The organism is Carnobacterium sp. AT7 (assembly GCF_000171855.1).
GTDB classification, from domain to species: Bacteria; Bacillota; Bacilli; order Lactobacillales; family Carnobacteriaceae; genus Carnobacterium_B; species Carnobacterium_B jeotgali.
Genome location: NZ_ABHH01000009.1, coordinates 1 through 57,671 on the forward strand (window position 1 = coordinate 1; position 57,671 = coordinate 57,671).

52 protein-coding genes, 1 pseudogene and 1 riboswitch (1 of these 54 running past the window's edge) are annotated in these 57,671 nt (G+C 35.4%); of the genes and pseudogenes, 15 read left to right on the forward strand and 38 right to left on the reverse strand.

All coding sequences use genetic code 11. From position 1 onward, the window contains the following. The 5 genes from parE to CAT7_RS04940 form a co-directional block, all read left to right on the forward strand. The coding region (parE, locus tag CAT7_RS04920) for a DNA topoisomerase IV subunit B (protein WP_007722612.1) at positions 1-1,765 on the forward strand (1,765 nt) is incomplete at its 5' end. Then, positions 1,755-4,208 carry a DNA topoisomerase IV subunit A gene (parC, locus tag CAT7_RS04925; protein WP_007722614.1) on the forward strand — a complete coding sequence of 818 codons (2,454 nt, stop codon included), beginning with the start codon at positions 1,755-1,757 and terminating at the stop codon, positions 4,206-4,208. The genes parE and parC, both read left to right, overlap by 11 nt. 335 nt (positions 4,209-4,543) lie before the next feature. Next, positions 4,544-6,772 (forward strand): formate C-acetyltransferase, encoded by a 2,229-nt coding sequence (gene pflB, locus CAT7_RS04930; protein WP_007722615.1) that lies wholly within the window; start codon positions 4,544-4,546, stop codon positions 6,770-6,772. 28 nt (positions 6,773-6,800) lie between these two features. Continuing rightward, positions 6,801-7,562, forward strand: a complete 762-nt coding sequence (pflA, locus tag CAT7_RS04935; protein WP_007722616.1) for a pyruvate formate-lyase-activating protein — start codon at positions 6,801-6,803, stop codon at positions 7,560-7,562. Between the two features lie 162 nt (positions 7,563-7,724). Next, on the forward strand, positions 7,725-8,654 hold the full coding sequence (locus CAT7_RS04940; protein ID WP_007722617.1) for a manganese-dependent inorganic pyrophosphatase: 930 nt from the start codon (positions 7,725-7,727) through the stop codon (positions 8,652-8,654). A 1,167-nt stretch (positions 8,655-9,821) separates the two neighbouring features. Here the strand turns inward: CAT7_RS04940 and CAT7_RS04945 are convergent. The 6 genes from CAT7_RS04945 to CAT7_RS04970 form a co-directional block, all read right to left on the reverse strand. Continuing rightward, positions 9,822-12,716 (reverse strand): insulinase family protein, encoded by a 2,895-nt coding sequence (locus CAT7_RS04945; RefSeq protein ID WP_007722618.1) that lies wholly within the window; start codon positions 12,714-12,716, stop codon positions 9,822-9,824. A gap of 168 nt (positions 12,717-12,884) precedes the next feature. Beyond that, positions 12,885-13,631, reverse strand: a complete 747-nt coding sequence (locus CAT7_RS04950) for a DUF3307 domain-containing protein (RefSeq protein WP_007722620.1) — start codon at positions 13,629-13,631, stop codon at positions 12,885-12,887. Continuing rightward, the gene (locus tag CAT7_RS04955; protein ID WP_007722622.1) at positions 13,632-14,318 is read right to left on the reverse strand and encodes a SatD family protein; all 687 of its coding nucleotides are present in this window, start codon (positions 14,316-14,318) and stop codon (positions 13,632-13,634) included. Between the two features lie 332 nt (positions 14,319-14,650). After that, entirely contained in the window at positions 14,651-15,889 is a 1,239-nt protein-coding gene (locus CAT7_RS04960; RefSeq protein WP_007722624.1) for a GTPase, read from the reverse strand. Positions 15,890-15,933: 44 nt separating this feature from the next. Then, complete coding sequence (gene ypfJ / locus CAT7_RS04965; RefSeq protein ID WP_007722626.1) at positions 15,934-16,803, reverse strand: KPN_02809 family neutral zinc metallopeptidase; 870 nt, start codon at positions 16,801-16,803, stop codon at positions 15,934-15,936. A 186-nt stretch (positions 16,804-16,989) separates the two neighbouring features. Next, on the reverse strand, positions 16,990-17,649 hold the full coding sequence (locus CAT7_RS04970) for a YrrS family protein (protein ID WP_007722628.1): 660 nt from the start codon (positions 17,647-17,649) through the stop codon (positions 16,990-16,992). A gap of 654 nt (positions 17,650-18,303) precedes the next feature. Between CAT7_RS04970 and CAT7_RS04975 the strand changes: the two genes are divergently transcribed. Next, complete coding sequence (locus CAT7_RS04975) at positions 18,304-19,281, forward strand: diaminopimelate dehydrogenase (protein WP_007722630.1); 978 nt, start codon at positions 18,304-18,306, stop codon at positions 19,279-19,281. 45 nt (positions 19,282-19,326) lie between these two features. On the opposite strand, the gene CAT7_RS04980 is transcribed toward CAT7_RS04975, so the two are convergent. The 8 genes from CAT7_RS04980 to CAT7_RS05015 all read right to left on the reverse strand — a co-directional run bounded on the left by CAT7_RS04980 (position 19,327) and on the right by CAT7_RS05015 (position 25,632). After that, positions 19,327-19,920: an ECF transporter S component gene (locus CAT7_RS04980; protein WP_007722632.1), complete on the reverse strand. Its 594-nt coding sequence runs from the start codon at positions 19,918-19,920 to the stop codon at positions 19,327-19,329. A gap of 275 nt (positions 19,921-20,195) precedes the next feature. Continuing rightward, positions 20,196-20,714 carry a type 1 glutamine amidotransferase domain-containing protein gene (locus CAT7_RS04985; RefSeq protein WP_007722634.1) on the reverse strand — a complete coding sequence of 173 codons (519 nt, stop codon included), beginning with the start codon at positions 20,712-20,714 and terminating at the stop codon, positions 20,196-20,198. Positions 20,715-20,796: 82 nt separating this feature from the next. Further along, complete coding sequence (locus CAT7_RS04990) at positions 20,797-21,111, reverse strand: hypothetical protein (protein WP_007722636.1); 315 nt, start codon at positions 21,109-21,111, stop codon at positions 20,797-20,799. A gap of 69 nt (positions 21,112-21,180) precedes the next feature. Beyond that, complete coding sequence (locus CAT7_RS04995) at positions 21,181-21,627, reverse strand: MarR family winged helix-turn-helix transcriptional regulator (protein ID WP_007722638.1); 447 nt, start codon at positions 21,625-21,627, stop codon at positions 21,181-21,183. Positions 21,628-21,766: 139 nt separating this feature from the next. After that, positions 21,767-22,591, reverse strand: coding sequence for an ABC transporter ATP-binding protein (locus CAT7_RS05000; RefSeq protein WP_007722640.1), 825 nt, complete (start codon positions 22,589-22,591; stop codon positions 21,767-21,769). 1 nt (position 22,592) lies between these two features. Next, positions 22,593-23,483: an ABC transporter permease gene (locus CAT7_RS05005; protein ID WP_007722642.1), complete on the reverse strand. Its 891-nt coding sequence runs from the start codon at positions 23,481-23,483 to the stop codon at positions 22,593-22,595. Between the two features lie 36 nt (positions 23,484-23,519). Further along, entirely contained in the window at positions 23,520-24,497 is a 978-nt protein-coding gene (gene trpX, locus CAT7_RS05010) for a tryptophan ABC transporter substrate-binding protein (protein WP_007722645.1), read from the reverse strand. Positions 24,498-24,936: 439 nt separating this feature from the next. Further along, positions 24,937-25,632: a carbonic anhydrase family protein gene (locus CAT7_RS05015; RefSeq protein WP_007722647.1), complete on the reverse strand. Its 696-nt coding sequence runs from the start codon at positions 25,630-25,632 to the stop codon at positions 24,937-24,939. 197 nt (positions 25,633-25,829) lie between these two features. Between CAT7_RS05015 and CAT7_RS05020 the strand changes: the two genes are divergently transcribed. Continuing rightward, positions 25,830-27,539 (forward strand): NFACT RNA binding domain-containing protein, encoded by a 1,710-nt coding sequence (locus CAT7_RS05020; protein WP_007722649.1) that lies wholly within the window; start codon positions 25,830-25,832, stop codon positions 27,537-27,539. A gap of 67 nt (positions 27,540-27,606) precedes the next feature. Here the strand turns inward: CAT7_RS05020 and pyrE are convergent, their stop codons facing one another. The 10 genes from pyrE to lspA form a co-directional block, all read right to left on the reverse strand. Beyond that, positions 27,607-28,239, reverse strand: a complete 633-nt coding sequence (pyrE, locus tag CAT7_RS12520; RefSeq protein WP_007722651.1) for an orotate phosphoribosyltransferase — start codon at positions 28,237-28,239, stop codon at positions 27,607-27,609. Then, positions 28,240-28,956: an orotidine-5'-phosphate decarboxylase gene (gene pyrF, locus CAT7_RS12525; RefSeq protein WP_007722654.1), complete on the reverse strand. Its 717-nt coding sequence runs from the start codon at positions 28,954-28,956 to the stop codon at positions 28,240-28,242. After that, positions 28,946-29,875: a dihydroorotate dehydrogenase gene (locus CAT7_RS05035; RefSeq protein ID WP_007722656.1), complete on the reverse strand. Its 930-nt coding sequence runs from the start codon at positions 29,873-29,875 to the stop codon at positions 28,946-28,948. Before CAT7_RS05035 ends, pyrF begins: the two co-directional genes overlap by 11 nt. A 53-nt stretch (positions 29,876-29,928) precedes the next feature. Beyond that, positions 29,929-33,108, reverse strand: coding sequence for a carbamoyl-phosphate synthase large subunit (carB, locus tag CAT7_RS05040; RefSeq protein WP_007722657.1), 3,180 nt, complete (start codon positions 33,106-33,108; stop codon positions 29,929-29,931). Then, on the reverse strand, positions 33,101-34,189 hold the full coding sequence (locus tag CAT7_RS05045) for a carbamoyl phosphate synthase small subunit (protein ID WP_007722659.1): 1,089 nt from the start codon (positions 34,187-34,189) through the stop codon (positions 33,101-33,103). Before CAT7_RS05045 ends, carB begins: the two co-directional genes overlap by 8 nt. Beyond that, positions 34,186-35,478: a dihydroorotase gene (locus tag CAT7_RS05050; RefSeq protein WP_007722661.1), complete on the reverse strand. Its 1,293-nt coding sequence runs from the start codon at positions 35,476-35,478 to the stop codon at positions 34,186-34,188. Before CAT7_RS05050 ends, CAT7_RS05045 begins: the two co-directional genes overlap by 4 nt. Positions 35,479-35,503: 25 nt before the next feature. After that, entirely contained in the window at positions 35,504-36,451 is a 948-nt protein-coding gene (locus tag CAT7_RS05055; RefSeq protein WP_007722662.1) for an aspartate carbamoyltransferase catalytic subunit, read from the reverse strand. Between the two features lie 200 nt (positions 36,452-36,651). Next, complete coding sequence (pyrR, locus tag CAT7_RS05060; protein ID WP_007722663.1) at positions 36,652-37,206, reverse strand: bifunctional pyr operon transcriptional regulator/uracil phosphoribosyltransferase PyrR; 555 nt, start codon at positions 37,204-37,206, stop codon at positions 36,652-36,654. 239 nt (positions 37,207-37,445) lie between these two features. Continuing rightward, positions 37,446-38,351 (reverse strand): RluA family pseudouridine synthase, encoded by a 906-nt coding sequence (locus tag CAT7_RS05065; RefSeq protein WP_007722670.1) that lies wholly within the window; start codon positions 38,349-38,351, stop codon positions 37,446-37,448. A 46-nt stretch (positions 38,352-38,397) separates the two neighbouring features. Then, complete coding sequence (gene lspA / locus CAT7_RS05070; protein WP_007722673.1) at positions 38,398-38,859, reverse strand: signal peptidase II; 462 nt, start codon at positions 38,857-38,859, stop codon at positions 38,398-38,400. A gap of 259 nt (positions 38,860-39,118) precedes the next feature. Here lspA and CAT7_RS05075 point away from each other — a divergent pair, with 259 nt between their 5' ends. The 3 genes from CAT7_RS05075 to CAT7_RS05085 are packed head-to-tail and all read left to right on the forward strand — an operon-like array spanning position 39,119 to position 41,848. Further along, entirely contained in the window at positions 39,119-39,760 is a 642-nt protein-coding gene (locus tag CAT7_RS05075; protein ID WP_007722674.1) for a YkyA family protein, read from the forward strand. Between the two features lie 23 nt (positions 39,761-39,783). After that, positions 39,784-40,632 (forward strand): polysaccharide deacetylase family protein, encoded by an 849-nt coding sequence (locus CAT7_RS05080; RefSeq protein WP_007722697.1) that lies wholly within the window; start codon positions 39,784-39,786, stop codon positions 40,630-40,632. Positions 40,633-40,636: 4 nt separating this feature from the next. Further along, positions 40,637-41,848, forward strand: a complete 1,212-nt coding sequence (locus tag CAT7_RS05085; RefSeq protein ID WP_007722699.1) for a putative glycoside hydrolase — start codon at positions 40,637-40,639, stop codon at positions 41,846-41,848. 330 nt (positions 41,849-42,178) lie between these two features. Here the strand turns inward: CAT7_RS05085 and CAT7_RS05090 are convergent, their stop codons facing one another. Further along, entirely contained in the window at positions 42,179-42,385 is a 207-nt protein-coding gene (locus tag CAT7_RS05090; protein ID WP_029277426.1) for a hypothetical protein, read from the reverse strand. A 190-nt stretch (positions 42,386-42,575) separates the two neighbouring features. On the opposite strand from CAT7_RS05090, the gene CAT7_RS05095 reads away from it, so the two are divergent. Next, positions 42,576-43,088, forward strand: coding sequence for a helix-turn-helix domain-containing protein (locus CAT7_RS05095; RefSeq protein WP_007722706.1), 513 nt, complete (start codon positions 42,576-42,578; stop codon positions 43,086-43,088). Here the strand turns inward: CAT7_RS05095 and CAT7_RS05100 are convergent, their stop codons facing one another. From CAT7_RS05100 to CAT7_RS05115, 4 genes are all read right to left on the reverse strand, one after another. Next, complete coding sequence (locus CAT7_RS05100; RefSeq protein ID WP_007722709.1) at positions 43,089-43,559, reverse strand: DUF5626 family protein; 471 nt, start codon at positions 43,557-43,559, stop codon at positions 43,089-43,091. A gap of 768 nt (positions 43,560-44,327) precedes the next feature. Further along, positions 44,328-44,792 carry a GNAT family N-acetyltransferase gene (locus CAT7_RS05105; protein ID WP_007722712.1) on the reverse strand — a complete coding sequence of 155 codons (465 nt, stop codon included), beginning with the start codon at positions 44,790-44,792 and terminating at the stop codon, positions 44,328-44,330. A 146-nt stretch (positions 44,793-44,938) separates the two neighbouring features. Then, on the reverse strand, positions 44,939-45,397 hold the full coding sequence (locus tag CAT7_RS05110; protein WP_007722715.1) for a hypothetical protein: 459 nt from the start codon (positions 45,395-45,397) through the stop codon (positions 44,939-44,941). Continuing rightward, complete coding sequence (locus tag CAT7_RS05115) at positions 45,394-45,591, reverse strand: helix-turn-helix transcriptional regulator (RefSeq protein WP_007722718.1); 198 nt, start codon at positions 45,589-45,591, stop codon at positions 45,394-45,396. The genes CAT7_RS05110 and CAT7_RS05115 overlap by 4 nt, the downstream gene beginning before the upstream one ends. Positions 45,592-45,915: 324 nt before the next feature. On the opposite strand from CAT7_RS05115, the gene CAT7_RS05120 reads away from it, so the two are divergent. Both CAT7_RS05120 and CAT7_RS05125 read left to right on the forward strand, forming a co-directional pair. Continuing rightward, a complete protein-coding gene (locus CAT7_RS05120; RefSeq protein WP_007722721.1) occupies positions 45,916-46,248 on the forward strand; it encodes a PadR family transcriptional regulator in 333 nt (110 codons plus the stop codon). After that, positions 46,241-47,065, forward strand: coding sequence for a hypothetical protein (locus CAT7_RS05125; protein ID WP_007722722.1), 825 nt, complete (start codon positions 46,241-46,243; stop codon positions 47,063-47,065). Before CAT7_RS05120 ends, CAT7_RS05125 begins: the two co-directional genes overlap by 8 nt. Positions 47,066-47,328: 263 nt before the next feature. Here CAT7_RS05125 and CAT7_RS12635 read toward each other — a convergent pair. The 5 genes and pseudogenes from CAT7_RS12635 to CAT7_RS05145 all read right to left on the reverse strand — a co-directional run. Further along, positions 47,329-47,454, reverse strand: a pseudogene (locus CAT7_RS12635) (phosphopyruvate hydratase); the annotation flags it as partial. A gap of 190 nt (positions 47,455-47,644) precedes the next feature. After that, positions 47,645-48,847: a chloride channel protein gene (locus tag CAT7_RS05130; protein WP_007722728.1), complete on the reverse strand. Its 1,203-nt coding sequence runs from the start codon at positions 48,845-48,847 to the stop codon at positions 47,645-47,647. An 82-nt stretch (positions 48,848-48,929) separates the two neighbouring features. Continuing rightward, the gene (locus CAT7_RS05135; RefSeq protein WP_007722729.1) at positions 48,930-50,105 is read right to left on the reverse strand and encodes a cation:proton antiporter; all 1,176 of its coding nucleotides are present in this window, start codon (positions 50,103-50,105) and stop codon (positions 48,930-48,932) included. A gap of 76 nt (positions 50,106-50,181) precedes the next feature. Beyond that, positions 50,182-50,257: riboswitch (Fluoride riboswitch) on the reverse strand. Between the two features lie 132 nt (positions 50,258-50,389). After that, the gene (locus tag CAT7_RS05140) at positions 50,390-50,977 is read right to left on the reverse strand and encodes a GNAT family N-acetyltransferase (protein ID WP_007722732.1); all 588 of its coding nucleotides are present in this window, start codon (positions 50,975-50,977) and stop codon (positions 50,390-50,392) included. A 200-nt stretch (positions 50,978-51,177) separates the two neighbouring features. Next, on the reverse strand, positions 51,178-52,170 hold the full coding sequence (locus tag CAT7_RS05145) for an Rgg/GadR/MutR family transcriptional regulator (protein ID WP_156780516.1): 993 nt from the start codon (positions 52,168-52,170) through the stop codon (positions 51,178-51,180). 89 nt (positions 52,171-52,259) lie between these two features. Between CAT7_RS05145 and CAT7_RS05150 the strand changes: the two genes are divergently transcribed. Further along, the gene (locus CAT7_RS05150; RefSeq protein ID WP_007722739.1) at positions 52,260-53,852 is read left to right on the forward strand and encodes an ABC transporter ATP-binding protein; all 1,593 of its coding nucleotides are present in this window, start codon (positions 52,260-52,262) and stop codon (positions 53,850-53,852) included. Between the two features lie 218 nt (positions 53,853-54,070). Next, positions 54,071-54,412, forward strand: a complete 342-nt coding sequence (locus tag CAT7_RS05155) for a hypothetical protein (RefSeq protein ID WP_007722742.1) — start codon at positions 54,071-54,073, stop codon at positions 54,410-54,412. 75 nt (positions 54,413-54,487) lie between these two features. On the opposite strand, the gene CAT7_RS12535 is transcribed toward CAT7_RS05155, so the two are convergent. The 4 genes from CAT7_RS12535 to CAT7_RS05180 form a co-directional block, all read right to left on the reverse strand. After that, positions 54,488-54,940, reverse strand: coding sequence for a group II intron maturase-specific domain-containing protein (locus CAT7_RS12535; RefSeq protein ID WP_083790543.1), 453 nt, complete (start codon positions 54,938-54,940; stop codon positions 54,488-54,490). Further along, entirely contained in the window at positions 54,853-55,761 is a 909-nt protein-coding gene (gene ltrA, locus CAT7_RS05160; protein ID WP_007722750.1) for a group II intron reverse transcriptase/maturase, read from the reverse strand. Before ltrA ends, CAT7_RS12535 begins: the two co-directional genes overlap by 88 nt. A gap of 957 nt (positions 55,762-56,718) precedes the next feature. After that, positions 56,719-56,922 carry a hypothetical protein gene (locus CAT7_RS05170; RefSeq protein ID WP_035019414.1) on the reverse strand — a complete coding sequence of 68 codons (204 nt, stop codon included), beginning with the start codon at positions 56,920-56,922 and terminating at the stop codon, positions 56,719-56,721. A gap of 371 nt (positions 56,923-57,293) precedes the next feature. After that, on the reverse strand, positions 57,294-57,671 hold the 3' portion of the coding sequence (locus CAT7_RS05180; protein WP_007722762.1) for a GNAT family N-acetyltransferase. The gene runs 153 nt beyond the window's last position; only the last 378 of its 531 coding nucleotides appear in the window; the start codon falls outside the window, past its right edge; the stop codon is at positions 57,294-57,296.

Here is a 57,671-nt window from a genome sequence, read left to right on the forward strand (position 1 = left end):
TGGTATGCCTACTGGAATGCATTCATCTGGTATCCCCACTGTTCAAGTAATCTTCACTGTTTTGCATGCGGGTGGTAAGTTTGGCCAAGGGGGTTATAAAACCTCAGGTGGACTTCACGGTGTTGGAGCAAGTGTCGTTAATGCACTTTCTGAGTGGCTTACAGTTACAATCATTCGTGATGGTGTTCATTACCAACAAAAATTTGTTGATGGTGGTAAAGCCAAAGGTTCTTTGAAGAAAATCAAAACATCTAATGAAAAAAATGGAACCATTGTGCACTTCAAACCAGATGCGACGATCTTTACGACTGTTAATTTGTCTTATGATGTACTAGCAGAACGTTTAAGAGAATCGGCGTTTTTATTAAAAGGCTTGCGCATCTCTTTAGTGGATGAACGAAACGATCAAGCAGAAGTTTTTTATTATGAAGAAGGTATCAAAGAGTTCGTCAGCTATTTAAATGAAGATAAAGATCATTTGACACCTGTTGCTTATTTTGAAGGTGAAAACAACGAAATTGAAGTTGAATTCGCTTTCCAATACAATGATGGGTACTCAGAAACGATTTTATCTTTCGTTAACAATGTTCGCACTAAAGACGGTGGGACTCATGAAGCCGGAATGAAAACAGCAATTACAAAAACATTTAATGATTATGCTCGAAAAGTGAGTTTATTAAAAGAAAAAGACAAAAATTTAGAAGGAACTGATTTTAGAGAAGGCTTGGCAGCCGTTATTTCTATTCGTATTCCTGAGAACCTTTTGCAATTTGAAGGGCAAACAAAAAGTAAATTAGGAACACCACAAGCTAGATCAGCTGTTGAAACAGTTGTTAGTGAACAGTTAAGTTATTATTTAATCGAAAATGGCGATTTAAGCCAACAGTTGATCCGCAAAGCGCTAAAAGCACGCGAAGCACGTGACGCAGCTAGAAAAGCGCGTGAAGAAAGCCGTAATGGGAAGAAACGCAAAAAAAATGACACTCTTTTGTCTGGAAAGTTAACTCCAGCTCAAAGTAAAAATGCAAAACGAAATGAATTGTATTTGGTCGAAGGAGATTCAGCTGGGGGTTCCGCAAAACAAGGTCGAGACCGTAAGTTTCAGGCTATCCTACCCCTGCGCGGAAAAGTAATCAATACTGAAAAAGCTAAGTTACAAGAAGTTATGAAAAATGAAGAAATCAGCACTATGATCTATACGATTGGTGCAGGTGTCGGACCAGAATTTGATATTGCCGACTGTAACTACGATAAAATCATTATTATGACCGATGCGGATACCGATGGTGCGCATATTCAAACATTATTGCTAACCTTCTTTTATCGGTACATGAAACCTCTTTTTGAAGCAGGGAAAGTTTATTTAGCTTTGCCACCGTTGTATAAACTCTCAAGAGGCATCGGCAAAAAAGAAAAAATTGCCTACGCGTGGACAGATGATGAATTGGTTCAAGTCACAAAAGACTTTGGCAAAAATTATATCTTGCAACGGTATAAAGGGCTGGGTGAAATGAATGCAGACCAACTATGGGATACAACTATGAATCCGGACACGCGCACACTGATTCGCGTTAAAATCGATGATGCTGCTCAAGCTGAAAAACGTGTGTCTGTCTTAATGGGTGATAAAGTAGAACCTAGACGTAGATGGATTGAATCACATGTTGAATTTACTTTTGAAGAAGGCGGCAGTATTTTGGAAAACAGCCAAATTATGGATCAAATAGAAACAGTAGATGAAGGAAGTGTCGAAGATGGAGAATAGAGCGGAAATTCAGGAATTAACCCTGGAAGAAGTTATGGGAGATCGTTTTGGACGCTATTCAAAATACATTATTCAAGAACGTGCATTGCCAGACATTCGAGACGGGTTAAAACCGGTTCAACGCCGGATCTTATATGCAATGAACGTAGAAGGCAATACAGCAGATAAGGGATTTAGAAAGTCTGCTAAAACGGTCGGAAACGTTATCGGGAATTATCACCCACATGGAGACAGCAGTGTTTATGAAGCAATGGTACGTCTAAGCCAAGACTGGAAGCAACGTGAAGTCTTGATTGAAATGCATGGGAATAACGGGAGTATGGATGGAGATCCTCCGGCAGCTATGCGGTATACGGAAGCACGTTTATCAAAAATTTCTGCTGAATTGGTAAGAGATATCGATAAAGAAACGGTTGATTTCATCTTAAACTTTGATGATACAGATGAAGAACCGACTGTCTTTCCTGCTAGTTACCCTAACTTACTTGTTAATGGAGCGACTGGGATTTCAGCAGGTTATGCAACCGATATCCCTTCACATAATTTAGGAGAGGTAATTGATGCAACGGTTCATTTGATTGATGATCCTGATGCTTCTGTAACGGATCTAATGCAGTATGTTAAAGGACCTGATTTCCCCACTGGCGCTATTTTACAAGGGGTCGATGGTATCAAAAAGGCCTATGAAACTGGAAAAGGTAAAATCATTGTCCGTTCTAAAACTAGAATAGAAGAAGTTAGAGGCGGTAAAGAACAAATCGTCATTAATGAAATTCCTTATGAAGTCAATAAAGCCGTTTTAGTTCGTAAAATGGATGAAATACGGTTGAATAAACGAGTTGACGGAATTGCTGAAGTCCGTGATGAATCTGACCGTAACGGTCTACAAATTGTTGTTGAATTAAAAAAAGAGGCTAATGCGGGTGGTATTTTAAATTATTTATTAAAAAATACTGATTTACAGGTTGCTTATAATTTTAATATGGTAGCGATTGATAAAAAAAGACCCAAACAAGTCGGAATCGTTAGAATGCTTCAAGCTTACTTAGATCATAAACAAGAAGTTATCACTAGAAGAACGAATTATAACTTGCGCAAAGCTGAAAGCAGACAACACATTGTTTCAGGCTTGATTAAAGCTCTTTCTATTTTAGATCAAGTTATCGAAGCTATTCGCAGCAGTAAAGATAAGAAAAATGCTAAAGAAAACTTAATTGAGCGTTTTGATTTTACTGAGATCCAAGCTGAAGCCATTGTTTCATTGCAACTGTATCGATTAACCAATACCGATATAACTGCACTAGAAAATGAAGCAGATGCTTTAAATAAAGATATTATGGCGTACAACAAGATTCTAGGTAGTTCTCAAGAACTGAATAAAGTCATGAAAAAAGAATTAATAGAAGTAAAGAAAAAGTACGCTTCTCCTAGACTGACCGTTATTGAAGATGAAATTGAAGAATTAAAAATCGATACGGAACTTCTGATTGCATCTGAAGAGGTTATGGTTTCTGTTACAAAAGAAGGATACATTAAGAGAACCAGTCTACGTTCATATAGTGCTTCTAAACCTACTGAAATAGGCATTAAAGAAGGAGATTATCCAATTTATATTCAGCAACTGAATACATTGAATCATCTCTTGATCTTTACTAGCAAAGGTAATATTATTTATCGTCCAATTCATGAAATTTCCGATTTGAGATGGAAAGATATGGGAGATCACTTATCCCAAAATATTGCTTTTGAAACAGACGAAACCGTTGTAAAAGTATTCGGATTAGAGAAACAGCTTCCGCCAGCGACCTTTACTTTCATTACAAAAGAAGGGTACATTAAACAAACGGCAGTTTCAGAATACGTTATTGGACGTAATTACAAAAATAAATCTTTTTCAGCAATAAAACTTAAAACAACGACGGATGAACTGTTAAATATCGTCTATACAGAAAAACCATTGTCAAAAGATGTTTTCTTAGTCACTAATAGAGGATTTGGATTACGTTATCCTTTAGATGAGGTTCCTACTGTGGGTGCAAAAGCTGCAGGTGTGAAATCAATTAATCTTAAAGACGGTGACTATGTTGTAAATGGTGTGTTGGTCGATACCACAGCTTCCAAAGCCGAATTAATGATTTTAACTCAAAGAGGTTCTGTTAAAAAAATGAATATTCTTGATTTCGAACCGCTTGGACGAGCTAAGAGAGGGTTACTGCTCTTAAGAGAATTGAAAAAGAATCCGCATCGTGTGGCTTTCGCTTTTGAAGCGTCTAAGGAAGATAACTATAGAATTCTAACATCCAAAGGACAAGAAATCTCACTATCTAGTCAATCCTATTCAATAAGTGACCGTTATTCAAATGGATCATTTATTTTAGATGAAGTGGCAGACGGAACACCTATTGAGCTTAAAAAAGATTTATTAGCTAATGAGATTAAATAGAAATAATGTTGTTTAATTAAGGGTATGTTTGCTAAAACAGACATACCCTTAGTATTAACCATGATAAGACCAAAAAGGTGTAGCCTAACAGCTACATCTTTTTTTATCTGTTTTATTAAAAACTAGTACAGTTTGATTTTTTGTGAAAAATAGTACAAAAAATATCATTGAATACAGAATAATGAAAACCTTGAAATATCTACAAATCAATCTTTTTAAATAATTATTTTTATTTTATTGACGAAAATAAATTGATTTGTTTTTAGTTCGTGTTATAATGAGCATGAAGAATCTGTTAGAATTGTTTAACAGATATAAAAGGAGGAAAATGACTTATGGAAAATTGGAAAGGCTTTAAAGGAAAAATGTGGCAAGAAGAAATTAACGTACGCGATTTTATTCAACAAAACTATACCCCTTATGATGGAACGGATGAATTTTTAGAAGGTCCTACACCCGCTACCGAATCATTGTGGAAACAAGTTATGGAATTAAATACGGAGGAACGTGAAGCAGGCGGAGTACTAGATATGGATACGAAAGTAGTTTCAACAATCGTATCTCATGATGCTGGTTACTTAAATAAAGAATTGGAACGCATTGCCGGTTTCCAAACTGAGAAACCTTTTAAACGTGGTTTGCAACCTTTTGGTGGAATTCGCATGAGTGAATTAGCTGCTGAATCATATGGTTACGAAATTGATCCAGAAGTATCTCATATTTTTAGAGACTACCGTAAAACACACAATCAAGGAGTATTTGATGCTTATACGCCAGAAATTAGAGCTGCCAGACGTAGTGGAATCATTACAGGTCTGCCAGATGCTTATGGACGTGGACGTATCATTGGAGATTACAGAAGAGTAGCCTTATATGGTGTCAATCGCTTAATTCAAGAAAAGAAAAACGATTTAGCAAATAAGGGTTACGGCACAATGAGCGAAGATATTATTCGCGACCGTGAAGAATTAAATGAACAAATTCGTGCTTTAAATGAATTAATTGAGTTAGGTAGAATTTACGGCTTTGATATTTCTCAACCAGCCCAAACAGCTCAAGAAGCTTTCCAATGGTTGTATCTAGGCTATTTAGCAGCAGTTAAAGAGCAAAATGGAGCAGCAATGTCATTAGGACGTACATCTACATTTCTTGATATCTATATTGAGCGTGACTTAGCTAATGGCATTCTTACTGAAGTTGAAGCTCAAGAAATCACAGACCATTTTATTATGAAATTGCGCTTAGTAAAATTTGCACGTACACCAGAATACAATGATTTATTCTCAGGGGATCCAACTTGGGTAACAGAAGCTATCGCAGGTGTAGGTGACGATGGACGTCACATGGTTACAAAAAATAGCTACCGTTTCTTGCACACTTTAACAAACCTTGGACCAGCTCCAGAACCAAACTTAACCGTTTTATGGTCTACACGTTTGCCAGAAAACTTCAAGAAGTTCTGTGCTAAAGCATCTATTTCTTCAAGTGCTATTCAATATGAAAATGACGATATTATGCGCTTAGAATGGGGCGATGACTACGGAATCGCTTGTTGTGTATCTGCTATGCGTATTGGGAAACAAATGCAATTCTTCGGAGCACGTGCTAACGTAGCTAAAGCTCTTTTATATGCCATTAATGGAGGTGTAGATGAAAAATCAAAAGCTCAAGTTGCTCCAAAATATCAACCAATTACTTCTGAATACTTGGATTATGATGAAGTCATGGAAAAATATGATGTTATGTTGGAATGGATCGCAGGCTTATATTTAAATACGTTAAACATTATTCATTTCATGCATGATAAGTATTCTTATGAACGCATTGAAATGGCTTTGCACGATAGTGACATTATGAGAACAATGGCAACTGGAATCGCTGGATTCTCAGTAGCAATTGATTCATTATCTGCCATTAAATATACAAAAGTGAAAACGATTCGTGATGAAAATGGCTTAGTTGTCGATTATGAAATAGAAGGCGATTACCCTAAATTTGGTAACAATGATGATCGCGCGGACGATATTGGAATTTGGTTGTTAAAATCATTTATGTCAAAAGTGAAAAAACATCCAGCTTATCGCAATGCAGTCCACACTACTTCAATTTTAACTATCACATCTAACGTAGTATATGGTAAAAAGACCGGGAATACACCTGATGGCCGTCGTTCTGGCGAACCATTTGCACCTGGTGCTAACCCAATGCACGGCAGAGATACTCATGGAGCTTTAGCTAGTTTAACTTCAGTAGCTAAAATACCATACAAATATTCATTAGATGGAATCTCAAATACATTCTCTATTATTCCAAAAGCTTTAGGGAAAGAAGATGACATCCAACAAGAAAATTTGGCTAGTTTATTAGACGGCTATGTAAGAAAAGGCGGTCACCATTTGAACGTTAATGTCTTTAACCGCGAAACATTGGTTGACGCAATGGACCATCCTGAAAACTATCCTCAATTGACTATTCGTGTATCTGGTTATGCTGTCAACTTTATTAAATTAACACGTGAACAACAATTAGACGTTATTAATCGTACAATGCATGACAGTATGTAAGGTATAAACAAATAAAGGAGTGACTAATATGACGGAACCAGCAATTGGATACGTGCATTCTACTGAAAGTTTTGGCTCGGTCGATGGGCCAGGTATTCGTTTTGTAACATTTATGCAAGGGTGCCGTATGCGTTGCGAGTTCTGCCATAACCCTGATACATGGAATATGGGTGGTGGAACTCCTTATACAGCGGATCAATTACTAGCAGAAGCTTTATCTTACCGCGAGTATTGGGGAAGTAAAGGCGGAATTACTGTCAGTGGAGGAGAACCTCTACTGCATATCGATTTTTTAATTGAGTATTTTAGAAAAGCAAAAGAGCAGGGAGTCCACACAACATTAGATACATGTGGTCAACCTTTCACTTATGATGAGCCTTTTTTCAGCCGGTTTGAGGAACTAATGAGCTATACAGATTTGCTTTTATTCGATATCAAACACATTGATAATGAAAAGCATAAGCGTTTAACAATGCACGGCAATGAAAACATTTTGAATATGGCTACTTATTTAGCCACAATCAATAAACCTGTTTGGATTCGTCATGTTTTAGTTCCAGAACGTTCGGATGATGATGCTGATTTAATACGCTTAAGTGATTTTATTCAATCTCTAGGAAACGTTTATAAAGTTGAAATATTGCCGTACCATAAATTAGGTGTTTATAAATATGCAGCTCTAAATATTCCTTATAAATTAAAGGATATAGAACCTCCTACAATTGAACGCATCGACAATGCTAATCGCTTATTACGTATTGAAGAATACACAGGCTATCAAACAATTTAGTCCAGAATAATAAACACAGTTGGAAGAGTAGATTCTTACTTTTCTAGCTGTATTTATTTTTTTAAGCTATTTTCTATAAAAAACAACATAATACTAGCTAAACACGTTCATTTAAGATAAAATTTTAGTGTTAGTTATAGTTTAAAAGGAGAGATAATAATCATGAGTAAAGTATTAATTTTTGGTCATAAGAATCCAGACACAGATGCTATCACATCTGCTATTTCATTTGCTTACTTGCAAAACCAATTGGGAATCGAAGCTGAAGCTGTTGCATTAGGAGAAGTAGGAGAGGAAACACAATATGCTTTAGATTACTTTAGCGTTCCTGCACCACGTGTAGTAGAAACAGTAGCTAATGAAACAGATAAAGTTATGTTAGTGGATCACAATGAGTTTCAACAAAGTGTAAATGACATTGCGGATGTAGAAGTTTTATCGGTAGTAGATCATCACCGCATTTCTAACTTTGAAACAGCTAATCCATTGTATTACCGTGCAGAACCTGTAGGATGTACAAACACAATTATTGCTAAATTATATAAAGAAAAAGAAGTTGCAATTCCTAAAGATATTGCAGGATTAATGTTATCAGCAATCGTTGCAGATACTTTATTATTCAAATCGCCAACTTGCACCGATGAAGACGTTAAAATTGCAAAAGAGCTAGCTGCAATTGCTGGTGTTGACATTGAGTCATACGGCCTTGATATGTTAAAAGCAGGAACTGACTTAAGCAATAAATCTGCTGCAGAATTATTAGACATGGATGCTAAAAGTTTCCCAATGGGAGATAAGAATGTCCGTGTTGCACAAATCAATGTTGTAGACGTAAATGATGTACTTTCTATCCAAACTGAGTTAGAACAAGAGATGCAAAATGAAAATCATGCTAAAAACTATGATTTATTTGTCTTAATCGTTACAAACATCTTAGATAGCGATTCAGTGATCTTAGCATTAGGAAATCCAATCAATGCAGTAGAAGAAGCTTTCAATGTAACATTAGAAAATAACCGTGCGTTATTAAAAGGCGTTGTTTCTAGAAAGAAACAAGTTGTGCCACAATTAACTGCAGCATTAACAAAATAAGTTAGCAAAACCCAATCCAGAACTTAATTTGTTCTGGATTGGGTTTTTTTGTATGTAAAGAAAAAATAATGCTTTAGAACAAATACGAATCCATTAGATAAGAACTAAAAGTCATTTAAAAGCAATTAACGGGTAAACATAAACAAACAATAGTTAACTGAGCTTAAAATCGTCCAAAATTGATCTAAAATGTGCTTGATTGGTTTAAAACAACTTTTAATCTACTTTGTATAATATATATTATGTAAACTAGAAAAAAAGGTAAAATTATCAAAATGATTAGTAGTCCAATTATTCTAATTCTTCTCTCTTTTAGTCATAAACAATCCTTTTTATATAAACCGAATTTAAATTAGTCCAAAAATGAATTCGGATTATATAACACTTGGACAAACAAACTTATGCTAACGAGAAAAATGTTGCAAATAACTTTCTCTTTACTTAAATTTTTAGACAGATTTAAATTTACTTCAATTTAGCTGCTGACTAATTCCTGTAGTTTTAAATCTTTTTATAATTTGCTGACATAGGTTTACGTTTTAGTATTGAAATTAATTTTGATAGATTTACGAACTTCAAAAAATATTAAAACGGCTAATTATTCTTTGGATAAGCTTATCTAGATTAAACTGTTATAAAAAGTCATAAATATCAATTTATTTTTAGCTTTCTTTATGGCTTTTTATTCAGGAGCTACCAAGACTAATTTGATTCTGTCTGGATCTTCAAGGAAAACAGCCTAATGATTTGTTCCTCCTGCAAATGGGTGTTTTTTAGGATACAGAATTATTATGCCTTTTTCTTCCAGTTTTTTGTCATTTTATCGATCTAATGCCGTGATTCTGTATGGAAAGCCAAATGATTAAGATCGCCTATACTACGATGATATGGAACATCTGAAAATCGGTCTTCTGTTTGTGCAATAACGATGAGACTCCTTAATTAGTGATGCTCTCGCCTATTATTCAACGTAAAAAGAGAGGAGAAATAGCCTTCTCTCCTCTCTCCCCTTACTTTTATCTAACTTTTATGCTTGTTTTTATTTCTCGTAATTAATATGATCTTATTTTTCCGGGTTCTCTTGAAACTTCCGAACAACAAATGAACAAGCAGCGTAAATCGTTTTATCTTTTTTTTCCATTTCAGTAACTAATAGACACTCTTTTATTAATACAGTTCGTATACCTTATCAAACAAGTCTTTTTCAATTTCGATCTGGCCCTTATTCCCTATTACGACCACCGAGCTCTCTTCCAATACGCTGTTTAGACCCTTATTAAGCATCTGTAAGGCATTTGAATCGACTGCTAGAATCTCTTCCTTCAAATGAACCAACTCTTCACGAGTCACGCCTGTTTTTAGACGATTGAATGCGGTTAAACCTTTGCTGAAAGCTGATTTCGGCTGTTCCATGGGACTGATCGTGCCAATAATGTATTTTAATAATTCGCTGTCAGACAACTCCATTTGTGCTACGTAGTTAGGCAAACCTTTATAGGTTTCCAATGTTTTACGGATATTGGGGTCACGATAAGAACTCAAGGCAAATTCACCAGTTCGTCGATGGTTATAAAGCGAACCATAAGCACCACCTTTGACACGGATCTCATTCCACAAGTAACTGTAACGAATAGTTGTTGCCAATACTTTCGCTGCGCCAGTGTAGTCAAATTTATCATTGGCATTTGAAGCAACCGCTACATAGTTCACGTCTTGAGCAGTGACATAAGCTTCATGTTGCTTCGCACCAGGCTTAATGATGGCTGGTTCACCTAATTCAACACTAGGCACCTCAGAAAATGCTACTTGTAATGTTTCTTTGACCAGTACTCCTCGATCTTTCTCACCGACGTATAAAATGTTCAAGCGATTTTTATTTAGCAAACCCTTTACTGTCTGCTTGATACGCTCTGTTGCCTCTTTTGACTTATCGGATTGTAAAGCAGCACGAATGTCTTTCAAAAAAAGGAATTGATCCATTCCACTAATCAGTTCATTTAATTTGGCTGAAGATTTCACTTGACTCAAGGCCCGGTTTGCAGCTAGAACATGGGAACTAGAATTAATGCGTCGTTCGAAATTAGAAATCAGCTGTTGAGTGATTTTCAAAATATCATCTTTATTTTCAAATTGCGTGTGGCACAGGATTTCTTGCATTAATGAGACCAGTTCCTCAAAAGAAGATTCCAAAGATTTTCCGCGTAAAATAAAATAAGGCTTTAGTTGACCTGCTTTATCTTCATAAATATCAATCTTTCCGTAAATACCGCCTGTGTACAGATCTTTTTGACGCTGCAAAGTTGCGACATCATATTTCTTAGTGTCTAGCTTCCCAAGAAGATGACTCAATAAACCCAACCACTGATATTCTTCAGCTGCAACATCTTTCAAATCAATATACAAACTAAGGTAGTCAATGCCGGAAGTGAATTGTTCAGCCTGATAAAAATGAGTTCCCTCATTAAAAGGAATTTCCGTTAGTGGATACTCTTCTACCTGTGTGCTTAAATCTTCTTTCGTCAGTGTTGGAATCTTTGCTAGATCTTCCGGTTTATCCGGCGCTTCTTGACGCTTGATCAACTCTTGTGTTTTAGCTATCATTTTGTCGATTTCTTCTTTAGATAGATTAGCTTTATATTCTTGCAATTGCTGATGAGTTTTCGCTTCAAATTGATCGCTTTTACCCGGTTCAGCTTTTAAAATCACTGCAGTACGCAAAGGATTGTATACTAGTTTTTCTTTGATCAGTTGCTCAAAATACCCCTTACCTGCCAATTCTGCTAGTTCTTTCAAATAGCCTGAAAATTGTAAGTTCACATAAGGACTCTTGTCATACAACCAGGATTGATAAGCATTAATGGCATAAATGACTCCACGTGGGTTGTCTTCCGAAATAGCCGCTTCTTTCGTTTGAAAAGTAATTTTATTCAACGCTGAATCAATCAGCCCTTCATCGATTCCTTCAGTCATTAAGTGTTTTAAAGTCTCTTGAACAACTTCTTTGAATCGAGTCATCTTAGAGGCATCAGAATATTTAGCAGTGATCATAAACCCCGTTGGATAGCCAAAATCAGCAACGCCACCTATTATGTCCCCACCTATATCCGCATCCAATAAAGCTTTTTTAAGCGGTGATTGATTATTGCCAAATAAAATCTCTTCCAAAACTTCTAGTCCATACATATCCAGTACATCATTCGGTTCAGATACATGCCACCCTAAAGCCAAATAATCTTTTCCTTCAGGGTTATCTCCTGCAGTTATTGAGTAAGTATCTTCAAATACAGCATCATCAGGAACAGCTGGTTCAAAAGATAAGTCGACTTTTTCACTATGTTTGCCTGCGCCACTGAAATAGTCCTCTAATGCAGCAAAAGTTTCTTTTTTATCAATGTCTCCATATAAGACAGTCAGAGAATTACTTGGGTGGTAATAAGTTTGATGGAACGCAACAAATTCTTCTTGCGTTAAACTAGGGATGGCTTTTGGATTTCCACCAGATTCGTGCCGGTAAATACTGTTGGGGTACAACTGATGAGTCAAATGCTGTTGAACTTGTCTTTCAGGAGAGGCTGTCGCCCCTTTCATTTCATTGTAAACAACCCCTTTATAAATCAGGTCATCTTCTGCTGACTCTAAATGATGATGCCAACCTTCTTGCGCTAATATTTGTGCATTACTGTAAAAGTTCGGCTTAAACACAGCATCTAAATAAACACTCATTAAATGCATAAAGTCTTTTTTATTAGTAGAAGCAACTGGATAAATTGTCTTATCTGAAAAAGTCATTGCATTGACGAACGTATTCAATGACCCTTTGACTAATTCAACAAATGGTTCTTTTGAAGGGTATTTTTCAGATCCATTTAAAACTGAATGCTCTATGATATGAGCAATTCCGTTATCGTTATACGGAGGTGTCTTAAACCCAATCGTAAACGCCTTATTGGAATCGTCATTTGCTAGATAAAGAACCTTGGCTCCTGTCTCAACGTGTTCATAAACGGTTCCCACAGATTGAATATCCGGTAACTCTTGTGTCTCAATTTGCTTAAATGCCATAGAATTCTCCTTTTCCTTATGCGTAATGACTTTATTCTACACCTTGTCCTTATAGTTTATAATACCTAAGGGAACAAATGCTACTTTGATTATTTAACTACCAATTCAAAAGTCCAAAGATTCAACAATAAGCGAATCTCAACAATTGATTCTTTTACAGCTGCATCATCAGAAAATAAAGAAGTAACTGACGATAATCAACAAAGTGCTCAATAAGGTTCCCAGTAAATAGTATTCTGCAAACTGAGGATTTTCTGAAATTTTATTGTACCGAGCAATGGACTTCGCTGTCAGAACAAATCCAATAGCCGTAAATTGATTAGCATACAGCATCAGCAAAATAAAGAAACGTTCAAAAACACCAATCAACGCCCCCGCACTTGGGATACCCTCATCTATTTGATTTTCATTGGTTGGGCGATAGTGATTCAATACTTTTTTTATCGTTACACTGCATGGCCGGATCATCACCAATAGAATCAGTATCCATGACAAACTATTTTTCATATCCAAACCTAAACTACTCGACAAGGTTTCTAATCCTGGCATATAGTCAATCTCTATATTAGATACTGTGATATAGACAACTGCCGCAAGTAATACAAGGATGTGTAGCCCTTGATCTACTAGAAAGATAACCGTATCTTTATTATTATGAATGAAAAAGCGATTCGCAAGCAAAAATTTTAGACCATCTATCATGAAATGCAGCACTGAAATCCCTATGACCACTTTTAATAAAGGCCAACTAAAAATAGGAATGATCACGCCTACCATAGTGATCAAATAGATAAAACAATGGAGCACTAATTTCTTACCAAATACATCCTTTTCTCTCGCTAACGCGGACGATTGGAAATAAAAGTCTCCCAAGATATGTCCGATAAATAATACTATCCATACGACTTGATTCAACTATTCATCATCCTCTATATCCTGAATTAAAAAGTGGCTAGCGTCTCTCAAAGCTGTTTTATAGGTATAATATTTCGCTGTATTCAGAGCTTTATTAACACTAGATTGGCCAATCCCTAATTCTTCAGCTGTCTTATATTGATTTTCTCCATGTGTGAAATAAGCATACATAATTTCTTTTTGTCTAGCAGACCACTTTGATTTCAATGCTGTGGCCAGTGACAGAATAGTATTCAATAGCTGATCTGTTCGTTGGTAGCCTTCTCCGGAACAAATCATCATATTGGTCTCGCTTGTGGTATATTTATTTTCATTTTCTTCAATAGTTTCAATCATTTGCCTTGCGCGGTGGTAGGCTGTGCCATCCATCTCCATAGAATTATCTCGTTGGATCGGTGTACTGATACTGCCTAAGCCAATGCCAAATCGCAATTCAATGGGAGCCATGGCCAATTCGATTTCAAAAATAATGCTTAAAATCACTTGTTTATTTTTTAGTAATCCTTGGAAGCTGTCTCCTAAAGTAATAATGAAATTAGAAGCAATGTCTTCTGCATATTTCTCATTTATTATTTGCAAAATAGAATGAAATTGTTCTTGCACTTCTTTTCGATCCGCAATTTTACGAGAGTCTTTAATATCTCCTATAATGGCTGCATATGGAGTCCTTACAGTTTGTCTGGTCATCTAATCACCTCTTTTTTTGATTATACCATAAGATTCATTTTAAAATGAATCTTTGTATAAAATTCATCTAAGACTGAATCTTTAGGGTGAGCTTTATTATTTTATTAATTAGCGATAAATTGTTCGATGTAGTTAACCATAATCTAATTATGTTAACTACATCTATACTGTGTTTACGTAAAATAAGCATAAAAATGCTTTGGGAAATTTTAAATACCGTTCAATATACTGCTGAATTAGTATAATTAAAGAAAAAACCAAAATAATTATTTTGGTTTTAAAGTATTTTTGCTATTTTTTTGAGTTAGGACAAAATGTATTTATGAATCATTTTAAGATTTTTTTCGCTTAGTAAACCTTTTAAATTTACTTAAAAAATGATCTTTTTTTGCATCGTCTAATTCTAAGTTTTCTTTTGATAAATCAGTTGTTAAATCAAGTTTTTTATCGATTTTAGCGCCTTTTTTTAGACGTTCTTGAAATTTTTCTTTCATTAACTGTTCAATATTTTTTAAATCCGGGTATTTTCCATCTTTTTCTCCGGCAGCTATGATGGCTAACACTTCTATATAGCTCATAGAAAGCGCCGTTGTGATGATTGAAGCTGTTGTACCGCTAATTAGTCCTCCAACAATTGTACCCGCTCCAGGAATCATTTTTATCACATTTGAAACGATGTACCTTCCCGCAAATGTAGCTCCCCCAGTCCCTCCTATTGCTGCTACAAGACTTGCAATAGTGGCTTTATCCATTGATATACCAAAAATCGCTGTAATATGGGCCAATAATGTTACTTGCATTGGTACAAGAACGGATGCATCAGAAAAAGGAATCGGTAAAAAACCTACGCCAAATGAAGTAGCGATATATCTTGTCGCCCAACTGCGAGCAGAATTCGCTTTTCGGGCAATATCTACTTGTTGGGCATTGTTAAAAGCCTTTTTTGCTTCTTCTGGTATGATTTCAAAACTTAATTCAAGCAATTCTTTTAATCCAAATGCTGGAATCGACATTTCTTCCGTCAATTTGAAGCTTTCAGCCATCAAAGATACAACACCATAAATCGGTAAATTAAGGTTTTCAATATAGGTTTTAAATGTTGCTGCTGGTTCACCGATTGATTGGGTCAAAACGATCACAACCGGGACTTTTTCACTTAATTCCGTTATAAGTTCAAGTTCTGTTGGTTCTATTCGTGAAGAATTTGCATTAATACAGTAGTAAGCTAGATGAATTTCTCCTTGAACACCTAGTTTTTTATTTTCTTTAATTGTGTCAAAAATTTCACTTTTAATTTCTTTTTGTACTTCGAGACTTAACTCTAGACCTCTAGTATCATATAAAACCAAAGGGACTCCGTCTTTAGAAATCCGTCTTAGATGTTTTGTAATCGGTCTTCCAATACCGGTTAGAGCAAGATTTTCTCTAAACAAATTATTGATTAGCGTACTCTTACCTACCCCTGTCTTACCTACTACCATGATATTGACTGGGTTCATCTTTTTTAGTTCCTCTTCTGTTTTGTTTAAAATATCTTGTACCATATTAAAATTCTTATCTAAATTTTTCATTATAACCTCCGTAGTTTGACTTTACACTGAAATTTAGAACATTGTTAAGGAAGTTTAAATTTAGCATTTCCGTCAAATGTGTCTCCATCTTCCAAATTACCGGCTTCAAATCCGCGTTTAAACCAATCCATTCTTTGCTCAGAAGTACCATGAGTAAAACTTTCAGGAACAACGTATCCTTGTGCTTGTTGTTGGAGACGATCATCACCTACTGCACCCGCAGCGTTGATAGCTTCTTCATAGTCTCCTTCTTCTAAATAGCCTAATCCTTGAGCATAATTTGCCCATACACCTGCAAGATAATCAGCCTGCAACTCAAAGCGAACTTGGTATTTATTGAATTCTGTTTCACTTAATTCATTCCGTAAGATATTTAGCTGCTCTGTCAGTCCTAACTGCGTTTGAACATGATGGCCTACTTCATGAGCAATGACATAAGCCATTGCAAAATCACCTGGAGCGTTGAACTGTTGGCTTAATTCATCATAAAAACTTAAATCAATATACAAATTAGCATCACCAGGACAATAAAATGGTCCCGTTGAAGAACCCGCTACACCACATGCTGATTGAACTGATTCAGAAAATAGCACTAAAGTTGGTTCTTCATACGTATACCCATAGGCTTGAAAAACATCTGTCCAAACCTCTTCAGTATCTGCTAAGACTACCGAGACAAAATCAGCTCGCTCAGATTCGGTCTCAGTCTCTTGATAGGAACCGGTCGCCGTATTCCCACTAGGATCTGATACAACTGAATTTAAAAAATCACCTAAATTTCCACCACTTAAAAAAGTGAATGCCAACAAGATAAGAACTCCGCCTATCCCGCCCCCAACTAACGTCTTACCACCACTGCTTTTTCCTCTACGATCTTCTAAGTTGTCACTTTTTCTTCTGTCTTTCCAACGCATAGTATCACTCCCTCACACATTAAAATTGCTGATACTTAAGACTATCATATCATCTTTTCTACTCAGAACAGAAATGAAAAGCGCTTCTTAAGCGACTTATTAACTAAATTAGATTCAAACACACAAAAAAACCGGTATTAAGCAATCAATCGCTTTAATACCAGCTCTTAAATTTAAGTTACAAGTTTAATTTTTATCATTTTCTTTCAACTGTTCAACTTTAATAGGTTGCCATCCTTGATTGTCTACCCATTTTAAGTAAACACGATAATTTTTGGTTTGACCAGTATCTGAGACAGTAGCGACTACCTGCCCTTCCCCACTATTTTCGACCCACCATTCAATCATAGCTGATTCATCTAATCCTGTAGCATTGGCAGTTGCTTTTTTAATTTCAATACGGTCTTGAGATCCATCGTTAAAATTCGTTGTGTGTTCTCCCTCTTGTTGTGTTTCAACGGGTTTCCAGTCTCCGGTATAGGCTTCTGTTACATTTTCGTCCGTTGGCTCCGTTTCTTTTGTTTCAACAGATTCTGATGATTCACTTTCTGCGGACTCGCTTGACTCACTTTGAGATGTTTCAGATTCAGAACTGCTTTCACTACTTTTTTCAGAATTTTGTACTTCACTTTGAGTTGATTCTTCACTATTTTTTATAACCCTACTTGAACTTTCAGTTGCAACTTCTTGAGGTTTATCTCCTCCACTAAAAAGCGACATGATTAATAATAGGATAACGATCAAAGCTGCAATAATGACTGCAAAAGTCAATATTTTAACCGTTTTTCTTTCTTTGTCATATTTATTTGAACGAGTATTCTTTTTATTGTCTTTAGGCTCTTTCATGTTAATTCTCCAATCTTTTCAATTAAGTTTTATTTCGTTTTTGATATTTTCAAAAAACTTCTTAACTAGTATACCACTTAAATGGATTAAAAACGTTAAGCAAGCATTACTATTCTATTTCGTTTTTTACATTGTTTTGTTTTCAACCGTTGCAAGGTTCGACAGATAACACTATTAACAGTGTTTTAATTGAAAAATCTCATTAGCCATGCTAAACTATAAATGAAAAGAGAGATATGCGTCAACATACCCCTCTTTAGAATAGAACCGTTAAAGACGGCAGCTACTATAGAATATCATACAAAAGTAATCGTCCTACTCGCTAAAGCTTAGACGGTTACTTTTTTTTGTTTGACGAGATTTTTAAAACAAGAGTTGCAAAAGCTAATGCAAACATCAGTGCCTCATAAATGCTCATGAGTTTTCCTTTCTAGGGAAAGCCCAAACAAAAAACATTGGCATCACCCCTTTTTATAAGAGTTAGCCACCGCCTTAAACTTTTCTACGCTTTAAATTGTACCATATATACTAGCTAAAAAAACACTAACAAACAAACGCTAGTTCTTTTTACTGACAAGATTTGATTATCTTTCATTATCTATTATACTAATAAGGTGAATAATAAAATTTGAAACACAGATTGGAGACAAAACAATGACTCAAAAGATTCGTATAGGCTTGGTTGGATATGGAAACATCGGCAGAGGTGTTGAGTTAGCAATTAATCAATTTCCTGATATGGAAGGTGTGGCTGTTTTTACTAGAAGAAACCCAGCAGAAGTAAAATCAATGCTTCCTGCAGTAAAAATTGAAAATATCCTAGAGTACAAAAATGCTATCGATGTTTTAATTTTATGTGGTGGATCAGCTACGGACTTACCTGAACAAGGGCCAGAACTAGCAAAATACTTTTCAACGATTGATAGCTATGATAACCACGGAAAGATACCAGCTTATTTTTCAGATATGGATACGGCTGCTAAAAGTGGTCAAAATGTCAGCATTATCTCTGTAGGTTGGGATCCAGGCTTATTCTCAATTAACCGAGCATTATTTGAAGCTGTTCTTCCTGTAGGACAAACATATACTTTTTGGGGTAAAGGATTAAGCCAAGGCCATTCTGATGCTATTCGACGGGTAACTGGCGTGAAAAAAGGTGTTCAATACACTCTGCCATTAGATAAAGCGTTAGAAGAAGTTCGCAAAGGTTTGAATCCTGAATTATCTACTCGCGAAAAACACATGCGCATTTGCTACGTAGTTTCTGAAGATGGCGCAAATCAAACAGAAATAGAACAAACAATCAAATCAATGCCAAATTACTTTGAACCTTATGAAACAGTGGTTCATTTCATTGACGAAGAACAATTTGAATCAGATCACCAACAAATGCCACATGGTGGGTTTGTTATCCGTACGGGTGAATCTGAAACTGGAAGCAAACAAAAAGCTGAATTCCAGCTTGAATTAGAAAGCAATCCAGAATTCACGTCTTCTATTCTAGTGGCTTATGCAAGAGCTGCCGTTAAGTTTAAAAATGAAGTTAAAACCGGTGCATTTAGTGTCTTAGATGTTCCTATGGCTTATTTATCAGATAAATCTTCTGAACAACTGAGAAAAGAATTATTATAAGAGAAAAATCCATTAGAAAGCCACCGGCTTCTAATGGATTTTTTTTTATTTTTGAGTTCTAAATTTCTTTAATGGTCGTGCGATAATTGGTGCAATAATGGCAGCGGCTATCGCCTCTCCTATCCCACTTGTTAAAACAACTGTTCCTAATACACCTAAAAGATTTGAATAATCAACTTTTAAAAGTGCCGCATAGGTTTCTCCATAGATAAGATATATCAGTCCTAAAACTAAAATCGTATTGGTCAATGAAGCTAAAACAGAAGAAAGAATCATAGCTGTTGAATCCTTTTTAAATCTCTTTCTACATACGTTATAAACATAGCCAGCCACGAAGCCGACCATAATACGAGGGAAAATCGCAATAATGGGATTTCGCCATAAAAAATAATCAAATGGTGAAGCAGGCAGTGTAAAAGCTTTGACCATTCGTGTGATACCCCAAACGGAACCAATAATCATACCATCTTTTGTCCCGAGTGTAAGAGAAACAACAATAACAGTAATATGAATTATGGTAGGATTTAAAGGAGGTATAGGAATATACCCCAGTAATGGAACAAAATTTTGAATAATAACAATTGCTGTAAGAATACCTAAAATAGCTGTTCTATAAGCGCTTTTATTTTTTTGGTACACCTGAATCCCTTCTTTCTATCTAAAAAACGATTATCTGTATACTCTGTTATTTTACATTATATTATTAAAAATATCATTATAAATTTCTTTTCTTTTTCTTAAAAGATACACTTGTTATTTTTATATTAGAGCTTATGTATTTATCGTGTGAATAGGTCACTTCAGTTAATGAATGATCATTCACCCTAGACTAGCCTTTTTAAGGAGCCGTTATTTTTAGAAAAAAAAAGACTAAGAATGTTTCTTAGTCTTTAATCCTTAATAAATGGTTAAGTTTATGCGAAAGCCGCAATATATTGTTTCATATACTCAGGTAGATCTGGAGGTCTACGACTTGAAATAATGTGACCATCTGTTATAGCAGGAACATCATGCCAAATGGCCCCAGCATTCGTCATATCGTCTTTTATCCCTGGTGTGCTCGTAACATTTACACCATTAAGAATTCCTGCCGAAATCAATACCCAACCAGCGTGACAAATTTGTCCAATGGGTTTCTTTTGTTGATCAAAATATTGAACAAACTCAATAACCTTAGGAAAGCGTCTTAGTTTATCCGGTGACCATCCTCCAGGAACTAAAATACCATCGTAATTCTCTTTGATAATGTCTTCAAAACTATAATCAGAAGTGACAGGCACACCGTACTTTCCATGATAAACAGTTTCTTTTTTTTCAGCAACTAAATGAACAGTTGCACCAGCTTCTCTTAAACGTAAAACAGGGTACCATAACTCTAAATCTTCAAAATCATCACTAACTAAAGCAATAATCTTCTTATTTTCTACAGTCATTTTTAGTCCTCCTTCAATCTTTCAATTTGTCCATATGCTTAGTTTATCAATTCTACTATTAGAGAGCAACTATCCCGTTTACTTAAACGTGATCTTCAATAAACTCGTCCATTAACTCGCGAACGGGCTCACTACCATAGTCATTAATAAAATCTTCCATTATTCCTAAAAAGATGCTCCCTTTTTTAGCTGTTCCATCACTTTCATCTTCAAAAAAGCGAATAAAGTAATTTCGATAATTTTTATATCCATCTACAAAACCCAGGCTTTTAATAAAGCGATTTTCTTCAAGTTCTGCTTCTAACTGAATATCTTGTTCTTTAAGTTCTTCACTCTGACGAATGACAAGTTCTATTAAATCTTCTTTTGATAAAGCATTAAGTGTTTTTGAATCCATTTAGTTGTCTCCTTTGTATATTGACTCTCTCGTAATTGTAGATGGTTTATATCTAATTGTAAAATTCTACTACTTCACTAATTGAAAAGATTGGATACTGCGGTTCACTCTACCCATCAGTACCAATAAAAGTTGCTTCTCATCAGCAGGCCAACTTTTAAAGATTAAACTATAGGCTTTTTCGAGCTCAAATGAAATGGTTAATATAAGTTGTTGGGATTCAGAAGGTAAAGATACATAAGTAAAACGTTTATCCTTTCCTGATTCCTTCATTACAAAACCCTTTTTTTCCAAATTTTTAACTTGTCTGCTTAAAGTTGATTTGTCTAATCCAGAATGCTCGGCCAATTCATTTAAGGATATTTTTTCGTCTTTAATAAATGATAGAACAGCAAAACCTGACTTAGTGACGTTGTATTTAGCAAATACTTGTTTTTCTAAGTTTGAAAAATTTTGGTTAAATTCAGTGAAACGTTGAATAAGCGAATGGATGGGTATTTCTGGTTGATTCCTCATCAAAACCTCCTATATCAATGTAGTTGTATGGTGCAACTATTATACATGTAGTATACAACTAACGCCTTAAAATGTACAGAAAACAAAAAAAGTTCAAGATTAACTCTTGAACTTTTTTGCAGATTAATGAGTTTTTAGTTTAACGACTTAATAAAAGTTCATCTGGTAATTGACCAGCTCCACCGTCTTCATCCGTAGCTGTTTGAAATAGAACTAGAACATCTGCTACTGTTAAATTCTTTTTCTCTTCACCAGATAAGTCTACAATAACTTGTCCGTTGTCTAACATAACTAATCGATTGCCATACTTTAATGCGTCATTCATATTATGAGTAATCATTAAAGTAGTCAACTCTTCTTGTTCAATTCGTTTACGAGTAATTTCTAAAACAATTTTAGCTGTTTTTGGATCTAGTGCTGCAGTATGCTCATCTAACAATAATAAATCGGGTTTATTCATTGTTGCCATCAAAAGAGCAATGGCTTGTCGTTGTCCACCAGATAATAACCCCATTTCATTATCCAAACGATTTTCTAATCCTAAACCTAATTCGCCTAAAATACTTTTAAAATAAGCGCGTTCCTTCTCTGTTGTACCTTTTCGCAAAGAACGTTTCTTTCCCCTACGATAAGCAATAGCCAAATTTTCGCCTACAGTCATCCGAGGAGCGGTTCCCATGACAGGATCTTGAAAGACACGTCCGATAAAGCCCGCACGTTTTTCTTCTTTCAAAGCAGTCAAATTTTTATCTCCTAACATAATGGATCCTTTATCAATCATAAAGTTCCCAGCAATACTATTCAGTAGGGTAGATTTACCAGCTCCATTCCCCCCAATAATAGTAATGAAGTCCCCCTTTTTTACTTCTAAATCCAACTGATTTAACACGGTATTTTGATTGGCTGTTCCTTTATTGAACTGCTTAGTGATTCCTTTTAAAGATAAGACAGGTGTATTACTCATATTACAACAGCTCCTTTTTTTGAAAGAAATTCAAATTATATTTGGTGCGTATGCTAGGCAATGCCAGACACACAGCTAAAATGATAGCTGAAATAAGTTTCAAATCATTTGGTTGTAGACCAATCAATAAGACGAACATGATAATGAAACGGTAAATAATTGCTCCTAATATGACACATATCAGACGATTGACAAATGATAGGTTTCCAAAAATAACTTCCCCAATAATGACAGACGCTAAACCAATAACAATTGTACCAATTCCCATACTGATATCAGCGTATCCGTTATCTTGAGCAATCAGCGCACCAGCCGCAGAAATCAAACCATTTGAGAGCATAAGTCCCAATATCTTCGTTTGATTCGTAGAAATTCCTAACGAACGTGCCATCTTTTCATTATCACCTGTAGCGATAACAGCTTGTCCAAGTTCTGTTTTGAAAAACAAGACTAGTAATGTAATGACACTAACGACAATAATAATTCCCATAAATATGGTATCAAATTGACTTGGCAAGGTAAAACGTTCGAAAAGATCCGTTACTTTTTCTTCTCCTAGTAAACTTAAATTAGCCCGACCCATGATTCGTAAATTAATAGAATACAATCCAGTCATCGTCAAAATTCCAGCTAGTAACCCAGGAATATGTGCTTTTGTAATTAGAAATCCTGTAATGGCTCCAGCTAAGGCTCCGATTACAAATGCACTAGCAGTCGCAACTAAAGGATTTACACCTGAAATAATGAGTTGAGCACATACAGCGCCTCCTAAAGGAAAAGAACCTTCCGCAGTCATATCCGGCAAATCTAAAATCCGATAGGTAATAAAAATGCCTAAAGCCATCATTCCCCATAACAACCCTTGTGCTGTTGCTGTAACAATTAAATCCATTTGATTTCCTCCACTCTCATTAACTAAATTAATCGTTTATTTTACTTGCTCTAATAACTGGGTTGGAATCGTAATGCCAAGTTGTTTGGCTTTTTCTTCATTTATAATAACTTTACCTTGATCTAAATACTGAATAGGCGTAGTTGCTGGCTCTGACTCACCATTTAAAATAGCCACAACCATTTCTCCTGTTAAACGACCTAATTCGTACTGATCTAATCCAACAGTAGCTAGACCTCCCTCTTCAACCATCGTATCTACAGCTGGGAAAATCGGTATGCCGTTCGAATCTGCAGCTGAAACCAACGTATTCATTGCACTAGCTACTGTATTATCAGTCGGTACCCAAATAGCATCTACTTGTGAAGCTAATGTAGCCCCAACTTGCGAAACGTCATTTGTAGAAGAAACTGTCATAACCTGGGTATCCAATCCCATTTCACGCGCAATTTCAATCGCTTGATCAGCTTGTACAATTGAATTATCTTCACTTGAAGAATACAAAATACCAATCGTTTGAGCTTCTGGTAAGATTTCTTTGATTAAAGCGAATTGTTCTTTGATAGGTGTCAAATCGCTCACACCGGTTATGTTTCCACCAGGTGTTGCATTACTTTTAACCAATCCCGAGCCTTCAGGATCAGTAACTGCACCTAACACAATTGGAATCTCTTGTGAGCTGTTAGCTAATGCTTGGGCGGAAGGCGTTGCGATTCCAACCATAACATCCGCCCCTCTACTGACAAAACGAGCACTCATTGAATTTAGATTGCTTTGATCTCCTTGAGCATTTTGGAAATCTAATGTCATTGTTTCTCCATCGATATAGCCGGCTTCATTTAATGCATCTACCGTACCCTGATAGATTAGATCAAGTGCTGGGTGACTTGTCAGTTGCAAAATACCAACCATCGGCTTACTATCTTTTGTTGGGGCTGTTTCAATTGAAGAAGTAAAAAACGCAACTGTTAAAAGTGCCGTCAAACAAATAATGAAACCTATCATTTTTTTCATTTCTTTTATCCTCCAGTAATGATTTAGTGTTAGTCAAATTTTTTAGTACATTCGCCATCGTTTCTTTTCCATAATATGTACTCACCTCAAATTAGATTAATAAAAAAAACAGCTACCACAAAAATGCGTGGAAGCTGTTTTTATGCAAAACAAAATCCACATAGAAATAGAATCAAATACTCTCTCTATGCGGATTGGAAGTCTAGCCTATCTTCAAATAAACCAACATAGATGCATACATTCAGTGTACTGAAGGCTGCATCTATGAGCGTTCTCATTGATCAACCTATCTATCTTGGCTTTGCCAACTGCTATTCAATTGTCCATTAGATAAGGTCATTAGCATCATAAGAACTCCTTTGTTGTTTTTCTATTACGATAATCTTACTAGTTGTCTGTTTATGTGTCAAGTAATAAATGAGAATTTAATTACAGTTTATTATTTTGATGTGTAGATGGGCCGATTATTTATAGGTTGCAAAGGTCTATTGGTTTTGCCAACATTTCGTTTAAAGGCTTGTAGTAACCCCTGACGCATGAAGGTTTGATTACGGAATACAATCCATTCGACTGGTCCAGAGCTTGGAGGGGTCGTCAAGGATCCTGTGTAGTGATAGAATTCTTTACTCTTAGGGAGCAATCTGTCTAGTTCTATTGGAACCGTCAATCCTCTTTTTACTACACGTGGATTTAAGGCTCTTTCATCTACTGCCGCAAACACTTTATTCATCGGTCGTTCAGACGGCAAAACAGTCACTCCTACAACGAGAAGTTCATTTTTTGCAGAACGGTGAACCAAATGGAATTCTAACGGAAAGGATTCATGGTTGATGACATGCTCACTAGGTAAATGAAAGTGCAAGTCTTCCAAAAAGTATTTTTTATGATTAAATGTAATCGTGTTTAAATTTTCATTAGTTTTTGGCACTAGATGTACGGTATGGTTAAAAAATGACGTTTCAAATAGTGTTTTATTGTAGTTAAACGTCAGTAACTGCTGTGAGATTGTCAACTTTATTTGATCGTCATCTAAAGCAATTGGAGATTGTAAACTTTCTGTTTCTGCTTGATAAAAAGCTGAGCAAATCGTTTTCCAATTGTCCGGCCCTCTATCTCCTTGGTAGTTCCATTCCATGTGTTTCCCTCCTAAAGTTTTCAAGAACTATTGTAACTTTTTTAGCAAAAAATTTGCAACTAATTCGCTCTAATTTTCTACTAACAATTTCTGAACAAAAAATGGTATAATTACAAATACAGCACTAATAGAAGTTAATTATCCTATTAGTCGACTAGAATCGATTGAAATAATTGAGAATGAAAGAAGGAAAACACATGTCATTTGATGGTATTTTTACCCATGCAATGGTGAATGAATTAAGCCAAGCATTACAGAATGGACGAGTGTCAAAAATCCATCAACCTTATCCTAATGAGATAGTTGTTGTTATGCGAGCCAATGGAAAAAACCATAAATTACTCTTGTCTGCTCATCCAAGCTATGCACGTATTCAACTAACCGAGATTCCTTATGAAAATCCGAGTTCTCCGCCCAATTTTTGTATGATTATGAGAAAACATCTTGAAGGGGCTATTTTAGAAGATATTCAACAAGTTGGTAACGACCGTGTCATTCATTTTAGATTTAAAAGTCGCGATGAAATCGGTGATGTTCAAAATGTTATTTTAATTGTCGAATTAATGGGTCGACACAGTAACATTTTACTTATTGAGCAAGATACACAGCGCATTTTAGATACAATTAAACATGTCCCAACAAGTCAAAATTCGTATCGCTTTATTATGCCAGGTGCTACCTATCAAGCTCCACCTCACCAAGATAAATTGAATCCCTTTGAAACAAGTAGTTCTGAACTAGCAGAGTTAATGACGGCTTTTGAAGATCCAGATTTATCATACGAAAAAAGATTGCAGCATGTCTATCAAGGTATTGGTGCAGACACAGCTAAAGAACTCATGTACCGCAGTGAAAATAATATTCAGAACTTATCTGTTTTATTTGATTCATTCATGGATAGTATTCGCAAAGGTTCTGTTTCACCAACGTTGACACTAGGTTCTAAAAAAGAATTTTTCACTCCCCTTCCTTATCTAAGTATTGAAGGAGAACATGTTGGTTACTCAACGTTGAGTGAATTGTTAGATAAGTACTATGAAAGTAAAGCCGATAGAGACCGTGTCAAGCAACAGGGATCAGATCTCATTCATTTAATTCAAACGGAACTTCAACGCAATAAGAAAAAAATGAAAAAACTTAAAAATACATTAGATGAAACTGAATTAGCCGACGATTACAGAGTTCGAGGCGAATTGTTAACAGCTTATCTTTATACCATGACCAAAGGCCAAAAAGAAGTTACATTAACGAATTTTTATGATGACGAGAAACCTATGACGATAACGCTTGATCCTAGAAAAACACCTTCTCAAAATGCACAAAAGTATTTTTCAAAGTACCAAAAACTAAAAAATGCTATTGCTTTTGTAAACGAACAAATGCGCTTGACTAGTGAAGAGATTGATTACTTAGAATCTGTTTCAACACAAGTTGAGTTGGCTACACCAAAAGATATTGCGGATATTAAAGAAGAATTGATTCAACAAGGATACATGAAGAAAAAGAAAACCAAGAAAAAACAAAAACAAGCAAAATTAAGTCAACCGGATCAATATTGTTCTACAGACGGGACAACGATTTTAGTTGGAAAAAACAATTTGCAAAATGACCAATTAACTCTTAAAACAGCACGTAAGTCAGATATTTGGCTCCACACAAAAAACATTCCCGGCTCGCATGTCATTATCCAATCAGCTGACCCTAGTGAAGAAACGATTCTAGAGGCTGCTAATATTGCTGCTTATTTCTCTAAATCGCAGTTATCTGCCTCTGTTCCGGTAGATTATGTTGAAGTGAAGAAAATTCGCAAACCGAATGGAGCTAAACCTGGCTTTGTCATCTATGAAGGTCAACATACTGTTTTTGTAACTCCGGATAAGGACTTGGTTAATCGATTGAAAGTCTAAGAACTACAATTTCAGTTAAATAAAAGTAACGCATTGCCTGAATTTAACAGGTATGCGTTACTTTTTTTTAGTTAATAGACCAGTGTTCTGGGTCTTTTTTCCATTCTTTTAAGAGGGCTAATTCTGATGCATCAATGTAGCCTTTTTCTAAAGCGACATCAATTAAATTAGAATAATTAGTCAATGTCTTTAATGAAATATTTTGGTTACTGAAATTTTTAATTCCTTGCGGCAGCTCATAGGTGAAGATTGCTGCAACACCTAAAACGTCAGCTCCCTCATTAGTCGCCGCTTGTGCCGCTTCAATAACACTACCACCGGTAGAAATTAAATCTTCAATCACAACTATCTTCTGATGTTGTGTTAGTCGTCCTTCAATTTGATTTCCTTTGCCATGGTCTTTCGCTTTGCCTCGTATATACACCATCGGTAAGTCCAATAATTCGGCTACCCATGCTGCATGAGGAATACCTGCTGTAGCTGTTCCAGCAATGACTTCTACAGCTGGGTAATGCTGTTTAATTAATGCTGCTAAACCATTTGCTATCTCCCGTCGGACTGCGGGATAACTCATGGTGATGCGGTTATCACAATAAATCGGACTTTTCATTCCGCTTGCCCAGATAAATGGCTCTGTTGGATTAAGACTCACTGCCTTAATGGTTAATAATTTCTCAGCAATTCTCTTTTCGTTCGTCATTTATTTATCCACTCCGTTCCATTGCTCTTTTATTGTCCGATAAGCCGCTAATGGATCATCAGCTTGTGTGATAGGACGGCCGACAACAATATAGGATGCGCCTTCTTTCTTAGCCATAGCAGGCGTCGAAATGCGTTTTTGATCTCCTACATCGGTTCCAGCTGGACGTATTCCTGGAGTGACACATAAAAATTCTTTTCCAGTATTTTCTTTTATTTTACGTGCTTCTAATGCAGAACACACCACACCGTCTAACCCAGCTAACTGAGTTAATTTGGCGTAATGGATCACACTTTCCATCAATGGAACAGCAATCAGTTGTTCTTGCTGCATAGCAAGTGGCGTTGTCGAAGTCAATTGTGTGACAGCAATCAGCTTCGGTCGCTTTTTACCAGTTGGTGTGCCTGAAAGAATCCCTTCCATCGCGGCTTCCATCATGTCTTGGCCACCCGCTGCATGAACGTTGAGCATATCGACCTCTAATGCTGTAAGTCCCTTCATGGAACGTTGAACTGTATTGGGAATATCATGTAGCTTTAAATCCAAAAAAACATCATGGCCTAATTGTTTAAGATGCGTGACTATTGCTGGCCCATTTTGATAAAACAGTTCCATACCTACTTTAACAAATAAAGATTCGCCGTTAAACGTGCTTAAAAACGCGTCAACTTGAGACACCGTAGCGAAATCTAAAGCAATAATGGGTCTAGTTATCATTTTTTTGACCTTCCTTTACTTCTTTAATCAATGCTTTGATGGATGCAATCCCCAACTCATCCATTCGTTTAGGTAAAGCTTCAATCAACTCTTTGCAAATCATTGGGTTGGCATAATTGGCCGTCCCAATTGCAACCGCACTAGCACCCGCTAAGAACATTTCAAGCACATCATCAACTGTCGAAATACCGCCCATTCCAATAATCGGAATCGAAACTGCACGAGCGACTTGATAAACCATCCGAATAGCAATCGGTTTAATAGCTGCACCAGAAAGTCCGCCAGTCTTATTCGCTAAGACTGGTTTTCTACTTTCGAGATTGATGCTCATTCCTAGCACCGTATTAATCATACTGATGCCATCCGCTCCTGCTTTTTCAGCGGCTTGGGCGATTGCAACGATATCTGTTACATTTGGAGTCAATTTGATATAAATGGGAACCGTAGCAACAGCTTTTACGGCTTTTGTTATATCATAAACCAATTCAGGACTCGCACCAAAAGTTAATCCGCCTTCTTTCACATTTGGACAAGAAACATTTATTTCAAGTGCGCGTACAGTGGGCGATTGGCACAATCTTTTTGTAACTTCACAATACTCTTCAATCGTTGTACCAGCTACACTTGCTATTACCGGTGTATCAAATCTTGCTAATGCCGGTAATTTTTCAGTAACAATCACATCTACGCCTGGATTTTTTAGCCCTACCGCATTCAGTACACCCGTTTCTGAGTGATGGTACTGAGGATACGCATTTCCTACTCGTGCATCAATAGTCGTTGATTTAATGACAATGGCACCTAATAGATTATAGTCATACTTGTCCAGGTGAAGTTCTCCAAATCCAAATGTTCCACTGGCTGGCATAATGGGATTTTTCAATTCTAACCCTGGTAGGTTTACTGCTAAACGATTCATTTGTTGGCCTCCACGTCGTTTTTTGTTTGATTGAGCTTGTTGCTTTATCCCTATTACAGTGGGTTAGTCATAAGGTTACGAGATTCAAGTACATTTAGAATAGCTGATACCGTATCAAGTGACGTCAATAATGGAATGCCTTGCTCAATCGCAGCTTTCCGAATAACTTTCCCGTCGTTTACTACTCCGATTCCAATGGTCATGGTGTTGATTACTAGTTGAATGTCATTGCCTTGAATAAGATCCAATACGGTTTCGTCTTCCTCGTGTTGGATTTTTGCAACGATTTTTACCGGCAATTGATGTGCTGCAAAATACTGACCTGTTCCTTCCGTTGTCACGATGGTATACCCAATCTCATGAAACCGTTGCGCTAATAGGAGGGATTCTTCTTTGTCCTCATCAGCTACAGTAAACAAGACCGTCCCGTGATCGTGCAAATGCAAGTAACTTCCTTCGAATGCTTTATAAAGAGCTTTTGCTAAAGTCGTATCGCTTCCCATGACTTCTCCTGTCGATTTCATTTCAGGACCTAACAAAGCATCAACCTTTTGTAATTTGGTGAACGAGAACACAGGAGCTTTAACATGTATTAAAGCAGATTCTTTATATAAGCCGTCCGCATATCCTTGTTCCTTTAAAGATTGGCCTAAAATTGCTTTGGTAGCTACTTGAGCCATCGGTATACCGGTCACTTTGCTTAAGAACGGTACTGTACGACTGGCACGCGGATTAACTTCGATGACATAGACCGTATCTTCATGAATCACAAACTGAACATTCATCATTCCTAAGCAATTTAAGCCAAGAGCTAAACGAGTGGTGTAGTCAACAATGGTCTCTTGAATTTCTTTTGATAAGGATTGAGGTGGGTAAACGGCCATCGAATCGCCAGAATGGACACCTGAGCGTTCAATGTGTTCCATAATGCCAGGAATAAGGACCGATTTCCCATCACATATCGCATCTACTTCCACTTCTTTTCCTACTAAATACCGATCAATCAAAACGGGGTGTTCTGGAGAAGCTTTTACAGCATTTCGCATATAGTTTTCTAAATCCGGCTGTGTATCGACAATTTGCATACCACGTCCGCCTAAAACGTAACTTGGACGAACCAATACGGGGTAGTTGATTCGGTCTGCGATAACGACAGCTTCTTCTGCCGTTGTAGCCGTATCTCCTAGAGGTTGCGGAACATTGAGTTCATTCAACGCTTGCTCGAATAAATCACGGTTTTCGGCGCGATCTAAATCTTCGACACGAGTTCCTAATAACGTTACGCCCATTTTAGTTAACGGTTCTGCTAAGTTGATAGCTGTTTGTCCGCCAAATTGAACAATTACACCAACCGGTTTTTCTAAATGAATGACATGCATGACGTCTTCTAAAGTCAAAGGTTCAAAATACAATTTATCTGAAATGGAAAAGTCAGTCGAAACGGTTTCAGGATTGCTGTTCATAATAATCGCTTCGTAGCCCGCTTGTTGAATAGCTTTAACCGAATGAACGGTAGCATAATCAAATTCCACTCCTTGTCCGATTCTAATGGGACCGGATCCTAAAACTAAAACCGATTTCTTGTCGGAAACGATACTTTCATTTTCTTCTTCATACGTACTGTATAAGTAAGGTGTATTGGATTCGAACTCTGCCGCACAAGTATCGACTGTTTTATAGACTGGGACAATGTCATTTTCGTAACGGATGTTACTAACGTCTCGTTCAGTCATCTCCCATAGCTGGGCAATCGCTTTATCCGAAAAGCCGTACTCTTTAGCTGTAGCCAGTATAGTAATATCTTTCACCTGTTGCTTCAGTTCTGCTTCTATTTCTACGATGTGCAACAATTTGTCTAAGAAAAACAAATCAATTTTCGTTAAATTGGCTAAGTCTTCAATCGTATAGCCGCGTCTAATTCCTTCTACCAAATAGAACAACCGGTCATCTTCAGCTTTAATCATTTTTTCGATTAAAGCTTCATCTTTTGCCAGGGAAGCTTCTTCTAACGAGACATGAGATACCCCAATTTCCAATGAACGTACGGCTTTTAATAAAGCTTCTTCTAATGTCCGTCCGATAGCCATAACTTCTCCTGTGGCTTTCATTTGGGTTCCTAAACGACGGTCGCCTTGTTCAAATTTATCAAATGGCCAACGTGGAATTTTGGCAACGACATAATCAAGTGCTGGTTCAAACTCAGCATACGTTGTTCCAGTTACTGGATTCTTCATCTCATCCAGTGTTAAGCCAACGGCAATTTTAGCAGCTAGTTTTGCAATTGGGTAACCTGTCGCTTTACTTGCTAATGCGGAAGAACGACTGACACGTGGATTCACTTCAATGATGTAGTAATTAAAACTATGTGGGTCAAGAGCTAATTGAACGTTGCAACCTCCTTCAATCCCTAAAGCCCGAATGATTTTTAATGACGCATTACGCAGCATTTGGTGTTCTTTATCCGTTAATGTTTGTGTTGGTGCAAAAACGATTGAATCTCCCGTATGAACACCTACTGGATCGAAATTTTCCATATTGCAGACAACAATCGCATTATCATTTTTATCCCTCATCACTTCATACTCAATTTCTTTATAACCTGCAATGCTGATTTCGACTAAACATTGACTTACGGGCGATAATTTCAAGCCATTAGCTACAGTCTCTGTTAACTCTTCTTCATTATCACAGATTCCACCGCCTGTTCCACCTAAAGTAAAAGCTGGGCGAACAATGACCGGAAAGCCAACTTTTCCAGCAAATACTATCGCTTCTGAAACCGTATGGACGATAGCGCTCTCTGGTACGGGTTCATTTAACTCGTTCATCAAATTACGGAATAAATCTCTGTCTTCTGCTTGATCAATTGCACTTAATTTAGTCCCAAGCAGCTCAATATCTAATTCCTCAAGGATCCCAGAATTGGCTAATTCCATAGCCATATTTAAGCCCGTTTGTCCGCCTAGCGTTGGGACAATCGCATCTGGTCGTTCCTTACGTAAGATACGCGAAACAAATTCTAAAGTAATGGGTTCAATGTAAACTTTGTCGGCAATTTCTTTATCCGTCATGATCGTAGCTGGATTAGAGTTGACCAATACGACTTCATAACCTTCTTCTCTTAATGCAAGACACGCTTGAGTACCCGCGTAATCGAATTCAGCCGCTTGACCGATGACAATTGGTCCTGATCCGATTACCATAATTTTCGTTAAATCTGTCCGTTTAGGCATTCTTATTTGTCTCCTTCCAAGCATCCATTAATTCCATAAATTGATCAAAAAGGTGCGCTGCATCGTGTGGCCCTGGTGCCGCATCTGGGTGATATTGAGCACTGAACACCGGGTGATAGCGATGCTTAACTCCTTCAACGGTTCCGTCATTTAGTTCAATATGGGTTATAAGTAATTTTTCTTTATCAATAGAATTAGCGTCTACTGCATAGCCATGATTTTGCGAAGTAAAATCAATTCTTCCTGTTGCGATTTCCTTTACTGGATGATTAAATCCGCGATGACCAAACTTCATCTTAAACGTCCGGGCTCCATTTGCCAAAGCAATCAACTGATGCCCTAAACAAATACCAAATACTGGCAGTCTCTCTTGGATGACTTGAATCATTGTAAGAACCGCTGGGATTGAAGTAGGATCTCCTGGTCCATTGGTTAACATCACCCCATCTGGATTTAAACTTAGGATTGTTTCAGCAGTTGTGTTATACGGCAACACCGTTACATGACAATTTCTTTTGTTTAATTCATTTAAGATACTGTGTTTTAATCCAAAATCAACGACCACCACATTCTTACCTTCTCCAGGGCTAACATACGAACGATTCGTGGACACTTGAGCAACTTGATTCACAGGCAAAACAGTGGCTTTCAATTGATCAAAAGCATGTTTGAGATCATCTTCTGCATCAATGATCATGCCGCGCATCGTGCCGTGTTGGCGAATAATGCGGGTCAACTTACGAGTATCTACACCGGCTATCCCAGGAATTTTCTTGATTTTTAAAAATTCATCTAAACTCATTTGGCTTCGCCAGTTAGATGGAACACGAGCAAATTCTTTAACGATCACAGCTTTCGTTGTAGGATCAATGGATTCATAATCCTCTCGATTGATTCCAGTATTGCCAATCAAAGGATAAGTAAAAATGAGCATTTGGCCATTATACGACTGGTCAGTAATGGATTCTTGGTATCCAGTCATGCCAGTTGAAAAAACGACTTCTCCAGTTGCATCATTTGCCGCTCCGAATCCTCGGCCTTTAAAAATGCTGCCGTCTTCTAATATTAATAATCGTTTCATTTATTAGCTCCCTCCTGATAGATCAATTTCCCATCGACAAACGTCATTGTTGTCGTTCCTCTAACAGACCATCCGATAAAAGGAGTATTCGTTGCCATAGAAAGAAAATCTTCAGCTTTAATTTTTTTAGTTGTTGTTAAGTCGAAAAAAGCTATATCGGCTTTTTGACCAACTTCAATTGTTCCGCCTTCTAATTGAAAAACTTTAGCTGGCTTAACCGTCATCCAGTCGATGAGTTGAACTAGCGTTGCGATGCCTGTTTCAACGAGATGCGTGTATAACAATGAAAAGGCTGTTTCACTGCCGACAATTCCAAAAGGCGATCCTACCATGCCCCCTGCTTTTTCTTGTTCACTATGTGGCGCATGATCCGTGGCAATCAAGTCGATCGTACCGTCTAACAACCCCTCAATCAACGCTTCCCGGTCGTCATTTCCTCTTAGCGGAGGATTCATTTTATACAGACTAGAATCAGTAGGAATCGCATCTTCCGTTAACAATAAATGATGTGGTGTCACTTCAGCGGTTACGTTTATCCCCGCGCGTTTTGCATCACGAATGACTCGGACACTTTCTTTCGTTGAAACATGGCAGACATGGTAGTGTGCTCCTGTTGCTTCACTCAATAAGACATCGCGTGCGATTTGACTCGCTTCCGTTACACTAAGAATCCCCGGCAATCCCAATTCTTTATTCCGACTTCCTTCATGCATCACGCCATCAAATAAAAGCGAATCATCTTCTGTGTGAGCAACGACGATTGTTTGATTCTTAGCCGCTTCTTTCATCGCTTGATACATCGTACCTGCTGACTGAACACCGACTCCATCATTTGTGAAGGCAAATGCTCCCGCATATAGTAAATCTGTTTGATTGGTTAACGTGTCACTGTGTAAGCCCATCGTAAGAGGCGCATACTGTTTGACTTTTACAACAGCGTCTTGTGCTATTTTTGCTTGAAGAGTTTTCATTTTTTCAGTTGTATCCGGTTCAGGTTGAACATTTGGCATAGCGCAAATAGTTGTAAACCCACCGCGCGCAGCTGCCATTGTTCCTGACTTGATGGTTTCTTTATAAGAAAATCCCGGTTCTCTTAAATGGACATGTACATCAATCAAACCAGGCGTAACTAAGGCGCCTCTTGCATCAATTATTTCGTCAACTTCTAAATTAAGCGAAGCTAGATTCTTTCCCATGGCTTGAATCGTTTCTTGGTTGAGTACTAGCTCAATGGGCACAATTTTTTCTTTTTGATTTAACAACGTAGCATTTTTTATCCAAATCGTCATCTATTCATCTCCTGAGGTAAAAGTATCAATAACTTGTTTCAGCGGCTTTATTTCTTCCAGCAATGACGGCTTCTAAAATAGCCATTCTGGCAAATACGCCATTTGACATCTGCGTCACAATTCTTGAGCGGTCGCATTCAACGAGCGAGCTTTGCAATTCCACGCCTCGGTTAACTGGCGCAGGATGCATGATAATTGCTGACGGCTTCATTTTCTTTTCGCGTGTTTCATTTAAACCGTAATCAGCTAAATACGTTTCAACGTTAACGTCGTCGTGCGTTTCATGCCGTTCATGTTGGACACGTAACAGCATGACAACATCCACTTCCGGTACTAAATCATCCATGGCTACATATTGACCATATTCGCTAAAAGTTTCGTTCATCCAACGAGCAGGTCCAGAGAAGCTAACTTCTGCACCCAATCGTTTCAACATCAGCATATTTGACTTGGCAACTCTTGAATGTTTTAAATCTCCTACAATAGCTATTTTCAATCCGTCAAAATGGCCATATTCTTCATAAATGGTCATCAAGTCTAATAAGCATTGACTAGGGTGCTGACCCGTCCCATCCCCTCCATTGATGATGGAACATTTGATTGAAGGACTTGCGATCAATTCGGTGTAAAATGCTTCTTTACTATCCCTAATAACCGCAATCTCGGTACCAAGAGCCGACATGGTCAAAACAGTATCATATAGGCTCTCCCCTTTTTTAATGCTGCTTGTCGATGGTTCAAAGTCAATGATTTCGATACCTAGTTTTTTTTCGGCCATTTCAAAACTTTTATGGGTACGTGTACTGTTTTCAAAGAACAAATTCACCGCATAAAGAGGTTCACTTACTTGAGGTGAAATCATCCCTTTTTTAAACTGTGCTGCCCGTTTAATCAAAGTAAGGACTTCTTCATTTGTTAAATCTTCTACCGAGACAAAATGGTTCAAAGGAATCGTTGCAGAAATTTTTTCCATGTCATTTTTCCTCCTAATCCTTTTTTTCATGCGTCAAAGTGGTTAAAGGTACAAAAAAAGAACCTAAAGTTTTATGGAGAACTTTAGGTTCTAGAATAATCGTCCTGCAGCTTGGAGTGACTCCCAGCATAGTATCAGGGCAGCATTATAGTAGTGACCTTATTAGTCTCACAGGGCTAATTTAAAGTTTCACTTAAGCTTTATTTAATTAATTTTTGAATGAGAACATGATCTTCTCCATCAAGTTCTTCAACGCCGACTTTAATTTGTTCCTCTAAAGATGTTGGAATGTTTTTACCCACAAAATCAGCACGGATAGGCAATTCTCTATGTCCTCTGTCTACTAGTACTGCAACCGAAATTTTGCTTGGACGTCCGATGTCCATTAGAGCATCCAAAGCGGCACGAATCGTACGTCCAGTATACAAGACATCATCAATCAAAATCACTTGTTTGCCTTCAATAGATACGGGAATACTTGAACCGTTTATTTGTGCCTCATTAGTTGCAGAACTTGAATGAACATCATCTCTGTAAAGTGAAATATCTAATTCACCTACTGGAATCTCAACACCTTCTAATTGTTTCATTCGTTCAGCAATTCTTCGCGCTAGATAGATGCCACGAGTTTTGATACCGACTAAAATCAAATCGTCAATTCCTTTATTTCTTTCAATGATTTCATAAGTAATACGTGTTAAAGCACGTTTTACAGCAGCTTGATCGACTACTTCTACTTCAGATTTGATTGACATGTTTTTCCCTCCAACTTTCTTTTTTTATCGCTTTAACTAGGATCATCCAATAAAAAATGCCCTCTTAACCTTTAATGGTCGAAGAGGGCATATTACGGTTGAGTAATAGAAGAGAAGGTTTCGTCCACCTTTTCTTAATATGCTCCTTCTTAGTCTCACAGGACTAGGATTAAAGGATAATTTATCTTTCTGTCACTACTGACTATACAGAGCGTCTTTTAGAAAGTCAATCAAAAGAATTAATCATTTCTTAATTTTGTTAATGTATCTTCAAATAATTGTGGTAACGGAGCTTCAAACGTTACAAATTCTCCCGTTGTTGGGTGTTTGAATCCTAGTGTTTGAGCGTGTAAAAATTGACCTTTGCCTTCTAATGTTTTTCTTGGTCCATATATTGGATCTCCTGCTAAAGGGTAACCAATGTATTTCATATGAACTCTAATTTGGTGAGTTCGGCCAGTTTCTAGTTTTAAGGACACTAAAGTGAAATCTTTGAAGCGTTCAAGAACAGTAAAATGTGTGACAGCTTCTCTTCCGCCATCAATAATATCTTGTTTTTTACGGTCAACTTTTGAACGTCCAAGCGGTGCATCAATTGTGCCTTTTTCATGAGGAATCACACCATGTACAAGCGCTATATACTCTCTTAAAGACGTTTTGTCTTTTAATTGAGCAGCTAGTTTTTCATGGGCACTATCATTTTTAGCAACCATTAGTAAACCAGAAGTATCTTTATCAATACGGTGAACGATTCCTGGACGGATTGTTCCGTTAATACCAGATAAATCTTTAATGTGATACATCAGTGCATTTACTAAAGTGCCCGTTTGATGACCGGCAGAAGGATGAACAACCATACCTTGTGCTTTATTAACCACTACGACATCTTCATCTTGGTACACGATTTCGATTGGGATATCTTCTGCAAGTACTTCCAATGAAACCAATTCTGGTTCAATAATAACAATTTCGTCACTTGGTTGTACCTTATAATTAGCTTTTAAATTCTCGCCATTGACAGTGACATTTCCCTCTTTAATCCATTGTTGGATATGCGAACGGGTGATAGACGGCAGCAATTCCGTTAATACTTTGTCTAAGCGACCTGTTTCTTCTTTAATAATAAAATTATGTTCTTGTGGCATACTTGATCTCCTTTTTTAAACCGACTCTTTCCAATAAAGCAATGGTTTAGTGTTTCTTTTTTTCATTTCTTTCGTCTATGAAAACAAAAATAATCATTAAGAATACTCCGATACTTAAAGACATATCTGCTACGTTAAAAATCGGAAAATTTATAAATTCCAAACGAACCATGTCGATAACATATTCAAAGCGAATACGATCAATAAAATTCCCGATTGAACCAGCTAAAATAAGTGCTAAAGCAATTGAAAATAATCGACTGTTCTTGCCGAATTTTTGCAAATAATAGATGACTGCACCTACTACTATGATGGTTATAAGATAAAAAAACCACATTTGGCCTTCTAAAATACTCCAAGCTGCCCCAGTGTTGCGAATGTACATCCATGATAAGACATTTGGAATAACTTCTACTGTTTCATATAAGTCAATATTCTGCACGGTTAAGAATTTAGTGAACTGATCAACGGCCACTATGATGGCTGCTAAGATATAATATATAAACATATTAGCCCTCTCTTTATCTCATTCTATTTTTCACTTACTCTACCATTTTACATGATTCTCTAGTCAAGAGATAGTTTTTTATTTTTATTCCATTACTTTGTACCATTAAATAACGACTCGTATTGCTTTAGATATCAGGAAGCGTTTGCTATAATAGAAAAAGCGATTCATTTAAATCAGAACGTAATGTTACACTTTTTTTGACGTTCTTTTCTTAAATCGAATCTGGTTAAACTAAAAAAAGGAGTTTTGCATAAAAATGAAAAAAAAATACTTAGTCACAAATCTATTCGCAGTAGCCTTGTTTTTAACTGCTTGTGGAAACAATGACGTTGCAGAAGCATTAGATTCAACAACAGCCATTAAGTCACATGAAGATCAGATTGTAGGTGATTTAAACGCCATTACCGAACAAGAAAAAAAATTGCAAGGATCTTTTGAAAACACACTTGCTGAAGATGAAACCTTAAGCACATTCGCAGATGGAACTTCTGCCGTTTTTGAAAATGTTGATACGCGTTCGAATTCACTATCTGAACTAAAAGAAGCCACTACTACTATAAAAGAAGAACAAGTCCTTTTAGACAAAAAAACAAGTGATAAATTGCCACAAGTAGAATTAGACCAATTAACGACAACAATAGAAACGTTAACTGCTTCATTAGATGAGTACATCACTCATTATGAATCAGTATTAGCAGATCAAGAAACTTACTTCACAGATTTAGGCAAAGGAGAAGCCACATACGAAACACTTACTACTGGTATGGAATCAATTAATAAACAAGATGCCAAAACAAAAGAATTGCTTTTAAAGTTGGATAAACAACTTGTTGAGGTTCAAGATTCAAATAAGAATACAACGGCATCTCTGAACGAATTAAATGATGATTCAAAATAAGTAACGAAAAAGGAGTTCTAAAAATGAAAACTATTTTACTGGGAGTGTCTCTCATGAGTGCACTTATTCTAAGTGGCTGTCAAACATCTGGCGCAACTGACAATGATACGAGCAGCTCACTTACTTCTGAAACAAGTGGAGATCAATCAAGTATTTCAAGTGAAACAAGTAGTTCAGCTCAGAGTTCAATCGAATCCACTAAAGAATTGCCTACCGAACAAGAAGCTTACCGTTACAAGATAAATCCAACTACTTCAGTTGTCGAACCAATCGATTCAGAAACCAACCCAAAAGTAGCTCTTTTAACGTTTGATGACTCTCCAGATCAACATGCGGTAGATATAGCCAAACAATTAAAAACAATCAACGCCCCTGCTATCTTCTTTGTAAACGGTATGTACATAGAATCAGATGAAGGCAAAGACAAATTGAAACAAATTTATGACATGGGATTTGAAATTGGAAACCATACCCAAACACATCCAAATTTAAGTACCATCAGCTCTGAAGAACAACGTGAAGAAATTTTGAAAACCAATGAATTGATTTATGAAGTCACAGGTGAAAAGCCACACTTCTTCCGCGCACCACATGGTGTAACAACTGAAACCTCTGATGCCATTATGGCTGAAGAAGGCATGGTTTCTATGAACTGGACTTACGGATACGATTGGGAAGCAGATTATCAAACAAGCGAAGCCTTAACCGATATCATGTTGACTACAGAATATCTAAATGATGGCGCTAATTTGTTGATGCATGACCGTTCATGGACGAATGAAGCAGTGTTACCCATTGCGGAAGGCCTAGTTGAAAAAGGCTATATCTTAGTTGATCCTAAACTTATTGAAACACCTGAAAGAGAGGAATAAAAACATGAAATTAAAAACATCTTTTTGGTTTGGACTACTCGTTACAGCAAGTTTTGGATTCTCCCCTCTTGCTGTATCAGCAGATGAGAATTCTGAACCAACTCTACTAGAGATTAATGCAGAACCTATTCTAAGCACACCCGTCCAATTCCCATCAAAATTCACTTATGATAGTGGAATTGCTATTGACTATCCTGAAAATGGCGTAAAAGGAATTTACGTTACCGCCTATTCAGCCGGTGGAACAGATAAAATGAAAGAATTGATTAATTTTGTCAATACTAGTGGGTTAAACTCAATGGTTATTGATGTCAAAGACGATGTCGGTAATATGACTATGGATTTGAAATCTGAAAATAAGATCGTCCAAGATAGTACAAAGCATTACGTTACTGACCCAGCTGCTATGATGAAACAACTTGAAGAAAATGAAGTCTACCCTATCGCTCGGGTGGTGGTCTTTAAAGATACTTTACTGGCTGAAGCTAGACCTGAATTATCTTTTAAAAAAGCTGACGGCAGTGTTTGGAAAAATGCTAACGGCGATGCATTCGTAAATCCTTTTTCTAAAGAAGTCTGGGATTATAATGTTGAAGTAGCTAAACAAGCAGCAAAAATGGGCTTCAAAGAAATTCAGTTTGATTATGTTCGTTTCCCAGAAGGCTTTGAAAACGAAAGCAAATCATTAGATTACACTTTGGGTGATTACGAAACAAGCGATTTTGATGACGTTCAACAACGCGTTTCAGCTGTTAGTGATTTTGTGGCTTACGCTAGAGAACAACTTAAAGCTTATGATGTAGAAGTTTCCGTTGATATCTTTGGCTATTCAGCAACCGTTCCAGAAGCTCCTGGCATTGGACAAAACTTCTCTAAGATTTCTGAAAATGTTGACGTTATTTCTTCTATGATTTACCCAAGTCATTGGAACTCTTACTTTGGAATTAGTAAACCAGACTTAGAACCTTACAATTTAGTTGCAGAGTATATGAAAGTTGAAAACAAATTGCTTTTAGGTTTAGAAACACCTCCAAAATCAAGACCATGGCTACAAGATTTCACTGCTTCTTACTTAGGAGCTGGAAATTACCAACAATATGGTGCAGCTCAAGTTGAAGATCAAGTAAGAGCATTACACGACGCTGGAGTAAATGAATTTCTATTGTGGGATGCTTCTAATAGTTACACACCAGGTGTAACTTACAATATGGAATAATGGCTAACATAAAAACAATTCTCAAATAGATACTTGAAGAACCCCCTCTTAAATTGCAGAGGGGGTTCTTTTTTGCTCTATACTTTTAGTGTTGATAGCTAAATTTAGTTCATACTTATCATTCTGGAGGAATAAAATTGCTTGTAGCCCTATGAAGTATTCAATGCTGTTAAGCTGTGTTTGAGGCTTAACAGTTCTTAAGAATTTGGCTTAAACCAGGACTATTACAGGCAAATCCGTCTATCCCATAAATTTTTTTAAATCCCTATTAGTTGACAAAGAGGCTTCTATTATTGTTAAGTAATCGGTTAATCCTATTTCACAAGACAATTATAAATCCTGTTTTGTTTTATTTCTTCTTTTGACTCTTAAAACGCCTATTAAAGTGAATGCTACAGCAGGATATAATCCTGAACCGATAAAGTCTTTATTTACTATATACTCTATTAAAATACCAATAAAACTCGTAAATATCATTATCAGTATGACATTCGCATATGGCCGTTTTTCTTTAAATTTTTTATATTTAGTAAACACAAACTCACCTCCAACCGAAATAGTTCCTTTATTATATCTAAACGTCGTAGCAACTACTAGCAACCAACAGTTTACATCCTAGCAACTATTAGTTGCTAATACTTTTTTTCAAGAATTTAAGGCAATAAATGGTAGCCACCGACTATTCAATTATGTATGATAAAGAAAAACGAAACACAAGGAGGAAATAATGGAACTAGGAGAAAGATTAAAACAAAGTAGAACTAACAAAGGGTTTTCACAAACAAATGTGGCAGATCATTTAAATATTTCAAGACAATCTATCTCAAAATGGGAGAATGGGAATAGCCTCCCTGATCTAGCTAATTTAGTAAAACTAAGTAACTACTATGAAGTATCTATAGATGAATTATTAAAAGAAAATAAACAGCTTAAAAATAAAATCGAAGCAAATGAGCTCGAAATTGAAGATAAGAGTCAAAAGTTAAATTTTATTCGTGGCATAAGTCAAAATGATGAAGGTTTGGTATTATTAGGTCTCTCATTTCTTAGTTTCTTGATCTCACCTTTAGGGTTACTTATCTCACCTATTTTAATGATTAGAAATAAAAAAACAAACACACTCTACAGGTTGATCTACATAGCGTGCATTTGTTGTATAGCCTATAATTTATTTATAGGCTATGGCATTTTAAGTGATATTTTTGGTTGGGGGACAACTACTGTTGAGTATTTAGGATAATTAATACGTAATAGAAATTTTATTAGACTGTAACTTTGCTCTTAAATTGATTGAAGTTGTAAATAAACCTACTTTCCTTTTCAAATAGTAAGTAGATTGAATAGAACTATCTAATTTCAATTCTGCTTGTGTAAAACTTCCTGTATAAGCCACAATAGCAGGAGAATATGCTCTTGTAATTTTATCGCCACTCACTGTAATTTGGTAACTCGCTTTCCATTGACCAGCAGTAGAGGCTGCAATTTGGTAACTGCCATTTTTCACAGCTCTAAAATAACTAGGTATTTCTTCAATTTCGATAATCAGTTGCTCACCATCAGGGCTCAAACTTTCAAATGTTTGTGTCCCTCCAACTGCTAAATCATAGATCACTTCTTTTGTATCAATAGAATTAGCTTCTTCCGCCTTTACTTCTGTAACGTCTAGACTAAAAAAGATGAACCAACATAAAAGAACTACTAGTTTTTTCAATTAAATTCCTCCAAACATTTTTTTAATAACATCTATAATATAGCAGATAAAGTAGTGTTATTAACTAATTATTTTAAATAAATAACAACCAATTCAAAAGAAGGAACTAAATTGTCAGAAAAAGCAAAGAACTATCTTAAAACCTTCGCTTATTCCTATTTATCATTCGCACTAGTGCTTTTAGGTACAAGATTCATTTTTATGTTTAACAACAACTAAACAATAAAAAGTGCATTTAATTCAGCATTTTTCTTTAGTTTTATTTGGGCAATTCCCTCACTACTTATAGTTGTGGCAATCAATTTTTTTGTTATTAACAATAGAAAAAAAGTCCAATGAAAATAATTGATTTCATTGGACTTTATTCAAAGTATAAGCTTAATAAATCAATCTGAAGTTCAATATAATGCTTCGTGACCTTTTCATGTTTCTATGACCAAAGATCTCAATTAGCGCAACGTGTCCACGTTGTAATAGCGATAACGAAAGTTTTATACCGCTCATAACATATTTTCATAAAAAGGAGAACCTATGAATATAAAAGGAGTAAAACGAGAAGTTTTAAGTGCAGTTACTTTCTTCATTTTTATGTATATCTTTTTTTACTTTTTCCATCCTGGTAAAACTATTTATAATTACTTAATAGGCAGTATCATAAGTACTTCTTTTTACTCTATTGCTATGGTACTAGCCTATTTCAAAAAAATAAAGCGCTTTCCAATGAAAGAGAACCTTGTATTAACAAAAAAATATATCCTATTTTTAAACTTAGCTAGAAGTATCTCCGTGAAGTATAACTGATGAATTTGAATGCTCAAAACCATTGTTTAAATAAAATAATTCAGCTGGATAGCCTCGATCGGTATCTAATATTATAGTGGGTATACAACTATCTTTTAATTGTCCTTTGATAAAATTCAAGAATTTTGTACCTATCCCTTTCCCTTGATAATCATTTGAAATATAGAAGGAATCTAACTGGTATTCTTTTCCCATATACCAGGGTTTAATAAAACCTAATGCAGCACCCAATAAATTAGCTGTACCTTCTTCTCTAACGATATATCCTTTAAATGTGTTCAATTCAGTCATTTGGTTAACATAGGATGTAATTTGGTTATCTGTTAATTTATCATTCCAAGGCTCAGCTGAAAACACTTCGATATAAACATTTACCACTTCTGATAAATCACTTTCATTAAATTCCATAAAATAAATACCTTTATTTTTCATTCTTCAATCAACCTCCCTTAATTAAATTAAACATAGCACTATTTTAATCATTTTACCTTTTAGGAATATTTTTTTATAACAATTGATGCTGAAATAATAAGTTATTAATACTTGATTCTATTTCCTTACAAGTATTGTTTTTTTAATTAACTATGTTGACATTCTTTTTTTTCTATTTTTTTATCAATTCTATTTCTTATGAAGTCAGTAACAGGGATAGACAAAAACAGAATACTTGAAAATAATTGAATAACCCCACTACCTATTTTTCCATCTATAATTATTTCTTCAGGCCTAATTAAAAAAGTTTGGTAAGTCGTATATAGACCGATTAATCCCGTAATTAAACATAGCCATGAGAGAATCATTTTGTTATCATTTTTGCGAAAGTAAGCATTATGATAAACACAAATATTCACAAAAAATAACGCCACTATGTACACTATTATCAATATTTCTAGCTCTTTAGTTGCACCCCAATGAAAATCAAGAAATAAACCAAGAATGTAATTTAATATAATCAAACTAGCTAAAGAAATAAATGAATAATAACCATATTTATATCTCATTAATTTTTGGAATTCATCGTATTGTTTCACTTTCATTCCTCCCAAAATAAATCGTTTAATGTTAGATTAAATTCTTTACAAATCTCTATACATAAATTTATCGTCGGATTGTAATCTCCTCTTTCAATAGCGCTGATTGTTTGTCGAGTAACATTTACTGCATCTGCTAACTGCTGTTGAGACATATCTTTCTTAGTTCGTGCTACCTTCAATCTTAAATTCTTAGCCATATTATCACTCCCTATATGACATATATATTACACTAAGTAAATTATACCATCTATTTAAATGAGTACAACATGATATAGTTTCGCCGAGTATAATAAGACTTAGCTAGATAACTAAAAAAGCCATTCTGGGTACACTCATCATGTATTTCTGACCAAAGAATACATAGAAGTGATCACGAATGTCCTACACAATTTACTTATGAAATTTTTAGTATCTTAGCTTAATACAACTCAAGTCATTTTTATAAAAACAACTAGTCTGCTTTACAAGTTAGTAGTTTTTTGGTATAACTAACTTGTAAAGCAGACTAGTGGAGGAATGTCATGGACAATAAAATAAACTCTCAAATGTTAAAAGGAATTTTATCAGGTAGTATCTTACTTTTACTTTATCAAGAAGAATTATATGGTTATAAACTGAGCGAAAAACTTACAAAATTTGGTTTTACTGATATTCCTAAAGGAACGATCTATCCTCTTTTGCTCTCACTGGAAAAAAAGGAATTAATTAAAGGGACATTGCGTGACTCTGATACAGGGCCCAAAAGAAAATATTATTCTCTTACTGAAAAAGGACTAATAGAAAAAAATGAATTTACAGTGCAATGGAATAAGTTAAGAGAAAGTGTTGATAATCTAGTAGAAGGAAGTGAATAAATTGGAAAAAAATGAATTGATTGAAACAAATGCTAGCTTACAAGATTCGTTGACAAAAGAAAACGAAAAATACTACGGAAACCTACTTATTTATATTAGAACAATGGCTGTTTTTAGAGATGTGAAAAAGAGTGAAGAATTATTGCTAGAAGTGTTACGAGATATCCTAGATGCGCAAGAACAAGGATTTTCTGCAGAAGAATATTTTGGAGAAAATCCAAAAAAAGTCGCTGATGAAATCATTAAACAACTGCCCATTAACCTTTTAGATACTCTAAAGATAGTCCTAATAGCTTTAGCAAGTTATAGTATGTTTAACACTTTACCCAACCTTATTTTTCCAGATGAACCCCTAGATATCGGAAGCTTATTGATATGCGGATTCTATTGGGCTATTATGGTTATCTTTTCTCTATGGCTTTTAGGGATTAGCTTATATCGATTTAAAGACAAATTTTCTAAACTAGTTTTACTTTTATTAGTTGGATTAGGCGTCTCAGTTGGTTTTTATATTAATTTTTTAATATCTACGCCACTCAAAGTAAATCTTAGTGGTAATTTAGGCATAGTTACCATCATTCTTATATCTGGACTAATACTCTATCTTTTTTATAAAGAAAAGGATAGAAAATTTTGGGCACCTTTTCTTCCAATTTTACTTACTTCTGCTATTTTAGGAATTCTTACTAGGATAGACATTTTTTCAGAATTATTAAGTTCAAAAGAAGGTAAAATAGGTGTGGGTGTTATTTTAGGGATTTTACTTCTCCTTCAATACGTATTCATATTTTTTACTAGCAGGCAGTTAAACAACTAAAATTTCAGGTGATGCAACAACAATTTACTAGTGTCGACACTTTTTAAACTGATTGTCAATTCTATATATCTTTATTATTATATCCAATAATAAAGATAGCTATAAATAACAAACAGAACCTTGTTAAATTAAGGTTCTGTTTGTTTAATTCTACCCATTTCATATATTAATCTATTAATCATTTACTGTTTCAACTAAGAATTATTTTAAATTCAAAAGAAAATATTTTAAAAGAATTGGATACCCTTATCAATTTGTTCTTAGAAAATTTCTGGCTTAGTTACAAAAATGTCATGTCCTACTAATTGAATTAGATTACCCATTAGATTCATCATTTTTTTGAACCCATCCCAATCATGTTCAGATAAGCTACCTTCAATAGAAATAATAATATTTTTCTTGCTTTAATCAATTGTTTAGTTGCTGACAAATTATTTTCTTCTTTAATTTTAAAGAACAAAAAGGACATCTATTTATGATAGTTAAAGTCAAACCACCTTTGTCAATTGTGTTATTTATCAAACTAATAACAATAATTAATATTTCAAGCAATTAATGAGCATTTTACGTTCATCTATTTTAAAAGACTGTCTTTTGTCCTTTATAAATAGAATGATTGCCATTAAAAACATAAGAAATACAAACGGTTAAAAGAAAATAAGGTAGATAATTGAAACCAAAAACTTCTGCTCCGATTAGTGCAGGTGCAATAAGTGTATTTGTAGCAGAAGAAAATACACTTGCATAACCTAATGCAGCGACAAACTCTATAGGTAAACCGAATAAAGGAGCAAGCCAAACACCCAAACTAGCACCAATTGAGAAGATGGGTGTTACTTCTCCACCCTGAAAACCTGCGGCTAAGGAAAGAATTGTTAAAAGGAATTTTAAAAGCCAATCATATCCATAAATACTTCCTCCACTAAAACTTGCGGCAATTAAATTTGTTCCAAGACCTGAATATCTACCCATTTGGAAAATTAAAAGCAATAAACTAATTAAAATCCCTACAAAGAAAATTCGTTTACTTAAATTTGGGATTTTCTTTCCTATAAATTGTTTTGAGTAGCCTAAAACATAAGCAAAAAGGCCGCCTACAATCCCAAATATCATACCTAAGAAGATCATTTTAACTATAGTTTGACTATCCATCGTTACAGCAACATCTAGATTAACTGAAAATTTTTCTAGGCCTAAAAAGTGAGAGACATAACTAGCCACAAATGCAGCGATTAGGGCAGGAAATAACGCTAAATATTCTAATTTACCGACCACTAGAACCTCTAGTGCAAAAAATGTAGCTGCAAATGGGGTTTCAAATAAGCCACCAAACCCTGCAGCCATTCCTGTAATCAACATTATTTTTGAAGCATTTTTAAAAGGAATTTTCCGACCAATTGCATGAGAAAAAGTCGCACCAATCTGAACAGCGACACCTTCGCGTCCAGCACTACCACCAAATAGATGGGTTATCCAAGTGCCAATAATGGTTAAAGGAATCATTCGTTTAGGAATCTCGTGCAATTCTTCATTGCCTGCTGAAAAAACTAAACTCATGCCTTTATTCGTATTCTTTCCTATTTTTTTGTACATATAGACAATGATCAATCCAGCCACAGGAAGGAATGGAACTAAATAAATAAAATGACTATCTCTAAAACTGCTGATAAAAATAAGAACTTCTCCAAATAATGCATCTAACATTCCAACTACTAACCCAATAAATACTGCGACAACTGCGTATATCCCAATTTCTTTATACTCTACTATATATTTCCTCATGTGTGTATTCCTTTCATCCAGTATAAAACGAATTTTATTTTCCTATCGCTTATGATAGCGTAGTTATAAGAAGCGTAAAGTCTTATTTATCTAATAATTTTTTGTAAGAAAGATCTATAAATATTGCACCTAGTGGAGCAGTCAAAATAATAGCAAGAACAGCGACACTTAGAATAAGGCTACCTGCTGGCACACCCATCGCTAACGGAAGAGAACCAATCGCAGCTTGTACCGTAGCTTTTGGTGTATAAGCGCCTGCTGTAAATAATTTTTCTTTAGCTGTTAAATTGGTACCAGCAACACTTAAAAACACTGCTAACATACGGAAGATTAGAGAAATAAAAATCAATAGAACAACAAAAAATCCTGCTTCACTAAGTGCCGATATATCCGTTACCGAACCTACTAATACAAATAAAAAAACTTCTGCACCTGACCAAACTTTTGAAAATTTAATGTTAATTCTATTAGCTAAAAGTGGATATAACTTCAATATAATCCCGCCTAAAGCCATAACGCCTAATAGACCAGAAATAGGAAAAATCCCTTTCAAACTGTCTTCTAGAGAAACCATTAAAAAACAAACACTTAAAATCAACAACACTTTTACAGTATCGCGAACATGAAGATACTTGAATAGTTTAACCATAATGTATCCAACTAGAACTCCTAAAAGAATACCAAATAAAATCGCTACAGGAACCGAAAGTAATGAAAAGAAGTCAAATCTATTCCCTTGAAACATTCCCAAAAATGATGTGAATAAAACTATCACAAAAACATCGTCTACAGAGGCACCAGCTAGAATCATTTGGGGAATTCCTTTCGCTTTTCCATAGCCACTTTCGATAAGGCCAATCATTCGCGGAACCACAACTGGAGGGGAAACAGCTCCCAAAACAGCTCCTAAAATAGCCGCTTCTAAAGTACTAATTCCAAATAATAATGGGGCTAATATCGTTACTGTAATTATTTCAAATGTAGCGGGTAAAAAGGTCATTAAAATAGCCGGACGACCATTTTTTTTCAAGTCACTGATGTTCATGGTCAATCTTGCTCTAAATAATATAACAATCAATGCAATTTGACGTATATCAGCTGAGATAGATAAAATTTTAGAATCTAAAAGATTTAAACCATATGGACCTAAAATAATTCCAGTTAAAATAAGACCCAATAAACCTGGTAAACGGAAACGACTAAAAATTGAACTAAATATAAAACCAACAATTAATATCAAAGCTATACTTAAAAGCATTCTTTATTCTACCTCCTTCTAAATAAAAAAATAATTTGCTCACTCTCCACAAAAAAAGCTGAAGACAGACTGCGGCCTATGCGCAGAAGTCATCAGCTTTAATAAGCGGTTTAAGCAGTATGCTAAGGGAGACATTCATTCCCAAAATGGTATTGTTCTATTATATAATCTTTCATCTTACAAGTCAAAACGTTGTATAGTCAGTTGCTAGTATAGAATATTTGAAAATTACATATATATATTAATTATTCAGGTAAGGAATTACTAAAATGACTCTTCGTTATTTAATTTAAATCAGCATTTTTAGGATGGCTTGTTAAATAAGCATCTCTAGTTATTCCATAAAAATGGGTATCTACCATCTTACCTTTTAATTCATGCGCATCTTTAGTAATATTTTCGAACGTCATACCTACTTTTTTTAATACATTTCCTGAAGCTATGTGACCAGTATCATGACCAGAAGAGATATGTTCTAAACGGAGCGTGTTGAAACCTAGTGATAATATGCGTAAGCAGGCTTCAGTTGTTAAGCCTTGTCTCCAGTACTTTTTATTCAACATGTACCCAATTTCACCTTCATGCTTTTTATCCTCTACTCTAAACTCTATCACGCCAATCATTCTATGATTTTTTTTATGTTCTAACGCATAAAAACCTAATGGGGATGTTAAGTAATAATTCGCAATAAACTCTTTTGTTTGATGCAATGACGTATGTGGATTGAAAATGTATCTCATTGTTTCTTCATCGCTAGCGTATTCAAAAAAATCTGTGCCATCTTCCAAAGTTAAGGGCCTTAAAATCAAACGTTCTGTTTCTAAAATAGTATTTTCAGCTAGTAATAAAATACGGCTTTTTTGAGTTGTCATAAGTTCTCCTTCATCAGGTATTGATTCAGTTTATTAATAGAGCGCTATTAATTTTAAATGATACCATAATGGCAATACCTTTTTTAATTATTTATCGACTAAATTCTATAAAAAAATTCTACTTCTTTTTAAAATGGATTATACATAACTTGATAAAATCGAGATGCACTATTCATTCTAAATTTATTTAGCCAAAACATTTAAACTATGAATCCAATTTTGATTATTAGTTCTTGAAAATCTGGATCTAGATAACTTTTCGACCAAATAAGATAGCGCTTTCGGTAGTTTTCTTCTTGTTCAGTTAGCTTAAATAAACGGCAAAGTTCAAATACTTGTTCGCAATGCTCTTTTGCCTTTTCTTCTTTTTCTTGCGTAAAATCCAAGATCCCTTTATTAAATAAAAAATCTAAATGAGGTTCAATTAATAGGGTATTCTCCGATAGTTTTTTTTCGTAAATAGCAAGAGTTTCTTCTGCATAATCGTAGCGTTTATGTAGAATAAATGTAGAAAAATTATTTGACAAAATGCTAAATAGTAGATTCATATCTTGTGGAATCGATTGGTATAATCGGCTTTTTTTAATCGCTGTTTTCATTAAAAGATAGGTTGTTTCTACATCAAATACAAAACCAAAAATGGCGTAAATATATAATTCCATTTCTCCCCAGTCTTCCACTTTCATCAAGTAAGAAAGAACTCTTGGTTGATTTAGTATTCTTTTTTCTTTATCTAGAATAATAATGCTATCCACAAACAATACTAGGAAACTCATCCAACTATTCGATGTAGGTTTTTGATTTTTTAAATCAATAGCCAACTCTTCAAGTTTGTCATACTTTCTATTATTGAGCAAATTCTTTATTATATTAAAATATTTCTTTAATTCATTTTCTTCTTTTCTCAATAAGTAAAAATATTCTTCTGGTGAGGTGTTTACATTATTTAGCAATTCAATAAATGAATCAATTGAAATCATGGATTGTTCGTTTTCAAAACGAGACAATTGAGAAATTGATAGTGTATTTCCAGCAGCTTCTTTTAGCTTCATGCCTTTTGCTATTCGTATTTTCTTAAATGTTTTGCTATAATTCATACTTTCTCCCAACTTATTGCATATATGCAATTCTTTATTTTTATTAAGTATAGTTCGTTTATAATTTAGATACAAATAAAATAATTGTACATTCAATACAGTATCCTTTCATTTAAAACTAGACTTATACCTCATAATTACTAAATAATTTGTTCTAAGTGAAAGAATGACTAGGAGGAGAAAAAATGAAAAAATATATATTGCGTTTCTGGAAACATAACTTGTTAATTTTTGGCTTATTAGTCATCACTAATGTTTGTCTAACATTAGTGAGTGTAGTTATGGCTTCCTCTTTAAATGCATTAGTTGATCTTAATTTTACATTATTTTTTGAGACAATTTTAGCCAATGCGGCAATTTTTATGGTGTTTTTATTCTTTTCCTATATTGAAATCAATAAAAGAAGCCAAACAAAACAAAAAATGGCTACTGCTATTCGAACAGATGTTACAAAACGAATGGAACAGACTAGCTACTCAAATTTCCATACAAAATCAGTTGGAACATATGCTTCCTGGCTCAGTAATGACTTAAATACGATTGAAACAGTTGCTTTCGATCAATTTTATACCGTCTTAGGAGGAATGATTAGCACTTTTAGTTCCATTATTGCCATGTTCATCTTTCATTGGTCCATTGTTTTATTGACCCTCTCTATTACTATTTTAACAATTTTATTACCCATGGTGTACCAAAAGCTGCTCAGCATGTCCTCTTTATTCGTAACTGAAGAAAGCGAACGATTCTTAAGTAAAGTGACAGATACCTTAAATGGATTTGATACATTTTTTTCCTTTAATTTATTAGAAAATATAACAAAAAATACGAAAGAAGCATCTATCAAACTAGCTGATGCTAAAAATAATCGAGCTAAAGTGACTGCAAAGGTAGCTTTGTTAGGTACTTTTGGAAATATTTTAGGGCAACTGTCGATTATGAGTCTAACTGGGTTTTTAGTTTTTCAATCAATCGTCTCCATAGGTTCAATCATGGCAACCGGAGAGTTAGCTAGCAATGTATTTAATACCGTCGGAAACATCAGCCAACAAATTGCTGCCATTCGATCAGCTGACCCAATTTTTAAAAAGTTAGAAAGCATTGAACCTTCATTTGAGAAACCCACTGAAGAAATTAAACGAGTTGAATCAGGAATTTTTTTAGACAATTTAAGTTACGCTTACGGTGACAAGGTGGTTCTGAATAACTTAGACTTCTCATTTCAGCTAGGTGGAAAATATGCCATAGTTGGTGAAAGTGGTAGCGGAAAGACAACTCTATTAAATATTCTAAACGGCAAATTAACGGATTACGATGGTTCAGTCCAATTTGCAGGAAAAGAATTAAGTCTCTTATCTGGAAGGGAATTGCGTGAACATATTTTATACATGGATCAAATTCCGTATTTATTTGAAGGAACAATCCGCGAAAATATCACTTTAGATGAAGATTTTTCCAATGAACAAATTCATCAGGCCTTAAAGAGTAGCTATTTAGAAGATGTGGTAAGAAAGCTACCTCAAGGAATCGATACAAATATTGGTGATGCAGGTCGTCTACTTTCAGGCGGACAACGACAACGCGTATCGCTTGCTCGTGGTTTGGTTCGTGGCAAAAAAATCATCCTTCTTGATGAAGGAACTTCTAGCTTAGATGAAAAGAGTGCGTTAGAAATCGAAAACCAATTGATAAAAAATGACGAACTAACCGTATTAATGATCACTCATCAACTTCGCGAGTCAATTCGGAAACAATTAAACCAAGTCATATTTCTTTCATAAAATATCACCTAAAGAGGTTTGATAAAAAGTAAAAAAATGCACTTATTTCAAGCAATTTATATGAAAAAACAAAAAGGTTTAAGAAGCTCAAAATTAAATCTTAAGTAAAATAAAATAGTTAAAACTTGGTCATTCTTAATAAGAGAATGTATACTAAAATCAATTAAGGTTTTGTAATAGAAATAAAATAGACTAAACATAAAGGAGAGAAAATAATTATGTTTTTAGAAGAAGTTGGTCTGATATTGGTATTGCTTTTAGGTTTGGGAAGCTGGATTATTCCACTTTATAGTTTATCGAAAAAAGATTTTTCTTCAAATAAACTCACGGTCAGCTTAGGCCTGGCATTTCTTAGTTTATCTATACTTTTAATGCAAGTCATACAATGGGTTAGCCAGGGAGACTGGGCAACTTTGTTGGATACGTATGTCGCATTAAGAATGTGTGTCATTATTTTAATCTCTGGAGTATTGGCTTTCAATACATTCTTTTGGATTAGTTCTAAAAAAACAAAAAAAGAAAAAGGTTTCATTATCCAACTGAAATCGAGTAGGAGGTAGATAATTAATTTATCTACCGACCTCTCACACCACCGTGCGTACGGTTCCGTACACGGCGGTTCAATAATTTAAGTATCACTTACGCTCATATAGTAGGATTAAATCTTTTAATCCCCACTGTATGAGCCTTTTATTTGTTATCGAGCGGTGTAGAACTTCACTACGTGAAATACGCCAATACCCTTTACGGCTGGCTGCTGTTTTCAGTGCGTTATCGTGGTCTATTCCTAATCTTTTCAGTTGATTGTATCTAGTGGATACCTTTTTCCATCGTTTCCATATTAATTGTCTTACACGATGGCGCAACCAGTTCTGAGTTTCTTCTAGGAAGGATTTCATGAAGGAAATCTTATAATAATTTATCCATCCAACAATTACTTGGTTTAGTTGTGTTAGGATTTCTTTAAATGTCCCTGGCCGTTTTCGGCTTGTGAGATACTTTAGTTTATTTCGGAATCGTTGTTTTGCCGACTTACTAGGTCGGCATCCAACTTTCCCATATGGTTCATAATATGAAAACCAAGGAATTTTGCTTTAGTCGGAGTGGTGATACTGCTTTTCTTTTGGTTTACTGTAAGACGCAAGTCTTTTTCAATGAATTGAGTAACACTTTCCATTACTCGTTCGCCTGCACGTTTACTTTTAACGTAAATAACGAAGTCGTCCGCGTAGCGAATGAAAGCATGACCTCTCCTTTCAAGTTCCCTATCCAGTTGATTTAAATAGACATTTGCTAGTAATGGAGAAAGTGGGCCTCCTTGAGGAGCTCCGGTATCTGTCTCGATATAACTATCTTTGTCTAAAATGCCTGACTTTAGGAATTTCCATATCAGCTTTAGAACGATTTTATCTTGAATAAACCATTCTAGGTTTGCCCGTAATTTCTGATGGTGTATCGTATCGAAATAGCTTTTTAAATCACAATCGACTACTACCCGATACCCTTCTTTATAATACTGTTCTGCCTTTTGAATGGCCTGATGGGCATTTCTTCCTTTTCTAAAACCATAACTGTTGTCGGATAATTGTGGATCGATAATCGGATCAATCACCTGGAGAATAGCTTGTTGTACCACTCTATCCAATACAGAAGGAATCCCTAATAATCTTTTGGTGCCATCTGATTTTGGAATGGATACTCTGCGCACTGGTTGTGGTTGATAAGAACCGTCTTTCAATTTCCTTATAAGATGAGGATAATATCTCTTCATGTGACCTTCCAGTTGATAGACGGTTAGACCATCTAAACCTGGAGCTCCTTTGTTCTTACGAACTTTAATCATCGCTCTTTCTAAATTATCTTTATCTATAACTTTCTCGATAAGTGTGATACCATCTTGTTTTTCCATATCTATGCTACGTCCCTACGCACTCCTACATACTCTTTCGTTTCCAACTTATCCCTCTGTAGGTAGCCATCTCTTGGTCTTTACCTTGATGTTTTCTGCGATAGTGGTGACGTATTCACCTCCTTGTTTTCCCAAGATTATTATTGTTCAGCCCTTCAGAGAACAACGTTCTCCTACTATGGCGTCTGCTGACTTCTCACTATTCGTTATTACTACGAGCTTGCTCGCTAGTGAGACCTCCCCGGGTAAGAATGATAACCTTCCACTCATGTCACTGCCTCATTTACTGTAGAAGATTCGTGCAGTATTGGACTTTGCTTTGTTTAGCAAGCTCGTCCCTCTCCAGTCAGCCTTATATGAGGTTTCTGTTCGTCAGTGCGAGTGTTTGCGTCCGGCTTCCTTCAGATTCCACTTCACAATGGACACCCTTGCCATTCGCTAACAGTTCCTACTGCAAAGCCTGTTGTGGACTTTCACCACCAAGTTATCACCCATGCCGGGCGCACTAAAAGACCACCACTCTACTAATAAAGTGGTGGTCTTTTGTTTAGTTAGAGATATCACGTCTGTTTCAACTTTAATAAGGTTCTATAAACAAGACTTTATCCAACTTCATGTTTTTTTATTTCTTTTTATCCTTACTTAATTTATTAAATAATTTCGAGTAGAAATACCAATTAAAACAAATAGCAAAAAAAGATAAAAAACCAGGAATCCATATTAAGTTAGCTTCAAGTTTGATATATTTAACATAACTAAATCCAAGGACAATCAACAACACAATTGTAACCAGATGAATGAGTATTTTTATCGCTTTCATATTGTAATTCACCTATCCTTATAATACGTTTATTAGCAAATAGATTATGGCTGTTTCACTTGTAGAGCTCTAGAGTTTTTAATTACGGACTAATTTGTATTCTGTCTATACTTTGTAATAAAAATTGCAATAAACAATTATTTTTGTTTTTTATTATAACGTTTACGAAAATAAAATGGTAATCCCATCATTTGAATCAATAAACCGACTAAGATTAAATATCTACCTTTACTAAAATCTCCTGTTGCGGATACTCTGATATATCCAATTGAAACAATCATTAATCCAGTAAACTTATAAAATTTTTCTGATTTAAACGTAAATATCATCCCCTTTGACATTCATTCGCTCGCATGCCTTGATAATATGAGTAAAAATCTAATCAGAAGCTAAATAAACCGTCTATAGAATCTGAATTATTTTTTATCCTCTTTCTGCTTACGCAATTTAGTGAAAAGGTTAGAAAAAAGATACCAATTAAAAACTAGTCCTGCGAATAATAATATCCCCGGAAACCAAATTAAGTGATCATAATAATTAACATAATTAATATAAATAATGATCAGAGATATGAACATTAAAAATGAGACAATCTGGAATACTGCTTTCACTTTGATCTATTCCTCCCATCTTTTCTGGATATTTCATTTTTATTGTTATTACTGGTAAAGCTTCGTCCTATTTTAATAAAAACCCAGCTGTTTTTTTTCCTTTATCCTTCTAAGTAAAAATAGATGTCTGACTTTCCTTCTTGTTTTGTATGATTATAATCATTGGTAATTAGTCCGCCGATAATAAATTTTTGCTTTAAGTAAAATATGCACGCAGCTAAGTTATTGTCTTGCGCAACAGTGTACAGTCCAACATAACCTAGTTTCAGAGCTATTTTCAATCCTCTGGAAATCAATTCTTCGGCAATCCCTTTTTTGCGAAATTTTTGATTCACTTTCAAATCATAAACGTACATGTAGCTGTTCCAATTTGCTTTAAAAACAGCTAAGCCAATACAATTACCACCTTCATAAGCACCCAGAGCAAACCCGTCTTTATTCATTTCTTCAAACTGATATGCTTCATTGGGAAACACCAT

Coding starts and splice junctions, on each gene's coding strand:
- parC (WP_007722614.1), top strand. CDS start 1,755: ATGGAGAATAGAGCGGAAATTCAGGAATTAACCCTGGAAGAAGTTATG.
- pflB (WP_007722615.1), top strand. CDS start 4,544: ATGGAAAATTGGAAAGGCTTTAAAGGAAAAATGTGGCAAGAAGAAATT.
- pflA (WP_007722616.1), top strand. CDS start 6,801: ATGACGGAACCAGCAATTGGATACGTGCATTCTACTGAAAGTTTTGGC.
- CAT7_RS04940 (WP_007722617.1), top strand. CDS start 7,725: ATGAGTAAAGTATTAATTTTTGGTCATAAGAATCCAGACACAGATGCT.
- CAT7_RS04945 (WP_007722618.1), bottom strand. CDS start 12,716: ATGGCATTTAAGCAAATTGAGACACAAGAGTTACCGGATATTCAATCT.
- CAT7_RS04955 (WP_007722622.1), bottom strand. CDS start 14,318: ATGACCAGACAAACTGTAAGGACTCCATATGCAGCCATTATAGGAGAT.
- CAT7_RS04960 (WP_007722624.1), bottom strand. CDS start 15,889: ATGAAAAATTTAGATAAGAATTTTAATATGGTACAAGATATTTTAAAC.
- ypfJ (WP_007722626.1), bottom strand. CDS start 16,803: ATGCGTTGGAAAGACAGAAGAAAAAGTGACAACTTAGAAGATCGTAGA.
- CAT7_RS04970 (WP_007722628.1), bottom strand. CDS start 17,649: ATGAAAGAGCCTAAAGACAATAAAAAGAATACTCGTTCAAATAAATAT.
- CAT7_RS04975 (WP_007722630.1), top strand. CDS start 18,304: ATGACTCAAAAGATTCGTATAGGCTTGGTTGGATATGGAAACATCGGC.
- CAT7_RS04985 (WP_007722634.1), bottom strand. CDS start 20,714: ATGACTGTAGAAAATAAGAAGATTATTGCTTTAGTTAGTGATGATTTT.
- CAT7_RS04990 (WP_007722636.1), bottom strand. CDS start 21,111: ATGGATTCAAAAACACTTAATGCTTTATCAAAAGAAGATTTAATAGAA.
- CAT7_RS04995 (WP_007722638.1), bottom strand. CDS start 21,627: ATGAGGAATCAACCAGAAATACCCATCCATTCGCTTATTCAACGTTTC.
- CAT7_RS05000 (WP_007722640.1), bottom strand. CDS start 22,591: ATGAGTAATACACCTGTCTTATCTTTAAAAGGAATCACTAAGCAGTTC.
- CAT7_RS05005 (WP_007722642.1), bottom strand. CDS start 23,483: ATGGATTTAATTGTTACAGCAACAGCACAAGGGTTGTTATGGGGAATG.
- trpX (WP_007722645.1), bottom strand. CDS start 24,497: ATGAAAAAAATGATAGGTTTCATTATTTGTTTGACGGCACTTTTAACA.
- CAT7_RS05015 (WP_007722647.1), bottom strand. CDS start 25,632: ATGGAATGGAACTACCAAGGAGATAGAGGGCCGGACAATTGGAAAACG.
- CAT7_RS05020 (WP_007722649.1), top strand. CDS start 25,830: ATGTCATTTGATGGTATTTTTACCCATGCAATGGTGAATGAATTAAGC.
- pyrE (WP_007722651.1), bottom strand. CDS start 28,239: ATGACGAACGAAAAGAGAATTGCTGAGAAATTATTAACCATTAAGGCA.
- pyrF (WP_007722654.1), bottom strand. CDS start 28,956: ATGATAACTAGACCCATTATTGCTTTAGATTTCGCTACGGTGTCTCAA.
- CAT7_RS05035 (WP_007722656.1), bottom strand. CDS start 29,875: ATGAATCGTTTAGCAGTAAACCTACCAGGGTTAGAATTGAAAAATCCC.
- carB (WP_007722657.1), bottom strand. CDS start 33,108: ATGCCTAAACGGACAGATTTAACGAAAATTATGGTAATCGGATCAGGA.
- CAT7_RS05045 (WP_007722659.1), bottom strand. CDS start 34,189: ATGAAACGATTATTAATATTAGAAGACGGCAGCATTTTTAAAGGCCGA.
- CAT7_RS05050 (WP_007722661.1), bottom strand. CDS start 35,478: ATGACGATTTGGATAAAAAATGCTACGTTGTTAAATCAAAAAGAAAAA.
- CAT7_RS05055 (WP_007722662.1), bottom strand. CDS start 36,451: ATGGAAAAAATTTCTGCAACGATTCCTTTGAACCATTTTGTCTCGGTA.
- pyrR (WP_007722663.1), bottom strand. CDS start 37,206: ATGTCAATCAAATCTGAAGTAGAAGTAGTCGATCAAGCTGCTGTAAAA.
- CAT7_RS05065 (WP_007722670.1), bottom strand. CDS start 38,351: ATGCCACAAGAACATAATTTTATTATTAAAGAAGAAACAGGTCGCTTA.
- lspA (WP_007722673.1), bottom strand. CDS start 38,859: ATGTTTATATATTATATCTTAGCAGCCATCATAGTGGCCGTTGATCAG.
- CAT7_RS05075 (WP_007722674.1), top strand. CDS start 39,119: ATGAAAAAAAAATACTTAGTCACAAATCTATTCGCAGTAGCCTTGTTT.
- CAT7_RS05080 (WP_007722697.1), top strand. CDS start 39,784: ATGAAAACTATTTTACTGGGAGTGTCTCTCATGAGTGCACTTATTCTA.
- CAT7_RS05085 (WP_007722699.1), top strand. CDS start 40,637: ATGAAATTAAAAACATCTTTTTGGTTTGGACTACTCGTTACAGCAAGT.
- CAT7_RS05095 (WP_007722706.1), top strand. CDS start 42,576: ATGGAACTAGGAGAAAGATTAAAACAAAGTAGAACTAACAAAGGGTTT.
- CAT7_RS05105 (WP_007722712.1), bottom strand. CDS start 44,792: ATGAAAAATAAAGGTATTTATTTTATGGAATTTAATGAAAGTGATTTA.
- CAT7_RS05110 (WP_007722715.1), bottom strand. CDS start 45,397: ATGAAAGTGAAACAATACGATGAATTCCAAAAATTAATGAGATATAAA.
- CAT7_RS05115 (WP_007722718.1), bottom strand. CDS start 45,591: ATGGCTAAGAATTTAAGATTGAAGGTAGCACGAACTAAGAAAGATATG.
- CAT7_RS05120 (WP_007722721.1), top strand. CDS start 45,916: ATGGACAATAAAATAAACTCTCAAATGTTAAAAGGAATTTTATCAGGT.
- CAT7_RS05130 (WP_007722728.1), bottom strand. CDS start 48,847: ATGAGGAAATATATAGTAGAGTATAAAGAAATTGGGATATACGCAGTT.
- CAT7_RS05135 (WP_007722729.1), bottom strand. CDS start 50,105: ATGCTTTTAAGTATAGCTTTGATATTAATTGTTGGTTTTATATTTAGT.
- CAT7_RS05140 (WP_007722732.1), bottom strand. CDS start 50,977: ATGACAACTCAAAAAAGCCGTATTTTATTACTAGCTGAAAATACTATT.
- CAT7_RS05150 (WP_007722739.1), top strand. CDS start 52,260: ATGAAAAAATATATATTGCGTTTCTGGAAACATAACTTGTTAATTTTT.
- CAT7_RS05155 (WP_007722742.1), top strand. CDS start 54,071: ATGTTTTTAGAAGAAGTTGGTCTGATATTGGTATTGCTTTTAGGTTTG.
- ltrA (WP_007722750.1), bottom strand. CDS start 55,761: ATGGAAAAACAAGATGGTATCACACTTATCGAGAAAGTTATAGATAAA.
- CAT7_RS05170 (WP_035019414.1), bottom strand. CDS start 56,922: ATGTCAAAGGGGATGATATTTACGTTTAAATCAGAAAAATTTTATAAG.